At 69.0% G+C, this 56,575-nt stretch carries 50 protein-coding genes, 1 tRNA gene and 2 pseudogenes (2 of these 53 running past the window's edge); 30 read left to right on the plus strand and 23 right to left on the minus strand.

Translation table 11 applies throughout. The annotated features are described in order from the left end of the window. The 4 genes from ACZ60M_RS04915 to ACZ60M_RS04930 form a co-directional block, all read right to left on the minus strand. Positions 1–301: the beginning of an LCP family protein gene (locus ACZ60M_RS04915; RefSeq protein WP_465414780.1), read on the minus strand. The gene continues 815 nt to the left of window position 1, outside the view; the window shows 301 of its 1,116 coding nt (coding positions 1–301); it begins with the start codon at positions 299–301; the stop codon falls past the left edge of the window. A gap of 89 nt (positions 302–390) precedes the next feature. Further along, positions 391–1,506, minus strand: a complete 1,116-nt coding sequence (locus ACZ60M_RS04920) for an LCP family protein (RefSeq protein WP_465414782.1) — start codon at positions 1,504–1,506, stop codon at positions 391–393. 92 nt (positions 1,507–1,598) lie between these two features. Further along, positions 1,599–2,750 (minus strand): LCP family protein, encoded by a 1,152-nt coding sequence (locus ACZ60M_RS04925; RefSeq protein ID WP_465414784.1) that lies wholly within the window; start codon positions 2,748–2,750, stop codon positions 1,599–1,601. After that, complete coding sequence (locus ACZ60M_RS04930; protein ID WP_465414786.1) at positions 2,735–3,898, minus strand: hypothetical protein; 1,164 nt, start codon at positions 3,896–3,898, stop codon at positions 2,735–2,737. The genes ACZ60M_RS04925 and ACZ60M_RS04930 overlap by 16 nt, the downstream gene beginning before the upstream one ends. Before the next feature lie 206 nt (positions 3,899–4,104). Between ACZ60M_RS04930 and ACZ60M_RS04935 the strand changes: the two genes are divergently transcribed. Continuing rightward, positions 4,105–5,595, plus strand: coding sequence for a GGDEF domain-containing protein (locus tag ACZ60M_RS04935; protein WP_465414788.1), 1,491 nt, complete (start codon positions 4,105–4,107; stop codon positions 5,593–5,595). Here ACZ60M_RS04935 and ACZ60M_RS04940 read toward each other — a convergent pair. Then, positions 5,577–6,461: an endo alpha-1,4 polygalactosaminidase gene (locus ACZ60M_RS04940; protein ID WP_465414790.1), complete on the minus strand. Its 885-nt coding sequence runs from the start codon at positions 6,459–6,461 to the stop codon at positions 5,577–5,579. The two genes, ACZ60M_RS04935 and ACZ60M_RS04940, sit on opposite strands and share 19 nt — an antisense overlap. Positions 6,462–6,475: 14 nt before the next feature. Continuing rightward, positions 6,476–7,297 (minus strand): P1 family peptidase, encoded by an 822-nt coding sequence (locus ACZ60M_RS04945; RefSeq protein ID WP_465414792.1) that lies wholly within the window; start codon positions 7,295–7,297, stop codon positions 6,476–6,478. 314 nt (positions 7,298–7,611) lie between these two features. Between ACZ60M_RS04945 and ACZ60M_RS04950 the strand changes: the two genes are divergently transcribed. After that, the gene (locus ACZ60M_RS04950) at positions 7,612–7,830 is read left to right on the plus strand and encodes a hypothetical protein (RefSeq protein ID WP_208498944.1); all 219 of its coding nucleotides are present in this window, start codon (positions 7,612–7,614) and stop codon (positions 7,828–7,830) included. A gap of 224 nt (positions 7,831–8,054) precedes the next feature. Here ACZ60M_RS04950 and ACZ60M_RS04955 read toward each other — a convergent pair whose 3' ends face one another. From ACZ60M_RS04955 to ACZ60M_RS04965, 3 genes are all read right to left on the minus strand, one after another. Further along, positions 8,055–9,626 carry an LPXTG cell wall anchor domain-containing protein gene (locus tag ACZ60M_RS04955; RefSeq protein WP_465414793.1) on the minus strand — a complete coding sequence of 524 codons (1,572 nt, stop codon included), beginning with the start codon at positions 9,624–9,626 and terminating at the stop codon, positions 8,055–8,057. A gap of 207 nt (positions 9,627–9,833) precedes the next feature. Beyond that, complete coding sequence (locus tag ACZ60M_RS04960; protein WP_465414794.1) at positions 9,834–11,402, minus strand: LPXTG cell wall anchor domain-containing protein; 1,569 nt, start codon at positions 11,400–11,402, stop codon at positions 9,834–9,836. A gap of 199 nt (positions 11,403–11,601) precedes the next feature. Then, positions 11,602–12,876, minus strand: a complete 1,275-nt coding sequence (locus tag ACZ60M_RS04965) for a serine hydroxymethyltransferase (RefSeq protein ID WP_465414796.1) — start codon at positions 12,874–12,876, stop codon at positions 11,602–11,604. 190 nt (positions 12,877–13,066) lie between these two features. On the opposite strand from ACZ60M_RS04965, the gene ACZ60M_RS04970 reads away from it, so the two are divergent. Next, on the plus strand, positions 13,067–14,233 hold the full coding sequence (locus ACZ60M_RS04970; protein WP_465414798.1) for a hypothetical protein: 1,167 nt from the start codon (positions 13,067–13,069) through the stop codon (positions 14,231–14,233). 48 nt (positions 14,234–14,281) lie between these two features. Here ACZ60M_RS04970 and ACZ60M_RS04975 read toward each other — a convergent pair whose 3' ends face one another. Beyond that, entirely contained in the window at positions 14,282–15,778 is a 1,497-nt protein-coding gene (locus ACZ60M_RS04975; RefSeq protein WP_465414800.1) for a glutamate-cysteine ligase family protein, read from the minus strand. A gap of 261 nt (positions 15,779–16,039) precedes the next feature. On the opposite strand from ACZ60M_RS04975, the gene ACZ60M_RS04980 reads away from it, so the two are divergent. Continuing rightward, positions 16,040–16,741, plus strand: coding sequence for a CDP-alcohol phosphatidyltransferase family protein (locus tag ACZ60M_RS04980; RefSeq protein WP_465414802.1), 702 nt, complete (start codon positions 16,040–16,042; stop codon positions 16,739–16,741). On the opposite strand, the gene ACZ60M_RS04985 is transcribed toward ACZ60M_RS04980, so the two are convergent. Next, positions 16,738–17,898, minus strand: coding sequence for a glycosyltransferase family 4 protein (locus ACZ60M_RS04985; RefSeq protein WP_465414804.1), 1,161 nt, complete (start codon positions 17,896–17,898; stop codon positions 16,738–16,740). The two genes, ACZ60M_RS04980 and ACZ60M_RS04985, sit on opposite strands and share 4 nt — an antisense overlap. Positions 17,899–18,175: 277 nt before the next feature. On the opposite strand from ACZ60M_RS04985, the gene ACZ60M_RS04990 reads away from it, so the two are divergent. The 5 genes from ACZ60M_RS04990 to ACZ60M_RS05010 all read left to right on the plus strand — a co-directional run bounded on the left by ACZ60M_RS04990 (position 18,176) and on the right by ACZ60M_RS05010 (position 23,869). Next, on the plus strand, positions 18,176–19,669 hold the full coding sequence (locus tag ACZ60M_RS04990) for a sugar transferase (protein ID WP_465414806.1): 1,494 nt from the start codon (positions 18,176–18,178) through the stop codon (positions 19,667–19,669). A gap of 83 nt (positions 19,670–19,752) precedes the next feature. After that, positions 19,753–20,697, plus strand: coding sequence for a UDP-glucuronic acid decarboxylase family protein (locus ACZ60M_RS04995; protein ID WP_465414808.1), 945 nt, complete (start codon positions 19,753–19,755; stop codon positions 20,695–20,697). Positions 20,698–20,791: 94 nt separating this feature from the next. Beyond that, complete coding sequence (locus ACZ60M_RS05000; RefSeq protein ID WP_465414810.1) at positions 20,792–21,925, plus strand: LCP family protein; 1,134 nt, start codon at positions 20,792–20,794, stop codon at positions 21,923–21,925. Positions 21,926–22,150: 225 nt separating this feature from the next. Continuing rightward, positions 22,151–22,972 (plus strand): SAM-dependent methyltransferase, encoded by an 822-nt coding sequence (locus ACZ60M_RS05005; RefSeq protein WP_465414812.1) that lies wholly within the window; start codon positions 22,151–22,153, stop codon positions 22,970–22,972. A 78-nt stretch (positions 22,973–23,050) separates the two neighbouring features. Further along, positions 23,051–23,869 (plus strand): SAM-dependent methyltransferase, encoded by an 819-nt coding sequence (locus ACZ60M_RS05010; protein ID WP_465414814.1) that lies wholly within the window; start codon positions 23,051–23,053, stop codon positions 23,867–23,869. Between the two features lie 125 nt (positions 23,870–23,994). On the opposite strand, the gene ACZ60M_RS05015 is transcribed toward ACZ60M_RS05010, so the two are convergent. Beyond that, the gene (locus ACZ60M_RS05015) at positions 23,995–24,879 is read right to left on the minus strand and encodes a helix-turn-helix domain-containing protein (RefSeq protein ID WP_465414816.1); all 885 of its coding nucleotides are present in this window, start codon (positions 24,877–24,879) and stop codon (positions 23,995–23,997) included. A 119-nt stretch (positions 24,880–24,998) separates the two neighbouring features. Further along, entirely contained in the window at positions 24,999–25,244 is a 246-nt protein-coding gene (locus ACZ60M_RS05020) for a DUF397 domain-containing protein (protein ID WP_465414818.1), read from the minus strand. A gap of 490 nt (positions 25,245–25,734) precedes the next feature. Between ACZ60M_RS05020 and ACZ60M_RS05025 the strand changes: the two genes are divergently transcribed. Further along, complete coding sequence (locus ACZ60M_RS05025) at positions 25,735–26,046, plus strand: hypothetical protein (RefSeq protein ID WP_205325899.1); 312 nt, start codon at positions 25,735–25,737, stop codon at positions 26,044–26,046. 190 nt (positions 26,047–26,236) lie between these two features. Here the strand turns inward: ACZ60M_RS05025 and ACZ60M_RS05030 are convergent, their stop codons facing one another. From ACZ60M_RS05030 to ACZ60M_RS05045, 4 genes are all read right to left on the minus strand, one after another. Beyond that, on the minus strand, positions 26,237–26,638 hold the full coding sequence (locus ACZ60M_RS05030) for a hypothetical protein (RefSeq protein ID WP_465414820.1): 402 nt from the start codon (positions 26,636–26,638) through the stop codon (positions 26,237–26,239). Then, positions 26,635–28,323 (minus strand): hypothetical protein, encoded by a 1,689-nt coding sequence (locus ACZ60M_RS05035; RefSeq protein WP_465414822.1) that lies wholly within the window; start codon positions 28,321–28,323, stop codon positions 26,635–26,637. The genes ACZ60M_RS05030 and ACZ60M_RS05035 overlap by 4 nt, the downstream gene beginning before the upstream one ends. Positions 28,324–28,522: 199 nt before the next feature. After that, positions 28,523–29,215 (minus strand): glycoside hydrolase family 11 protein, encoded by a 693-nt coding sequence (locus ACZ60M_RS05040; protein WP_465414824.1) that lies wholly within the window; start codon positions 29,213–29,215, stop codon positions 28,523–28,525. 164 nt (positions 29,216–29,379) lie between these two features. Then, positions 29,380–29,455: transfer RNA gene (locus tag ACZ60M_RS05045), tRNA-Arg, on the minus strand. A 58-nt stretch (positions 29,456–29,513) separates the two neighbouring features. Between ACZ60M_RS05045 and ACZ60M_RS05050 the strand changes: the two genes are divergently transcribed. The 7 genes and pseudogenes from ACZ60M_RS05050 to ACZ60M_RS05080 form a co-directional block, all read left to right on the plus strand. Next, the gene (locus tag ACZ60M_RS05050) at positions 29,514–30,143 is read left to right on the plus strand and encodes a hypothetical protein (RefSeq protein ID WP_465414826.1); all 630 of its coding nucleotides are present in this window, start codon (positions 29,514–29,516) and stop codon (positions 30,141–30,143) included. Positions 30,144–30,195: 52 nt separating this feature from the next. After that, positions 30,196–30,561: a dihydroneopterin aldolase gene (folB, locus tag ACZ60M_RS05055; RefSeq protein ID WP_465414828.1), complete on the plus strand. Its 366-nt coding sequence runs from the start codon at positions 30,196–30,198 to the stop codon at positions 30,559–30,561. Continuing rightward, positions 30,558–31,079 (plus strand): 2-amino-4-hydroxy-6-hydroxymethyldihydropteridine diphosphokinase, encoded by a 522-nt coding sequence (folK, locus tag ACZ60M_RS05060; RefSeq protein WP_465414830.1) that lies wholly within the window; start codon positions 30,558–30,560, stop codon positions 31,077–31,079. The genes folB and folK overlap by 4 nt, the downstream gene beginning before the upstream one ends. Next, on the plus strand, positions 31,076–31,606 hold the full coding sequence (locus ACZ60M_RS05065; RefSeq protein WP_465414832.1) for a DUF3180 domain-containing protein: 531 nt from the start codon (positions 31,076–31,078) through the stop codon (positions 31,604–31,606). The genes folK and ACZ60M_RS05065 overlap by 4 nt, the downstream gene beginning before the upstream one ends. Before the next feature lie 64 nt (positions 31,607–31,670). Further along, positions 31,671–32,960, plus strand: coding sequence for a hypothetical protein (locus ACZ60M_RS05070; protein ID WP_465414834.1), 1,290 nt, complete (start codon positions 31,671–31,673; stop codon positions 32,958–32,960). Positions 32,961–32,977: 17 nt separating this feature from the next. After that, on the plus strand, positions 32,978–34,237 hold the full coding sequence (locus ACZ60M_RS05075; RefSeq protein WP_465414836.1) for a hypothetical protein: 1,260 nt from the start codon (positions 32,978–32,980) through the stop codon (positions 34,235–34,237). Positions 34,238–35,038: 801 nt separating this feature from the next. After that, positions 35,039–35,755 (plus strand): annotated as a pseudogene (locus tag ACZ60M_RS05080) (HNH endonuclease signature motif containing protein); the annotation flags it as partial. Positions 35,756–36,448: 693 nt separating this feature from the next. Here ACZ60M_RS05080 and ACZ60M_RS05085 read toward each other — a convergent pair. Both ACZ60M_RS05085 and ACZ60M_RS05090 read right to left on the minus strand, forming a co-directional pair. Further along, positions 36,449–37,078, minus strand: a complete 630-nt coding sequence (locus ACZ60M_RS05085; RefSeq protein ID WP_465414929.1) for a ribonuclease FAU-1 family protein — start codon at positions 37,076–37,078, stop codon at positions 36,449–36,451. 38 nt (positions 37,079–37,116) lie between these two features. Then, a complete protein-coding gene (locus ACZ60M_RS05090) occupies positions 37,117–37,767 on the minus strand; it encodes a LysE family translocator (RefSeq protein WP_465414838.1) in 651 nt (216 codons plus the stop codon). A 195-nt stretch (positions 37,768–37,962) separates the two neighbouring features. On the opposite strand from ACZ60M_RS05090, the gene ACZ60M_RS05095 reads away from it, so the two are divergent. Continuing rightward, positions 37,963–38,364, plus strand: coding sequence for a hypothetical protein (locus ACZ60M_RS05095; protein ID WP_465414840.1), 402 nt, complete (start codon positions 37,963–37,965; stop codon positions 38,362–38,364). A gap of 69 nt (positions 38,365–38,433) precedes the next feature. Next, on the plus strand, positions 38,434–38,763 hold the full coding sequence (locus tag ACZ60M_RS05100; RefSeq protein WP_465414842.1) for a nucleoside triphosphate pyrophosphohydrolase family protein: 330 nt from the start codon (positions 38,434–38,436) through the stop codon (positions 38,761–38,763). Between the two features lie 19 nt (positions 38,764–38,782). Here the strand turns inward: ACZ60M_RS05100 and ACZ60M_RS05105 are convergent, their stop codons facing one another. Next, entirely contained in the window at positions 38,783–39,568 is a 786-nt protein-coding gene (locus ACZ60M_RS05105) for a DeoR/GlpR family DNA-binding transcription regulator (RefSeq protein WP_208498914.1), read from the minus strand. A 167-nt stretch (positions 39,569–39,735) separates the two neighbouring features. Between ACZ60M_RS05105 and nagA the strand changes: the two genes are divergently transcribed. Beyond that, positions 39,736–40,851, plus strand: a complete 1,116-nt coding sequence (gene nagA, locus ACZ60M_RS05110; protein WP_465414844.1) for an N-acetylglucosamine-6-phosphate deacetylase — start codon at positions 39,736–39,738, stop codon at positions 40,849–40,851. Between the two features lie 56 nt (positions 40,852–40,907). Here the strand turns inward: nagA and ACZ60M_RS05115 are convergent, their stop codons facing one another. Continuing rightward, entirely contained in the window at positions 40,908–41,600 is a 693-nt protein-coding gene (locus tag ACZ60M_RS05115; protein WP_465414846.1) for a DUF4190 domain-containing protein, read from the minus strand. A gap of 503 nt (positions 41,601–42,103) precedes the next feature. Between ACZ60M_RS05115 and ACZ60M_RS05120 the strand changes: the two genes are divergently transcribed. Together ACZ60M_RS05120 and hisC are read left to right on the plus strand one after the other, a co-directional pair. Continuing rightward, the gene (locus ACZ60M_RS05120; RefSeq protein ID WP_465414848.1) at positions 42,104–42,976 is read left to right on the plus strand and encodes an RDD family protein; all 873 of its coding nucleotides are present in this window, start codon (positions 42,104–42,106) and stop codon (positions 42,974–42,976) included. Beyond that, a complete protein-coding gene (hisC, locus tag ACZ60M_RS05125) occupies positions 42,973–44,028 on the plus strand; it encodes a histidinol-phosphate transaminase (protein ID WP_465414850.1) in 1,056 nt (351 codons plus the stop codon). Before ACZ60M_RS05120 ends, hisC begins: the two co-directional genes overlap by 4 nt. Positions 44,029–44,101: 73 nt before the next feature. Here hisC and ACZ60M_RS05130 read toward each other — a convergent pair whose 3' ends face one another. Beyond that, a complete protein-coding gene (locus ACZ60M_RS05130; RefSeq protein ID WP_465414852.1) occupies positions 44,102–44,440 on the minus strand; it encodes a helix-turn-helix domain-containing protein in 339 nt (112 codons plus the stop codon). 239 nt (positions 44,441–44,679) lie between these two features. Here ACZ60M_RS05130 and ACZ60M_RS05135 point away from each other — a divergent pair, with 239 nt between their 5' ends. The 8 genes and pseudogenes from ACZ60M_RS05135 to ACZ60M_RS05170 all read left to right on the plus strand — a co-directional run. Further along, the gene (locus ACZ60M_RS05135; protein ID WP_205325867.1) at positions 44,680–45,393 is read left to right on the plus strand and encodes an FhaA domain-containing protein; all 714 of its coding nucleotides are present in this window, start codon (positions 44,680–44,682) and stop codon (positions 45,391–45,393) included. A gap of 203 nt (positions 45,394–45,596) precedes the next feature. After that, positions 45,597–46,082, plus strand: a complete 486-nt coding sequence (locus ACZ60M_RS05140) for an FHA domain-containing protein FhaB/FipA (protein WP_465414855.1) — start codon at positions 45,597–45,599, stop codon at positions 46,080–46,082. Between the two features lie 117 nt (positions 46,083–46,199). Next, entirely contained in the window at positions 46,200–47,477 is a 1,278-nt protein-coding gene (locus tag ACZ60M_RS05145; protein WP_465414857.1) for a PP2C family protein-serine/threonine phosphatase, read from the plus strand. A 54-nt stretch (positions 47,478–47,531) separates the two neighbouring features. Next, positions 47,532–49,532: an FtsW/RodA/SpoVE family cell cycle protein gene (locus tag ACZ60M_RS05150; RefSeq protein ID WP_465414859.1), complete on the plus strand. Its 2,001-nt coding sequence runs from the start codon at positions 47,532–47,534 to the stop codon at positions 49,530–49,532. Beyond that, positions 49,529–50,989 (plus strand): penicillin-binding transpeptidase domain-containing protein, encoded by a 1,461-nt coding sequence (locus ACZ60M_RS05155; protein WP_465414861.1) that lies wholly within the window; start codon positions 49,529–49,531, stop codon positions 50,987–50,989. Before ACZ60M_RS05150 ends, ACZ60M_RS05155 begins: the two co-directional genes overlap by 4 nt. A gap of 218 nt (positions 50,990–51,207) precedes the next feature. Then, positions 51,208–52,506 (plus strand): serine/threonine-protein kinase, encoded by a 1,299-nt coding sequence (locus ACZ60M_RS05160; RefSeq protein WP_465414863.1) that lies wholly within the window; start codon positions 51,208–51,210, stop codon positions 52,504–52,506. Positions 52,507–52,579: 73 nt separating this feature from the next. Then, the gene (gene pknB / locus ACZ60M_RS05165) at positions 52,580–54,493 is read left to right on the plus strand and encodes a Stk1 family PASTA domain-containing Ser/Thr kinase (protein ID WP_465414864.1); all 1,914 of its coding nucleotides are present in this window, start codon (positions 52,580–52,582) and stop codon (positions 54,491–54,493) included. A gap of 124 nt (positions 54,494–54,617) precedes the next feature. Then, positions 54,618–55,292 (plus strand): annotated as a pseudogene (locus ACZ60M_RS05170) (restriction endonuclease); the annotation flags it as partial. A 225-nt stretch (positions 55,293–55,517) separates the two neighbouring features. Here ACZ60M_RS05170 and ACZ60M_RS05175 read toward each other — a convergent pair. After that, positions 55,518–56,575, minus strand: the 3' portion of a protein-coding gene (locus tag ACZ60M_RS05175) for an ABC transporter substrate-binding protein (RefSeq protein WP_465414866.1). 724 nt of this gene lie beyond the right edge of the window; only the last 1,058 of its 1,782 coding nucleotides appear in the window; its start codon lies off the right edge, out of view; the stop codon is at positions 55,518–55,520.

Consider the following 56,575-nt stretch of genomic DNA (forward strand, 5'->3'; position numbering starts at 1 on the left):
ACACCATCGTCGTCTCGGTCAGGTCCTCGTTGATGTGCACCAGGATCATCGTGTCCGAGCGGGTCGAGTCGCCCTGCTTGTCGACGCCGAGCACGAGGATGTTCAACGGGCCCTTGATCTCCTCGACCTCCGCCTGCGCGTCGCCGAGGATGTTCTCGGTGGGCACGGCGTTCTCGGCGGTCGAGGACGCGAACTGCGCCACGCCCGCCGTCCCGCCCGCGACCACCATGGTCAGGGCGCCCGCGTAGGTCATCAGGTGCGCCCACCAGGGCGCGCCGCTCTTGCCGGCCACGTGTTTCATGGGGTCAGCACTCCAGGAGTCAGGTACGCATTGCCTTAGGAGTCACGTTCGACCGGGCCCCGCAGTTGCACCGAGGCCGCGAGCTCTTCTCAGTCGCCCGTCCCGGGGGACGTCTCCTCGCCGGTCCCCTCGGCCTCCCCGCCCGCGGGCGCCGTCGCCGAGGCGCCGGTCTGCTTGACCCACTCCGGGTACTGCGCGATCCACTGGTCCATGGTGTCGTTCTGCAGCGCCGACCACAGGGCGTCGGCGGCGATCTGCTGCTCGCCCTCCATGATGACCTCCGAGGAGCCCACCTCGGTCTCCTGCGAGGTCGCGGGCACCCGGATCGACGTGATGTCCTCGGGGTTGAGGTCGCGCAGGTTCATCGCCAGGTCGACGGCGGTCAGGCCGTCGGGCAGGTCGAGCGTCAGCTTGCCCTGCAGGCCCTCGAACAGCTCGGTGAGCTTCCCGACGTCCTTGTGGTAGCCGTCGGCCTTGAGCTCCTTGATGAGCGACTTGATCGCCTGCTGCTGCATGGCCTGGCGCCCGTAGTCGCCGCCGAGGCCGCTCTCCCAATCGGTCCAGCCGTAGCGCTGGCGGATGAGGTCGAGCGACTCCTCCTTGTTGTAGTAGTTGCAGCCCTCCGGGAAGACCCGGTGGTCGCCGTGGATCGACTCGATCTCCTGCCACGGGCACAGCTCGATCTCGCCGACGAGGTCCACGAGGTCCATGAACCCGTTGAAGTCGACGGTGGCGCCCATGTGGAACTCGACGCCGGTGAGGTTGTCGATCGTGCCCACCACGTTCGGGAGGGTCTCGTTCTCCCAGTCGTCGCTGATCGACGCCGCGTGGTTGAGCTTGTTCATGCACGTGTTGCCGCTGTAGCCCGGCCCGCAGTCGGGGATCTCGACGTACAGGTCGCGAGGCAGCGACACCATCGACACGTCGGTCAGGTCCTTGTTGACGTGCACCATGATCATCGTGTCCGAGCGGGTCGAACCGCCCTGCTTGTCGACCCCGAGCACCAGGATGTTCAACGGGCCCGAGATGTTCTCGACGTCCATCTCGGCCCGGTCGCCGAGGATGTCCTCGCTCTCCACCGCGCCGTTCGCGGTGTTGTAGCCGATCTGCGCCACCGCCGCCGCACCCCCGGCGACGACCATGGTCAGACCGCCCGCGTACAGCATCATGTGCGCCCACCAGGGCGCGCCGCTCTTGCCAGCCATGCAACTCCAATGGTCAGGACAGCATTATTCCCTATGCATAACGCTTTGATAAACGCGAGGGGTTGCCTGTTCCTTGGACCTGCTGCGGAACCTCAGTTCGCGGTCGGCTCGTCACTCGCCGTGGCGTCCTCGGCGGCGGTCCCGCCGTCCACCGGCACTGCGGCGCAATCGGGTTGCGAATCGCCCGAGAGCCACCTGTCGTTCGCGCACGCCCACTCGTTGATCGTGTCGTTCGCGATCGCCTCCCACAGGGCGTCCGCGGCGACCTCTTCTTCAGTGCCCTCGTGGATCATGACGAACGAGGTCCCGTACATCTCCCCTTCGGAAGAGGGCGTGCCGATCGAGACGATCCCGTTCGGGTCCACGTCGCGCATCTGCGTGATCATGTCGACGAGGCTGTAGTTGCCCACGTCCAGAGTCAGCGCGTCGCCGAAGCTGTTGAGCAGCTCCACGGCCTTCGTCGGGTCCGTGGCGTACCCCTTCTCCTTGGCCCGCTCCAGGATCTTCTTGATCGCCTGCTGCTGCATCTTCTGGCGTCCGAAATCGCCCCACGTGCCGTTCGCGTAGTCCTCGTCGGAGTCCCACCCGTAGCGCTGGCGCACCAGGTCGAGGGCGTCCTCCTTGTTGTACTCGGCGCAGCCTTCCGGGTAGGTCTTCTTGTCGCCGTGGATGGAGGTGATCTCGTGCCACGGGCACAGCTCGATCGTGCCGAGCACGTCGACCATCTCCAGGAAGCCCTCGAAGTTCGCGATCGCGCCGCCGTCGAACTCGATCCCGGTCAGGTTCGTGATCGTCTCGGCCGTGTTCTGGAACGACTCGCCCCAGTCCTCGGAGTACGCGAACGCCTCGGTCAGCTTCGTCTCCGACTCGGGGATGCCCGAGGGGATCTCCACGTACAGGTCGCGCGGCAGCGAGATCATGCTGACCTGCGTCAGGTCCTCGTTGACGTGCACGATGATGTCGGCGTCCGTGCGGGCCTCGCCCCCGGCGCCGACCCGCTCGTCGGTGCCGAGCACCAGGAAGTTCAGGGGCCCGGTGATCTGGGCGCCCTCCTCGGTCTCGACCCGCTGGTCGCCGAGGAGGTCCGCCTGGTTGACCGAGTCCTCCAGGACGGTCACGCCCACTTGGGCCGCGATCGCGCCGCCGCCGGAGATCACCATGACCATGGAGCCGGAGACGACCATGGCCTTCGCCCACCAGGGCGAGGAGGCCTTGGCGACGGCGTGCTTCATCGGGCTGCCCATTGCGTCTCCCGGAACAGTCGGTGGGGTGTCGAGGCGCCCGATGGGGACGGCCGGCGCGCTCGGGGAAAGCGCGCGCAGCTCAGCGGGCGCGCAGCGTCCCAGGAACCATAGAGCATGTACATCACGTGGTCGTGTCCTCTACCGTCCAGCGGGCCCGAACGGCTGGACGAAAGGGATAAAAGGCCGAAATACAGTATGGCTCCCGCCACACCCAACGCGAGGACCGTTGCAATTACCAGTTTCAGACCGCTCTGGGGCCGCTCGCCCACCACCCGGCCGCTCTCACCGTGCACCGCCACCATCCGCCGCCGCCCCCGGTGCGCGTACGACACCAGCCACACCGGCAGCAGCACCAGCCGGTACCCCAGCCCCGCGTACACCGTCTCGATGCTCGGCACGTGCTGCTCGTCCCCGCCCACCCGGGCCCGCACCTCCCGCTCCACCTCGGCCGCCATCCGGGCCTTCGCCAGCTCCAGCCCCACCTCCGGCTCCAGGTCGTACGCTTGAATCCAGTACCCGCCGAGCATCTCCGGCGCGAACGCCACCGCGTCCCCCAGCGTCCAGTCCCGCAGCAGGTCCGCCAGCGCCGTCCCCTCCAGCCGCACTGTCGCCGCCACCGGCACCGCCGCGAACTCCCGGTCCACCCGGCCCGCCGCCGGGAACCACTTGACGCCCCGCACCCGGCCCGAGCCGCCCTTCGCCCACTCGTACTCCCCGCGCGCCGCCTTGTACTGCGAGCAAGTGCGCGCCTCCCACACCCAGAACGGCAGGTAGGCGCCCCGGAACGACTCCGACTCGTCGAGCTTGCGGAACGCGCGCGGCGCGAACCGGCCCCGCCGCGCCCACTCCCGCAGCAGCCTGCGCGCCGTGGCCCGCTCGATGCGGAACGGCACGAGCGCGTCCGGGGCCGTCAAGAGCTCCGCCGTGTCGTCGGCGTACCGCAGCTTCGCCTTGGGGGGCAACGCGGTCCAGTCGGGGTCGACGAGCCGCTTCAGGGCCGGGCGGCCGTGCAGTTCCGTGCCGCACGCGTCGCAGGAGAGGACGTGCGCGCCCGGGTCGGCGGGCAGCGGCTCGCCGCACGCGGTGCACGGCCGCACACTGTGAGGACTTCGAGGGAGCAAAGCCCACCATCCTTCCATTTCGGGCACTGCTCCCACTTTATGCGCCGCGCCCGCCGCTCGGAGGAAAACGGTTCGGGCACTTACCCATTCGAGAACGCAAGGCTTATAGGGCCCACGACGTGCGCCACTGGATATATCGGCTCGGCGGTGGCAGGATAGAGCGCGTGACGCCACGGAGGGGGATCACGTCTGCGCGTGATTATGCCGATCAGTACCGGCGTCTGCGTGCCCTCATGCGGTCCGGGCAGGTCGCCGAGGCCGTCGCGGAGGCCACGTGGATCGTCTACAACTCCGAGACCGTGCACCAGCGGGCCCAGGCGTGGCTGTTCATCCTCCAGGGCCAGATCTCCCAGCGCGCCACCGACAAGATCCCCGGCACCATCGACCAGGCCGGCGCCGCCGTCTCCCGCTGCCAGGACCCCCGCCTCACCGGCAAGTACCACGCGCTCGCGGCCTGGTACTACCACCACTACATCAAGGCCCTCGGCCTCACCGCCGAGCAGCTGGTGCTGTCCCGCCGCGCGCTCCAGGCCATGACCGAGGAGAGCCAGGCCGCCGTCGACGCCTGGTACGACCTGGCCGTGATCCTCTCCAACTGCGGCTACCAGCAGCAGGCCTCGCAGGCGCTCGACGAGTGCCACACCCTCGCCGAGGGCACCGGCGTCGGCCGCTCCTCTGTGGAGGGCGTCGAGGTGCGGGTGCGGGACGCGCTCCTGCGCTACTACACCGGCGACGCGCGGGCCTGCAACTACCTGCTGCTCAAGGAACTCCGCCGCGTCAAGCCGAGCCTGCACGAGCTCGATACCCGCGAGGTCGAGTGGATCCACTACGCGCTGGCCCGCGTCGGTTTGCTGGGCGCGGTGAGTGAGAACTGGACCGTGGAGCACCTCTTGCCGGAGGAGACCTCGTCGGTGGAGGCGATGGACCTGCGCACGCTGGCGCGCGCGTCGCGCCTCATCGCGCAGGCCCGGGGCCTTGAAGCGCTGGAGGTCCTGGAGGCGCGGGAGATCGGCGACGAGACCCTCGGCGTCATGGAGCCGCAGCACCTGCGTTCGCTGGCGCTGGTGGCGAAGGGCGACCACGCGGCGTCGATCCTGGCGGCGCACGCGACGACGTATGCGCTGTACAAGCAGATCAACGAGTTCCACACGATCTACCTGGATTCGGCTGGGGCGCTGGTGGACCGGGACCAGCTGCGGCGCGCGGTCGCGGGCTGGGCGGACCGGGCGAACACCGACGACCTGACGGGCCTGCCGAACCGCCGCCGCCTCGACGAGTTCCTGTCCGATGTGGACGGTGACGGGATGATCGCGGTCCTCGACCTCGACGGCTTCAAGGCCGTCAACGACACCCACGGCCACCAGGCGGGCGACGCGATCCTGCAGCGGGTCGCGGCGCTCCTGTCCAGTGTGGTCCGCACCGGGGACCTGTTGGCGCGCACCGGAGGCGATGAGTTCATCCTCGTCCTGCCGGGCGCCACGGAGTACGACGCGGACGCGGTCTCGCAGCGCATCCGCGTCGCGGTGTCGAGCGAGAACTGGGAGTACTCGGTCCCTGGCACCCCGGTCGACGTGTCGATCGGCTGGGCCCGCCTGGCCGCGGGCGGCAACCCGTCGCAGACGCTGTGGGCCGCCGACCAGGCGATGTACCAGATGAAGCGGTCCCGCAAGAATTTCTGGGAGGGGAACGCCTTACTGGCGCCCCGTCACTCGCAGGGTTCGTAGATCCTGTCGAGGTCGATCCCGGCGACGGCTCCGGCGAAGCCCTCTTCGTCGTAGTGCGCGCACGCGGCGGCGACGTTCTCCGGTTCGGACGCGTAGTCGACGGCCAGGATCAGCTTCCCGGCGTCGCGGATCGCGCGCGTGTTCTCCAGGTTCTCGGCGCACCAGTCCTCGGTGCACGGCTCGTCGGGGTTGAGGAAGAACAGCTCTTCGACGCCGATGCCGTCGATCGCGTCGAGGTAGCCGGGGTACTCCCGCAGCTCCGGGGAGTTCTGGACGAGGATCCGCAGGTCGTCCCCGGCGTACTCGTCGGCGTCGATGACGAGGTCGACCATCTTCTGCGCCAAGGACTCCCGGGTCTCGCCGGGCACGAGTGCGAGGTCGATCTCCTCGTACGCGTTCGGCACGTCGAGGTACACGCCGTCGAACCCGGCCTCCATCGCCTGGTCCAGGCGCGGCTGCATCACGAGGTCCCACCACTGCTGGTCCCAGTACTTGACGAAGTGCTCGTCGGGCCAGTCGCCCCACAGGTTCAAGACCATGTCCGTGGCGGATACGGCCGGGTACTCGGGTCGGTAGGTCTCGATGGAGCCCATGGTGAAGTACGCGTAGACGCTCTTGCCGGAGTCCTGGAGCGCGCCGATCTCCTCGGCGGTGAAGTAGCCCTCGCCGCCGTCGCGCGCGAGGTCGATGACGGCCGTGTCGAACGGCGCGTCCGCGAGTGCGTCGAGCGTGTCGTCCTCGTACCCGGAGAGCTGGTAGACCCAGTCCGAGGACCCCTCGTTCTCGGTCGCCTCCGCACCGGTGTCCTCGGTGCATCCGGCGAGGACCAGGGGGAGCACCAGCAGCGCGGCACGAAGTCGTCTCATGCTGCGCAGGATAGTCACTCGGCGCTGATGGCCTCGGCGACCGCTTCTACCGCTAGGGCCCGCACCACGTCCACCGACGCCCGGAGCCTGCCTGTCGAGGCCGCGACGAACGCGTCGCCGTCCATCCGGGTGTGCACCGGGCTGATGGCCTTCGCGAGGCCGTCGTGCGCGCCTTGCGCGACCAGCGCGCATTCGACCTTGTCGAGCCGCGCGTTCGTGACGACCGCGCCGATCGTCGTGTTCCGCCCGAACCCTTCGACCGCGAACCCCTCGGGCCGCAGCAGCCCCCGGTCCAGCGGCCCCGGTTCGCCGAACGCGTTCACCGCCGCGAGCGCGCTCACCGCGACGGGCCCGGCCCACACGGTGGCCGTCCGCAGCCCCGACGGGAGCGTCACGCCCCGCCACTGGCCCACCGTCGCGCCCCGGCCCGCCCCGACCGGCCCGTCCAGCGCGGGCTCGAACGGCGCCATCGCCGCGTCGCACGCCTCGTAGCCTTGGGCCGCACCGGGAACCGTCCCGGACCCGTCGAGGTCGTAGAGCCCGAGCGTCGGCACGATCGGGACCTTCCCGCCCGGCGTGACGACGCCCCGGCCGTGCTCGGCCAGCCAGCGCATCACCCCGTCGGCCGCCGCGAGCCCGAACGCGGACCCGCCGGTCAGCAGCACCGCGTCGATCCCGGTGTTCGACCGCAGCGGGTCGAGCAGCTCGATCTCGCGGCTGGCCGGGGCCCCGCCCCGCACCTCGCCTGAAGCGGTCGTGGCCTTCTCGAACAGCAGCACCGTGCAACCGGTGTGCTCGCCGGTCCAGTGGCCGACGCGAACTCCCATGTCCCGCATCCGGACAGAGTACCGTCACGGCCCCTCCGGCCGCCCCTGGAATTCGATAACCGAACGGTAACTAAGCTCATTGTGGACAGTGTCGCGGGACACCTGTGACCCACGCAAAATCCCTGGATTAAGCGGACGAGGACGCCTTAGCATTGAATACGAAGCCGAAGGAGCAGGAACGGAGCGGCGAACCCGCAACGTTCTCAGGCCCCGGCCCGGAAGCGGTCTTGACCGCGTCCGATTCCCGCCGTCGACAATGGCGTCATCGACGAGCGGCCCCCAAGAAATACAAACCGGCTCACCCTGCCGGGAAGGAATACATCATGTACGAGTTCGTAGGAGCATTCCTCGCAGTCGACGCCGCCAACACCGTTGCCAACTCGGCCCTGCCGAACGCTCCGGTCGTTGACGACGGGCGTGCCGACAAGCCTTACGCTTTCGGCGTCACCCGCCCGGAGAAGGTCCGCCTCTCGACCGCCGGCGTCCTGCGCCGGGCGGCCGACCGCGTCGAGGGCCGCGCCCTCGCCGGCCTGGCCCGCTAAGGACCGAGGCGAGCGCGCCCACAAGGCGCCGACCGCAAGACTGCACAACTCAACAATCCACTAGAACGCGACGCGCTGCGGCTGTCTCCCAAGGGCCCGGCGCGTTTCGCTCTCCCGGAGGCGGGCCCGGCCGTGAGGCGGGGCCCGCCTCCGGCGTCCACGGGAAAGGGCCCCGGCCATCGGCCGGGGCCCTTCGGGTTCCCTTGCGTGTCAGGCGCTTCCGACTACTCCTCGGCACCGGCCTTGCGGCGGCGTGCGGTGACGACCATGAGCACGACGCCTACGACGAGCACCGCGGCCGCGCCGGCGATGATCATCCCGAGCGACGTGCCGGTCTTCGGCAGCTTCGGCGTGGTGGAGCCGTTGCCGTTGCCGCTGGCGTTGACGGTGATGTCGGCCTTGTTGTTCTTCGCGTCGGCGTCGGCCACACCGGGGTAGCCGTCGTTGTTCAGCGCGGCGATCTCCAACGTGCCCTTGGCCGTCGAGGTCGCGTCGGTGATCTTCACCGTGACCTTCAGGTCGGCCTTCTCGCCGTCGCCGAGCGCGGCGATGAAGCACCCGAAGTCGATGCCGTCCGTGTTGATGTCCGGCGCGTAGGACGCGAACTCGTCAGCGGTCATGCAGGTCCAGTTCGCCTCCCCGGCCACGTCGACCAGCTCCAGGCCCTTCGGGAGCGTTCCGAGCACGTAGTACGAGCCGGGGCCGTCGAAGAACGAGTACGCGTCGGCCGGGCCGTCGTTCTTGACCGGCACGGTCAAGGTGACCTCAGCGCCCTTGGCGCCCTTCGCGTTCGCGTCCGCGATGCTCAGGTCGAAGGGGTTCGCGGTGGTCTCGATCGAGATGTAGCCCCAGTACTCGTCGGTGAACTCGGACTCGGGCTCCGAGACCTCGCGCAGGCCGAACAGGTTGTCCGAGGCCGGGTCCCATTCGAAGTCGCCGATCAGGATCGGGAGCGTCTCGGTGTCGACCGGAGTGAAGGCGTAGGTGCACACGCAGATGTCGACCGGGCCGGGCGCGGTCGCGTCCACGGCGTACTCGACCGGGACGGTCGGCGTGAACACGGCACCGACCTCATCGGGGAACTCGGTGATGATGCAGTAGGTCGCGCCTTCCTCGACGTAGCAGTTGTCGTAGTCGGCGATCGTCTCGGCGCCGCCGTAGGTCGAGTGCTGGAACTCGGCGAGGATGGCGGCCGTGTTCTCGGGGATCGGGTTCTCCTGCAGGAGCTCCGGCTGCACTTCCACGGTCGAACCGGGCTTCACGCCGGTGAAGTCGACATTGCTGTGCGCGTACGGCCACACGAGGTCGGAGCCGCTCGGCGGCAGGACCTCGATCTCGCTTTCCTCGCTGTAGACGACTTCGCCGTCCACGAGCAGGTCGAGCGCGTACGGGTAGGTGCCGACCGAGGCTATGTCGGGGACCTCGCCGTCGAACTCCCAGCGGAGGTCCGCCGGGGCGTCGTCCTGGACGCACTCGACGCTGGTGCCGGCCTCGTCCGCGGTACAGCGGTCGCCGATGTCGCCGCCCGAGAACACGAACGTGCCGTCAGGGGCGTCGATGTTCAGCTCCACGGCGACGGTGTGCTCGCCGGGGGTGAAGTCGTCCCCGAAGTAGACCTCCCAGCCCTGGAGCTGCGGGTCCTCAGCGGCGTAGAACGAGTTCATGCCGAGGAACGTCTCGACGGGCTCGGGGGTCTGCGCGGCGGCGGGGAGCGCGAACGCCCCGACGCCGAGTGCCGCCGTCCCGAGGACGGCCGAGGCGCGCAGACCCGCGCGCTTCGGTGAGGGGATTCCCATGGTGTGGTTTCCTTTGCAGTTGTCCGGGCCGCGCCCGAATGAAAAGTTCCTTTGCATCTAAACGCCCCAGACCCGGTGAACGGTTGCGTGATCGTTTACTTGCCGGTTACTCGGCGCGGCAGCGGAACCGGGCGCACGGGCACGCGAACGGGCCCCGGACGCACTTCCGGGACCCGCTGGGTTTCCTTGCGTATCAGTCGGTTTCAGCTACTCCCCGGCACCGGCCTTGCGGCGGCGGGAGGAGAGGACGAACATGACCACGCCGACCGCGAGCACCGCGACCGCGCCGCCGATGATCATGGACATCGAGGCACCGGTCTTCGGGAGGTTCCCGGAGCCGCCGCCGAGCGAGAACACGGCCTCGTTGTTCTTGAGGTCGCTGTCCAGCTGGCCCGGGTAGCCGTCGTGGTCCATGCCGACGACCTTCAGCGAGCCGTCCGACGCTTTGCTCGAGCTGGTGATCTCGACCTTCACGTCGAGACTGAGGGACTCGCCGTCGCCGAGCTCGCTGAAGAAGCAGACGAAGTCGAACTCCTCCGAGGCCGCCGGGTCGCCCGGGGGCAGGTAGCCCGCCCACTCTTCGGGGCAGCTCCAGCCGTCACCGGAGACCGAGACCAGGTCGAGCCCGGTAGGCAGCGTCCCGAACAGGACGTAGGTGCCGGGGCCGTCGAAGATCGAGATGGCTCCGGCCGGTCCGTCGTTGCCGACCTCGACCTTGACGGTGGTCTCGGTGTTCTTGGCGCCCTTGGCGTTCGCCTTGTCGACCGAGAGGTCGTACAGCTGACCGGTGCCGCGGAAGTCGATGAAGCCGAAACCGTCGTAGTGGTCGGGGTCCGCGTTCTCGCTCACGAGGGTCGTTCCGAACAGGTTGTCCGAACCCGCGTCCCATGAGAGGTCGCCGTACTCGGATTCGAGCATCTCGGCGTCGAGCGGGCGGACGCCCCAGTAGCAGCCGCAGACCTCGAAGCTGCCCGGGACCTCGGCGTCGAGCGTGAAGCTGACCGGGCTCGGTTCGAAGAGGCCGTTGGGAACCTCCTCGAAGTCGGTGACGATGCAGGTGACCCCGTTGGAGCCGCCGCCCCAGAACGAGTCGACGCAGTTGTCGTATCCGGCGACCGCTTCGAGCGCGCCGTCGAGGATGTAGTTCGGCTCCGCGAACCCGATCGCCAGGGCCTCGGTGCCTTCCGGGAGGTCGCCGTTCTGCATGTACTGCGGAGCGGCCTCGACGGTCGCGCCGGGGTCGAGCTCGTACTGGAGGCTGTCGTGGAGGAACGGGTACTCCTCTTCGCCGCCTTCGTTGCCGATGATCTCGAGGGTGCCCGGCTCGGTCGCCACGGTCTCGCCGTCCACGGTCACCGTCACGGTGTAGTCGTAGACGCCGGAGTACGCCCAGTCTTCGGCCTGGTACTCGATGGCGACGGAGTCGCTGGCGGCGACGCCGGGGATCTCGCAGTCGAGCACGGTGTTCTCGATGTTCGCCACGCACTCGTTGTCGCCGAAGCGGAACCGGAGCTCGTTGTCGGGGATCTCGATCTCGAGCGAGACGCCGAGGTCGTGCACGCCGGGCTCGAAGCCGTCGCCGAACTCGACGTCGACGCTGCCGAGGTAGGCGCCGCCGCCGACCTCGACCGGGCTGGGCAGGTCGTAGGTGATCGTCTCGGGCTCGGGCACGTCCTGCGCCTGGGCGGGGAGGGCGAACGCGCCGACGCCGAGTGCGGCGGCGCCGGTCACGGCAAGCAAGCGCTTACCGGCGTTTTTAGGGTACGAGGGATACATGATCGGCTTCCTTTGTGGAGGGACGGCACCGCTGTGTTCAGGGGCGGGGCCGGTCGGGTGACTTGACATCAGCTAGACGCAACGGGTCGGTCACTGGTTGCAACGACGAATATGAATTTCCCGAAGCAACGTTCCCGAGGAAGCGAACAGGGCGCCCGGCCGTAACGGCCGAGCGCCCTGTGGCGGAAGTAAAGAGCTGTTACGCCTTCCAGCCCGGAATCGGGAAGGACTTCGTGTGCTCGCGGATCTCACCGGCGATCACGTCGAGCTCGTTGTCCTTGCCGTCCTTGGCCGCGGCGACGGCCCGGTCGATCCAGCCCGCGATGAGGTCCATGTCGCCCTCGGTCATGCCGCGCGTGGTCACCGAAGCGGTGCCGATGCGCAGGCCCGACGGGTCGAACGGCTTGCGCTGGTCGAACGGGACCGAGTTGAAGTTCAGCTCGATGCCGGCCGCGTCCAGGGCCTTCGCCGCGGGCTTCCCCGGAATGTCCTTGCTGGTCAGGTCCACCAGGATCAGGTGGTTGTCGGTGCCGCCCGAGACCAGGTCGAACCCGCGCGAGGTCAGGCCCGTCGCGAGCGCCTTCGCGTTCTTGACGATCTGCGCCGCGTAGTCCTTGAAGGAGTCCTTCGCGGCCTCCTTCAGCGCCACCGCGATCGCCGCCGTGGTGTGGTTGTGCGGGCCGCCCTGGAGGCCCGGGAAGACCGCCTTGTCGATGGCCTTCGCGTGCTCCTCCTTGGTGAGGATCATCGCGCCGCGCGGGCCGCGCAGGGTCTTGTGCGTGGTCGTGGTGACGACGTCGGCGAGCCCCACCGGGGTCGGGTGCGCGCCACCGGCGACGAGGCCGGCGATGTGCGCGATGTCGGCCATGAGGATCGCGCCGACCTCGTCCGCGATGGCCTTGAAGCCCGCGAAGTCGACGGTGCGGGGGATCGCGGTCCCGCCGCAGATGATCATCTTCGGGCGCTCGGCGCGCGCGATCTCGGCGACCTCGTCGAGGTCGATCCGGCCGGTGTCGCGGCGGACCCCGTAGTGCACGGCGTCGAACCACTTGCCCGTGGCCGAGACCTTCGCACCGTGGGTCAGGTGCCCGCCCGCGGGCAGCCCCATGCCGAGGACCTTGTCGCCCGGGTTCAGGAACGCCATGTAGACGGCCAGGTTGGCGGGGGAGCCGGAGTACGGCTGCACGTTCGCGTGGTCGGCCCCGAAGAGCGACTTCGCCCGGTCGATCGCCAGCTGCTCGACGACGTCGATGAACTGCTGGCCCTCGTAGTAGCGCTTCCCGGCGTACCCCTCGGAGTACTTGTTGGTCAGGATTGACCCGGTCGCCTCCATGACCGCCTGGGACACGTAGTTCTCGGACGCGATGAGGCGGATCTTCTCGGACTCGCGGCGTCCCTCGTTCTCGATGGCCTGTTCGATCTCGGGGTCGATGGCCGCGAGCGACGCGGTGAGGGCCTCGTAGGCGTCGGACATGACAATGCTCCTCGCTGATCGGCATGATCTCGCACGGCGACCGGGCAGGTGGCCTTGATGCCCCGAGCATAGCCGGACCTGCTCAGCGGGGCACCCTGCGTTTCCTCCCCTGTGAGACGGGACCACCTGGATCACCTCACTCGATCGGCCATACGAGACTCCATTGCGTACACGCAGTACGGTGCGACGTATGTCACCTAGATACGCCGCGAAGACCGTCGGCGCCGGGTTCGCGGTCGCGGCGCTCGCCGCGCTCGCGCAGCTCGGGCTGGCCTACGGCTTCGGACTCCTCTCCTGGGCGGACGCCGCTCCCGGCGCCGCCGACCCCGTCCTCGACTACCGCTCGAACGCGAACCTCGCCTGGGTGGCCTGGTTCTCGGCCGCCTCGTGCGTGGTCGGCGGCCTCGCCTCCGGCGCGATCGGCTCCCGCGCCGCCGCCCGGCTCGGCCCCGCGATCCGCGTCACCGCGGTGTTCGCGAGCGCCCTCGGCGCGTTCGCGGTCGGCCCGCTCGTGTCGCTCTCTGCCGAGGAAGGCGCGGTGTTCGACGCCTTCGCGACCGAACCGCTCATCGCCGCCGGTCTCGGCGCGGCCGTCGGTTTCGCGCTGGCGCTCATCGGCCTGAGCTCCCGCTCGGTCGCGGTGAACGTGGGCGCCTCGGTCGCCCTCGTCTGGCTCCTCGCCGTCCTGTCTGAATTCTGGGAGGTCGGCGACCTGGCCTCGCCGGTCACCGAGCTCGGCGTCTGGGGCTCGTGGGCCGCTCCCGGCACGGCCCTCGGCTACCGGGGCCTGTCGATCGCGGTCCCGTTCGTGATCGGCTCGGCGCTCATCGGCGTGATCGTCGCCGTGATCGCCCGGCGCGGCCCGATCTCCAGCTCCGGCTACCGCATCGCGGCGGCCTCCGGGATCGCCGGGCCGCTCATCGTCACCGTGGCGCACCTGGTCGCCGGGCCTTCGCGGGCCGACGACGTCGAGTCGATGTCGGTGCTGCTCGTGGGCCCGTACGCCGCGATCGCCGGGCTCCTCGGATCGCTGATCGTCTGCGCGCTCCCGAAAGCGGGCGGCCAGATCGACGACACCCCGCAGCCTGCACGCGAGGAGCGCACCGGCCTGGTCGAGACCGCGCCCGGCTGGACCGTCCCCGAACCGGCCTCGGCCTACGACGAGCAAAAGGGCGACACCAAAGACCTCCCGGGGAACGACGACCCCGAACTCGACTGGGTCCAGGAACTCAAACCCGTCGAGCCCGGCGCGACGAAGACCGCCGAGCCCGAGGCCGAACCGGATACGAAGAAGCCGGCCCGCCGCAAGACCACCCGCAGCCGCCGCAAGATCAACACCGACGAAGCAGAGTCCTAGGGACGCAAGCGAAACGGCCGGGCCCTCGGGCCCGGCCGTCTCACTTCGTCAAACCTCCCACTCGTGCACCGGCCGACCGTCGGCCGACCGGGCCGCGTAGTCGAGCACCATGGCCCGCAGCGCGTCCCGCCGCTCGAGCCGCTGCCGGTGCTCGGCCACCTGGACCCGCGCGACCTGCCAGGTCGCGCCGTTCACACCCCGGCGGCACCGCGCCTCGATGATCCCGAGGAAGCGCCCGATGTCGCGGCTCACCACGCCCATCGCCGCCAGTCCCTCGGCCGCGGCGGGCAGCAGCTCGTCCAGGACCAGCGCCCGCGCCGGGACGAGGCCCCGGCCCGGCCACCACTGGTCGGCCTGGATGCCGTGCCGCGCCGCCGAGCGGAAGTTCGCCGCGGCCTGCGCGAAGTCCATCCGCTCGCTCAACGGGACCGGCGCGTTCGCGTAGTACACGACCAGGCCGTAGAAGAACGCCATGTTCGCGCAGATGTCCGCCGCCGTCGGCCCCGCCGCGACCACCCGGTTCTCCACCCGCACGTGCGGGCGGCCCGAGTGGACGTCGTAGACCGGGCGGTTCCACCGGTACACCGTCCCGTTGTGGTACCGCAGCTCCCGCAGCGACGGGACCCCTCCGGCGGCGGTCACCGCGAGCGGGTCCTCCTCGTCGCACAGCGGTAAAAGCGGCGCGAAGTGCCGGTAGTTCTCATCGAACAGCTCCAGGACGCCGTCGATCCAGCGCTCCCCGAACCACGCCCGCGGCTTCGCTCCCGACTCGCGCTGGTTCGCGCGCCGCGTGTCGGTCCCCTGCTCGAAGAGGATCACCCGCGTCTCGGCCCACAGCTGCCGCCCGAACAGGTACGGCGAGTTCGCGCCCGTCGCGACCTGCGCGCCCGCGATCGCCTGCGCCGCGTTCCAGTACCTCGCGAAGTCCTCAGGGGACACCTGCAGGTGGAACTGGACGGAGGTGTTCGCAGCCTCCGGCGCGATCGACGCGGACGTGAAGTCCACCGACTCGGCCCCGCGGATGTCGATGCGCAGGTGCTCCCCGCGCTGGGCCATGATCTCCTCGTTGAGGATGCGGTACCGCTTCGTCCTCGACAGCGCGTCGACGCTCATGTGGTCGGTGAACAGCGTCGGCATCGTCCCGATAGGACAGATGCGCACCCCGGCCTTGTCCCCGGCCTCCCGCACCTCCGACAGCACCGCCGCCAGATCGCTCTCGTACCAGGAGATCCCGGCCCCGTCCAGCAGCCTCGGCGGCAGGTTCAACTCGATGTTGAAGGCGCCCAGCTCATGCTGGGCGCCGTAGAGCGCGTCCTCCTCGCCCGACGTATGCAGGTGCTCCAGTACCGCGTCGTTGGCGAAGGCCGGATCACCGTTCGGCTCAACGAGGTCGAGCTCGAGTTCCAGGCCCGTCATGGGCCGGTCCCGGTCCAGCCGCCGATCGGCCAAGAGCTGCGCGAGGGCCGTCCGGCCCGCCTGGAGTCTCGCTGTGTACGCGGGATGATCCCAGTGCCGCAGGGCAGAACCGGTCACCTCGTCCCCCATATTTTCCTCCCCAGGAATGAAAGGTCCATCAACCTTAAGACTTTCGGTCATGTGCTGGCTACCAAGGGAGAAGCACTTTCGTCCCGAATGGTGTGGATCGCGCTCATATTAGGGACCGGCGTTCCGCCGTAGTGTCGGGATCTTGACACAACAGGGTTTCGGAAGTTCACTATCTGTATCAGGGCAGCTCATGACCGCAGTTGCCCCCGACACGTACTGCTGCCGAATAGGGACGCAGGGTGTGCGCTATAAGATGCCCGCGTGACCGACCAGAGCCCGTCCCGCCGGCCCGCCGACTTCCTCGCCGCCCACCGCGGCGGCGGACTCGCCACGCTCCTCGACCAGCGGGGCGCGGCCTATTTCGCCTACGCCGCATGGCGAATGGGCCTCAAGCCGACCCACATCTCGTTCGTGAACCTGGTCCTCGGCCTGGCCGCGAGCGCCGCCGTCATCGCCTACATCCCGGCCGCGAAGGACGGCGCCCCGTGGTGGCCCGTCGCGCTCAGTGCGCTCGTGCTCTGGCAGGTCGCGTACATGCTCGACTGCGCGGACGGCCAGCTCGCCCGCGTCACCGGCACTGGCTCCGATGCGGGTGCGCGCGTTGACATCCTGTGCGACATCGCGATCCAGGCCTCGGTCGTCGCCGTGGTCGTGGCCGTCGCCGACGCCTACACGCCCTGGCTGCCCGCCTGGTCCGGCGCGGCCTTCGCGGCCCTGTGGATGACCAACCTCGTCACCGCCGTCATGGCCAAAGAGGACGACGGCGTCTCGATGGTCAAGAGCACCAACATCGTCGTCCGCCTGATCAAGCTCGTGCGCGACTACGGCTTCATCATCGTGGTCATCGCCCTGGCCCTGATCCGGCCCGAGCTCATGTGGCTGGTCCTGGTCGGCTTCGGCGCGGTGAACGCCCTCTTCCTGCTGGCGAGCATCGCGAGCAACGCCCGAGCCAGCCTGCGTTAGGACGCGATCAGTTCCTCGTAGATCTCGATGAGGCGCCGCAGCGTCACTTCGGGCGCGAAGACCGATTCGTAACGGGCCCTGGCGTTCCCGGCGAAGCTCTGATCCTTCGCCACGGCTTCGAGGCCCCGCGCGAGCGCTTCGGGCTCCGGCTCGACCGCCACGCCCGCAGGCGCTTCCGTGTCGGCCCCGGCGATGAACGGCGCCCCGCCCATGCGGGTCGCCACGATCGCGCGGCCCGCCGCGAGCGCCTCGATGCCCGTGGTCGGCAGGATGTCCTGCCAGATCGAAGGCACCACCACGGCCGCCGAAGCGGCCAGGGCCGCGTCCCGCTCGGCAGGCTCCAGCTGCCCGAGGTACTCGATGTCGCCGCGTTCAGCCGCCGCAGCCTCTACAAGGGACCGCAGCGGTCCGTCGCCCGCGATCCGCAGCACCTGCCCCGGCAGGTCCGCCTGCCGCCACGCGTCGAGCAGCAGCGCCACGCCCTTCTCGGGCACGAGCCGCGCCCCGAACAGGAACCCGTCGCCGAGCGGCACGACCCCGGGGTCGGCCACGGCGTTCGGCTTCACCCGGATCTGCCGGTCCTCGATGCCGATGCTCCGCAGGTACGCGGCCATCGCGTCGGTCAGCGCGATGAACCGGTCCACGCCGCGCCACGTCCCCTGGTGCACCCCGAGTGCGACGGCCATCACGGCGCTCTGCGCGCGCGACCCCCGGTAGCAGGCGTGCAGCACCCCGGGCCCGTTCCAGCGCTTCCCGTGGCAGTCCCGGCAGTCGTGCCCGTCCCTGAAGTAGAGCCCGTTGACGCAGTCGTGCCGGTAGTTGTGAATGGTCTGCACCACTTTGACGCCGTGCCTGTGGGCGGTCCCCACCACCGAAGGGGACAAGAGCGGGTACGGGTTGTGCAGGTGCAGCAGGTCCGGCCGCTCGCGCTCCAGCAGCGCGGCCAGCTCCCGCTGCGTCCCGGCCGCGTGGATCGGCGACGCGGCCAGTACTGCTTTCTTATGCGCGGGAAGCGAAGCGATCTCGTCGGAGGACCGCAGGAACGGCACCACCCCGACGCCCGCCTCGCGCAGCGCCCCGATCTCGTAGTCCACGATCGTGTTCTCGCCCGACGGCTGCGCCGAGGAGTACCTGTTGTGGGCGATGACGATCTTCACGGGGTCCCTCTGGTGCTCTGGGGGTGGCGCGGACGGCTTTCGGCTCGGCCGAACATACCGCAGCGGTCGAATAGGTGTAGGTTGTCGGGTACCGTGTCGGCGGGCCGCCCGGCCGAGATCACGCAGTCGAAGACGCAAGCCTGATCTCCACCCGCGGACACTCACCTCCACCGTAAGCTGACGACCGCAGGGATGTGCAGTGGCTACGAGCCTGGAACGCCCAGCAAAGGATCTCCACGGAAGTGGAGGTGCTCCGTACGGACGGACGGGGACGCCGGTGGCTCGTACTCGCGAAACCGGTGACCCGCAGCTCGTCACCAACGGGGTCACCCGGTCCACCTGGCGCCGCCTCGTCCGGGCCTCGAACTGGCACCGGTACTACCAGGCCGCCCTCGTGGGCGCGGACCTGTTCGCCACCCTCCTCGCCACCGTCGTCACGGTGAACCTCACGGCCTCGCCCGACGCCGGGTTCGACACGAACGACCAGCTGCACTTCTTCTACCTCACGGTCTGGCTGCTGCTGCCCCTCGCGTGGCTGCTCGCCCTGTGGGGCACCGGCTCCTACGACCGCCGCTACTTCGGCATGGGCAACGAGGAGTTCAAGCGGGTCATCCGCGCCTCCATGTTCATGCTGGCCCTCGTCTCCTTCGCCGCGCTGACCTTCAAAGCCGACGTCTCGCGCGTCGCGGTCGCGGTGATCCTGCTCGCGGCGGCCGTGCTCGTCTCGGCGTTCCGCTACGGCGCCCGCTACGGCCTGCACCGGATGCGCGCCTCGGGCCGCGGCGTGCAGCGCGTCCTGCTCATCGGCTCCTACCCCGAGGCCCTCGAGGTCTACCGGACGGTGCGCCGCGCCTCCGCCGCCGGGCTCGTCCCCGTGGGCATATACGTGACCGAGGGCGCCTCCTCGGTCCGCAACCTCGACACCCCGGTCCCGGTCTTCGCCGGGACCGATGTCGTGACGTGCGCCGAGCAGCTCGAGGCGGACACGCTCGCGGTCTGCGGCTCGGCCTCGGCCGACGCGTCCGACCTGCGCCGCCTCGCCTGGCAGCTCGAAGGGACCGGCCGCGACCTCGTGGTCGCCCCGCAGCTGACGGACATCGCGGGCCCGCGCGTGCACATCCGCCCCGTCGAGGGCCTGCCGCTCCTGCACGTCGAGGAGCCGAAGATCTCCGGCATCGGCTGGCTGGTCAAGAACGTCCTCGACATCTCCTCCTCCGTGCTCGGCCTCATCCTGCTCTCGCCGCTGTTCCTCGGCGTCGCGATCGCCATCAAGATGGACAGCCCCGGGCCGGTGTTCTTCCGCCAGAACCGGGTCGGCCGCGACGGCGAGACCTTCAGCTGCTGGAAGTTCCGCACCATGTACCTCGACGCCGAGGAGCGCCAGGCCGCGCTCATGATGCACAACGAGACCGACGGCCTCCTGTTCAAGATGAAGGACGACCCCCGCATCACCAACGTCGGCAAGTGGCTGCGCGCCACCTCTATCGACGAGTTCCCGCAGCTGGTCAACGTGGTCCGCGGCGAGATGAGCCTCGTCGGCCCCCGCCCGCTCCCGGCCGAGAACGGCGACTTCCTCGGCGACGTGCGCCGCCGCCTCCTGGTCCGCCCCGGCATCACCGGCCTGTGGCAGGTCTCGGGCCGCTCCGACCTGTCCTGGGACGACGCGGTCCGCCTCGACCTCTACTACGTCGACAACTGGTCGCTCACGACCGACCTTCAGATCCTGTTCCGCACGGTCGCTGTAGTGTTGCGCCGAAAGGGCGCGTACTAGACGGGCACACCGGCGTGCGTTGAGCCAACACTCAGCTTGCGCCCAGGTGAACGCCAGGCCAACCCTGATAATCTTGGATCTTGATGACTACTTACGGAACCGGCAGCCGCATCCTCGTGACAGGCGGCGCGGGCCTGGTGGGCAGCCACCTCGTCGACGCGCTCCTCGCGAAGGGCTGCGATGTGACCGCCGTCGACAACTTCGTCACCGGGACTCGCGAGAACCTGGCGGCGCACCCCAACCTGACCGTCGTCGAGGCCGACGTCACCGAGGGGCTGCCCGTCGGCGACGAGCCCTTCGACGCGGTCCTGCACTTCGCGTGCCCGGCGAGCCCGGTCGACTTCGAGACCATCCCGCTGGAGATCCTCCGCGTCGACTCGATCGGCACGTTCCACGCGCTCGACCGCGCGCTCGCGGACGGCGCCCGCTTCCTCATGGCCTCGACCTCCGAGGTCTACGGCGACCCGCTCGTCCACCCGCAGCCGGAGTCCTACTGGGGCAACGTGAACCCGGTCGGCATCCGCTCCTGCTACGACGAGGCGAAGCGCTTCAGCGAGGCGGCCGTCGCGGCCTACCACCGCCACAAGGGCCTGGACGCGGCGATCGTGCGGATCTTCAACACGTACGGCCCGCGCATGCGCCCCGACGACGGCCGCGTCATCCCGAACTTCATCTCGCAGGCCCTCGCGGGCGAGCCGCTGACGATCTACGGCGACGGCACCCAGACGCGTTCGCTCTGCTACGTCGACGACCTGGTGCGCGGCCTGATCATGCTCCTCGAGTCGGGGGAGTACGGCCCGGTCAACCTCGGCACCGAGTACGAGCTCACCGTTGGGGAGATGGCCGACATCATCCTGCGACTGACCGGCTCGTCCTCGACGATCGAGTACAAGGACCGTCCTTCGGACGACCCGGAGCGCCGCCGCCCCGACCTCACCGCGGCCCGCGAACTGCTCGGCTACGAGCCGCAGGTCCACTATGAGTCGGGTCTCAAGACGACCATCGATTACTTCGCCACCAAGCCGTAAGGTGTTCGGACTCACCGTCACCTTTCAGGATTCTGAAGTACGACTGGGGCTTGCGCGCCCGAGGTCCCTGGCGGCCACCACGTAAGCTGGGATCATGACGCAATATGGCTCCAATTACCGCGGCAGCGCCTCGGTGCCTCCCGCCGGTGGTGGCGGTGCCCGTGTTGCCGCGGAGGCGGCCGGCGGCCCCACCCGCCGGGGCCTCATCGGCTCCGGGATCGGCCTGGTGGCCTCCATCGCGGCGGCCGGGGGCGGCTTCGCCGTCTGGTCCACCGCCAACAGCACCAACGAGGACCTGGACCGCGCGTTCGACCTCGACGCCATCCCCGAGGAGGACCGCCCCGAGCGCCTCAACGAGGCGATGAACCTCCTCGTGATCGGCTCCGACCACCGCGAGGGCAACGACGAGGCCGACGCGCGCTCGGACACGACGATCCTGATGCACGTCAACGAGGACGGCAACGCCGCCTACGGCATCTCGATCCCGCGCGACCTCTACGTCTACATCCCCGAGGACCCCGAGGCGACGGTCTCGGACACGCTCGACAAGTTCAACGCGGCCTACGCGTGGGGCGGCGTGAACCTCACCGTGCGCACCATCGAGAACCTCACCGGCGTGCGCATCGACCACATCATCGAGATCGACTTCAACGGCCTCGTCGCGGTCGTCGATGCGCTCGGCGGCGTCACCATGGACGTCGAGGCCGCGGACGCGGACGGCTACATCACCGACCCGCCCGGCATCGAGTCGATCCACGGCGACCACATGTTCTTCGAGGCCGGTCCGAACAAGCTCTACGGCGACGAGGCCCTGGACTACGTGCGCCAGCGCTACCAGTACAACGAGGGCGACTTCGCCCGCATGCGCCACCAGCAGGAGCTCATCAAGGCCATCATGGACTCCGCACTGAGCGCGGGCGTCCTGACGGACGAGGACAAGCTCACCTCCTTCATCTCGTCCACTTCGGACGCGGTGAAGGTGGACACCGAGTTCAACGCGGTCGCCACGGCCATCAACCTGATGGACATGCGCAGCGACGACCTCATCTTCATGACCACGCCGAACCTCGGCACGGGCGAGCAGGGCGGCCAGTCGGTCGTCGTCTACGCCGACGACCCGGAGGACCCCGCGGCGAGCAACCCCGAGGCCGTGAGCCTCTGGGAGGCCGTGCGGGACGACAAGGTCGCCGAGTGGATCGCGGCGAACCCCGAGGACGAGGAAGAGTAGCCAGACTCGACCGAAGGGCCCGGACGGATGCGTTCGGGCCCTTCGTCGTTCCCTCGCGTTTTCGCGACCGCTGTGGACGGTTGTCATCTGAAGTGGTTGGTGTGCCTAGTGATTCGTTTGAAGCAAATGTGAGCACTGTGGCCCGATGGGGTGATCCCGACGTTCCGCGGTGTGATCAAGGTCGTAGGATATTTTCACCGTTCCTTCGACGAAGAGGCTGCACCGATGGCAGAGAACGCAGACGAGTACGTCCCCGACTTCGACATCTCCAGGCCCTCCATCGCCCGCGTCTACGATGCGACTCTCGGCGGCAAGGACAACTTCGCGGTCGACCGCGAAGGCGCCGCGATGATCGCGAAGTACGTCCCGAAGATCAAAGAGGCCAGCCAGGACAACCGCCTCGGCCTCTCCAAGGGCGTCGAGTACGTCGCGAAGCAGGGGGTCGACCAGTTCCTCGACATCGGCGCGGGCCTGCCGACGATGGAGAACACGCACCAGGTCGCGCAGCGCGTCAACCCGGACGCGAAGGTCTGCTATGTGGACAACGACCCGATCGTGCTCGCGCACGGCCGGGCCCTCCTGGCCGACAACGAGTCCACGACGATCGTGACCGCGGACCTGCGCGACCCGCAGAGCATCCTCAACCACCCCGAGGTCAACAAGTTCATCGACTTCACCCGCCCCGTGGGGCTCATGGTCGTGGGCCTGATGATGCACTTCCACCCCGACGAGGACCCGGGCAGCTGGATCAGGACGCTGCTCGACGCGTGCCCGAGCGGGTCGTACCTGCACATCACCGACTTCGCGAACACCGGCTTCCCCGAGCAGAAGGCGATGGAGACCTCCTGCATCCAGGCGCTCGGCAACGGCTGGATCCGCACGCCCGAGCAGATCACCGCGCACTTCCAGGGCCTGCCGCTGGTGCCCCCGGGCCTGGACTACCCGACTCGCTGGTTCCCCGGCGAGCCCGACCGCGAGGTCCCGGCTGAGGCCGACCTCGAAGAGCACCAGCGCATCATCATGGCCGGCGTGGCCTACAAGGCCTAGCGCCCGAGACTTCGGCGGCGCGTGCCGGCAGGGAAGCGCGCCGCGTCCCCACGTTCGATTGAGGAAGAGGCAGAGCCCATGTCAGACAACGAAGCGTACGTCCCCGACTTCGACATCTCCCGTCCCACGATCGCCCGCGTCTACGACGCGATCCTCGGCGGCAAGGACAACTTCGCGGCCGACCGCGAAGGCGCCGCGGCGTACATGAACCACGTGCCCAACTCCCGCGAGGTCGCGATCGACAACCGCCTCGGCCTGGAGAAGGGCGTCGCCTATATGGCGAAGCACGGGATCGACCAGTTCCTCGACGTCGGCGCGGGCCTGCCGACGATGCGCAACACGCACCAGGTCGCCCAGGAGATCAACCCGGACGCGAAGGTCGTGTACGTCGACAACGACCCGATCGTGCTCGCGCACGGCCGGGCCCTCTTGGCCACCAACGAGTCCACGACGATCGTGACCGCTGACCTGCGCGACCCGCAGAGCATCCTGGACCACCCGGACGTCAGGAAGGTCATCGACTTCGACCGCCCGATCGGCCTGATGGTCGTGGGGCTCTTCATGCACTTCCACGACTCGGAGCACCCTGGCGAGTGGGTCGGGCACCTGCTCGACGCGTGCCCGAGCGGCTCCTACCTGCTGATGACGGACTTCGCCGACACCGGTGAGGAGCAGCAGAAGGCCATCGAGAAAGCCGGCCTCGAAGCGCTCGGCAACGGCTGGGTCCGCAAGCCCGAGAAGATCCTCGCGCACTTCCAGGGCCTGCCGCTCGTCGAGCCGGGCCTGGAGTGGGTGCCGCGCTGGTTCCCGGGCGACCCCGACCACGAGGTCCCGGCCGCCGAGGACCTCGAGCCGTACCACCGGATCATGATGGCCGGTCTGGGCTACAAGGCATAGCGAACGAAATAGGAGGCGCGCGCCGGCCCGGCGCGCGCCTTTGGCGTTCTCACGGCGAAGAAGCCTCACCCGATCGGGTGAAATCGCGAAATCGCTGCAGGAACGTCCAGACCCCGCGGCCGTTACTAGCTGTAACGGTCTTTCAGGATCTGGTGCAGGAAGTCCTGGGTCCGGTGCGGCTGCGTGGCCTGGATGCACAGGTGCTCCATGGCCGCCTGGTAGGCGTCGATCTCGTTGTCGCGCTCGAGGTACAGGCCGCCGGTGAGGTGCTCCAGGTAGATGACGTCGTTGAGTTCCTCGTAGGCGAACCGCAGCCAGGTGAAGGGCGCGCCCGCGCCGGAGTGGGCCCCGGCGGTGAACGGCACGATCTGGACGCGGACGTTCGGCTTGTCGCAGTACTCGATGAGGGCCTTGATCTGCCCGTGCATGACGTTCGCGCCGCCGAAGGGGCGGTGCAGCGCGGCCTCGTCGATGACGGCCCACAGCTCGGGCCGCTTCTCGGTGCGGTCCAGGATCTCCTGGCGCTTGATGCGCACCTCGATGCGCTTGTCGATCTCGGTGAGCGGGGTGTGGCCGTAGCCGAGCATCATGACGGCGCGGGCGTACGCCTCGTGCTGCAGGAGGCCGGGGATGACCTGCACCTCGTAGGTGCGGATCATGGAGGCGGCGCCCTCCATCTCGAGGTAGTTGCTGAACCAGTCGGGCAGGAAGTCGTTGTACCGCTTCCATTTGCTGGGCCGGTTGGCCTCGCGGGCCATCTCGACGACGCGCTTGATCTCGTCTTCGTCGGTGACGCCGTACATGATCATCAGGTCTTCGACGTCGCGCAGGCGGAAGGAGACGCGGCCCAGCTCGATGCGGCTGATCTTGGAGGCGTCGGCGCGGATCTCGTAGGCGGCGTCCTCGCGGGAGATGTCGGCGTCCTGGCGCAGCTGCCGGAGCTTGCCGCCGATCATGAGGCGCAGCGTGGTCGTCCCGCTAGGCAGGTCGTCCGGGTTGAGTTTCGCCATTGCTCACCTCCCTCCGAGATCAAGTCGCAGTGGACGAAAAACTCACCCTGACAGGGTAACCGCTCGGGCGGCCCCGCCAGGGTGAGTGTGCAGCCCTTGGGCTCTCGCCCGGAGGCTGTCTAACCGATCATGTCGTCGAACTCGCCGTCCTTGGCGCCTTCGACGAGCGCCCGGATCTCGGCGACCGTGTAGATCAGCGCCGGGCCCTCGGGGAAACGCGAGTTCCGCACTGCGATCTCCTCCCCACCAGGAAGCGTCGCCAGCTCGACGCAGTTGCCGCCGTTCGGGCCGCTGCGGACGCTCTTGCGCCACTGCAGCGTCGAGGGCAGTTCCGTTGCCAGGATGCCGTTGCGTGCCTTGTCCATTCGAGATCCTTCCACCAGTGGCCGGCGTGTCCGGCCGGATCTTTCGGAAATGTGACCGGCATCAGGGGTCACCGGGAGATTCCGGGCACGGCCCTACCAGAGCGGCCGTGCGGAGGAGTTTTCCGACATCCCCAGCGCAGGTCGGATCAAGTGTCCCACATTACACAGGGTGAGTGCACATGAGGATGCCTGGGCGGATGCACGTGCATCTGCCCGGTGTTGATGCATGTTAAGATTCATGTGAGAATGCACATAGACATGGACGCTCAAAGTGTGCGACCGTGGTCACGGACTCGAAAAGCCGTCAAACCGGCGCTCGTGTGCGCGACGGCGCATCGTCGGCCAATGGGATGCAAATCCCTCGGCCCGGCAATCGCCTTCGCCTCGCGGCGGCCCGCATCGCATAACCGGACACGCCAGTGGTTTTGCAGAACCTGGCCGGAACCCGTTCCGGTGAGGTCCGATCGTCGCCGGAGAGAGGTTGGGTGCCATGGAACGTCTTGAGGCCCAGACGTTGCTGGGGGCGGCCGCGGCAGGAAAGCTGCGCAGCTCGATGTGTCAGCAGGTGATGGCGATCGAGTACGACCGCAGCGGCCACGTCCTCTACCGCTGCGCCCGCTCGTGCGGGAAGCACACCGCGGATGCCGCCCAGGTCCAGGCAGGACTCCTGTGGCACTACCGCGGGAGGAGCCTCGGCGAGCACTACGGGCTCCCCGACGAGGAGATCGTCGACGACATGTTCGCGTCCCTCCAGCTCGCCTGGATTCGCGACGGGGACATCTACACGGCGCGGTTCCGCTAGGGCCGCAGCAAGACGGCGCGGACCCGGCAGGGGAAGCGCGCCCCTGAGACTTTGTTCTGTTTGGTGGGATAGAGCCTCGGGGAGGCCGGTGGGGGCCTCCCCGAGCTCTGCATTCGACTTCAATTTCGCGAACAGTGCTGACACACTGAGAACGGCGGGCGGGACCTCGGGCCCCGCCCGCTTCCGCGTTCTACGACTGGTTGCGCTGCACCAGGTCCAGCAGCTTCGACACGAGCTCGGCGAGCGCCGCGAACGGACTCACCAAGAGCTCCATGGCCTTCAGCTTGCCGCGCAGCCGCGCGGGCGGCTTCGCCTCGGCGACCGACTCCTCCAGATCGTCGACGCACTCGGCGATGGCCTCGTACCCCGGGCCCACCTCCTCGCGCTGCGCATGGAGCGCCGCCCGCAGCTCCCCGACGAGCCGCAGAAGCTCGGCCCGCAACTCCTGATCGACCCCGTCCCCGCCGGTGAACACGTACCCGCGGGCCCCGTCCCCGATGGCCCCCACCGTCGCCGAGGCCCCGGTCCCCACGGCCCCGGTCTGCACGTTCCCCCGGAACACGTACCCGCCCTGCTCTTCATCCTGGTTCATGCTGTGCCCTTTCCTGGTGCCTGTTGGACGGTGCCGGTGCTGTTCGATCCGATGGATGCTGCGGTGACCTGTGCTCCTGCGCCGACGGCGCCGGCGTTCAACTCGCCGTTGTTGATGACGCCGTAGTTGACGACGGCTGTCATGTGATCGTCGAGGGCGCTGGTGTCGATGCGGTGCTCCTGCAGGAACGCCTTGAGCGCCAACAGGGTCTGCTGGTGGAGAATGTTGAGGGCCTGGAAGGCGTCGGAGGTGTCGCGATTCAGATGTTCGCGGTCGTAGCCGAGTTCACGGATACCGACTTGCGCGCCGCAGTCCACCGGCCGCCATCCTCGCAGCGCGGGTCGGGCTTCGAATTGGAGCTTGACGCTGCGGTACACCGCCTTCAGCAGGGCGATCGGAGCCCGAAGCGTCTCGATCGGAGCGACGGCTGCGGCAGAGGCGCCCGACCAGGCCGAGGCCCGCTTGTAGTGCAGACGGCCGTCCCGGAATACGTGGTACTCCTTTCTCGTCGGCGGGAGCACGCACTGGTCGAGGCGCATGTAGAGCGTCTCGCCTTGCAGTGTGAAGTACATGAAAAGGGTGGCGACCTCCTCGTCGTCCTGCGCGGAGACCTGGCACCGCAGGTACCTGCGTACTGGCGCGTCCGGCTGGTCGGCGACGGTCTCCGCAGGACGGTGCCGCCGCGCGCTGTCGGGCAGATCAGCGAATGCGAGGACCGGGGTCGTGATGTACCGGTCGGACACGAAGTACTGGTCGGCGACCTCAAGCGCGAGCACGCCGCGGGTCGCCTCGGTGTCCTCGCTCAGGGACTCGGTGTGCTCTCGGAGACGGCGGTGCAGCTCGGCGACGGTGAACGGCAGTTTCCCCGGTGCTTCGCTGTTCTCGATGCCGGCTTGAGGGCGTAGCGCCATCGAGAACGGCATGCCGCCGAGGCGGCTGCCGTATCCGGGGAACCGGAGTTCGCTGTCGTCGCGTGCTCGGGCGATGACCTCGGCGCGCTGCGCCTTGCCGATGTAGGCGGCCCGCCGCCCGAGGTTCGGTGTCGCGTCGAGGTCCTTCGGTATCCGCGAGAGGCAGTGCACCCGTACCCATTCGAAGAGCGCGCATACGACGCCGACGACCGCCATACAGGCCGCCGTGGGTATCGGCGTCGGCGCCAGGCGAAAGTCGAGCCAGAGGAAGATCAGCAGGCCGACAGCGACCAGCGTGAGTTTCCGCCAGGTGAAGTGCCGGTCGTACCAGGTGGCCTCGTCGTCTTCAGGCTTGGTCCGCGGCGGCGCGGCGATGCGGCGGTCATCGGCGAAGTCGCGAAACTTGAGGCTGATGAGCAGCCATGCGCCGAGGCTCGCGAGCAGTGCGAACCGGTTGACCGCAGGTATCGCGAGCATGGACGCCAGGATCGCGGTGAGTGCCGCGTGCTCGGCGAGGTCGATCGCCTTGGCCCGGCGCGCATGCCGGAGCACGGGGACTGCGTCGGTGCCGGGGTTGGGGGCGACGGCGCGGTCGCGGCGCGCGTACACCTCGGTCAGGACCCTTTCTCGGAAACCGGGGTCGAGGTAGGCGGCGGCGCAAAGGTGGACAGTGGCGTTGCCGGTCTGGTCTCGGTTCGGTTCCGGTCGGCCGAACAGCGCTGGGCGAGCGGAGTTGCCCGGCGGCGCGAGTCCGGCGGTCGTGAGGGTGGTCATGAGTGTCTCCGTGGGGGTGGGGCCCGCATGCCGATGGGGTCTGGCCGGGAACCTGGATTCGATTATTGTTTCTTCTACAAGAAGAAGGATGAGCGTAGCTGGGTTTGCGAGTTTTTGTCAAGTTATCAAGAAGGGGGTTTCGGTGGGGGACATGCCGAAGGCGCGGCGGATGGACCGCCGCGCCTCCCTCTTCTTCGGGTCAGCTGACGGTGATGTTGGAGCTGCCGGTGGACTGGTAGCCCTCGGTCGCCATGATCATGTAGTAGCTGAAGGCGCCGAGGTTCATCCCGACCCGGGCCCAGGCGTCGAAGTGGGCGCCGGTGTCGATCGTGCCGGAGCTGCGGAGGTTCTGGCGGACGCTCCAGTACTGCTGGAAGGTCTTGGTGCCCTCCACGGACGGCGCGTTGTAGCGCGTGGACTGGCCGAGCCAGTAGTTGCTGCCGTTGATGTAGGCCGTGCCGCGGTTCGTGGCGCCGCTGCTGGGGTTGTACGGGCCGTGCGACTCGACGATGTAGTACTCCACCAGCGGGTTGGAGGTCCAGCCGTAGAGCGCCAGGTAGCCGTTGCTGCCGTGGAGCACCCAGCCGTTGTAGTTGACGGTGCGGCGTCCGCCGTTGGCCCAGCCCTTCCCGCCGACCCAGTTGTTGGCGCCGTTCCAGGAGCTGCTGTAGTTGCCGCCCGAGCCGAGGGTCATCGACGCCTTGCCCGGGGTGTCGGTCCAGAACGAGTAGTAGTACCCGTTGTGGGTGCCGGTCGCGTTCTGCGTCAGGGTCTGCGCGTTCGCGATGCCGGGCACGGCGAGCGCCGAGGCGGTGCCGAGCGCGAGGGCCCCGCCGCCGAGCAGCAGGCTGCGGCGGCTGAGCGGGGCGCGGCGGGAGTGGTCTTCAGACATGCGTCCTCCAGATCGCATAGAAGTCTATCGATCTGAGAAGTATGCGTACGGCATCGACGCGCGTCAATAAGTTTCGGTGAACTATCGGAACTTTCTCCGGAAGTTTCAGAACCCGGGCACGGTGCGACCCTCGCAGAGTGAAAGAAAGGTGTCGCTGATCAGGATGGTGCCCCCGGCAGGATTCGAACCTGCGACGCACGGTTTAGGAAACCGACGCTCTATCCCCTGAGCTACGGGGGCGCGAGAGCAGAGTCTAGCCGATCCGCGCGGCGCGGCGCCCGACCGGTAGTTTGGAACCGTGCCTCCCACCCCCTTCTGGCGCCCCGACAAGCTCACCGTCGTAGCCCGGTTCCTCCAGTTCAAACTGCGGCTCCCGGTCATCATCGCCGTCTGCGCCTCCGTGCCCGCCGTCTTCCTCACCCTCGGCGCCGACGGCGAGATGGCCTTGGCGGGCAAGGTGATCGGCTGGGCCGCCGGGATCGTCCTGTGGGCCGAGTCCGTCATCCTCCTCCTCGCCGCCGAACGCAAACGCGAATGGCTCTGGCGCCACAAGTGGATGCTCCTGGTCTGCCTCCTCACCCTCGTCAGCCTCGTCCTCGCCGCCGGAGGCGCCCAGGTCCTGCGCCTCGCCACCCTCGTCGGCTCCATCCGGGTCCTGCGCGCCAAACGCATCTTCAACGCCGCCCAGGTCCTCGGCCGCCGCTTCGGCATCGCGGGCGGCTGGCGCTCCTGGCTCGTCATGGGCATCGGCGGCATCGCGGCCCTCTTCACCGCCCTCGTCCTCGTCGACCCCACCTCCCAGTACCTCGAACTCCTCGACTGGCTCGAAGGCAACCTCCGCCTCATCCCCATCCTCGCCGCCGGGGTCATCCTCGCCGTCGCCACCTGGCTCGTCGTCCGCGTCAGAGAAGACGACGAGGCCGAGTAGCCCCCGCTCCGTCCTTCCTCGACGCACCCGCCCGTTCGAGTAGGCTCGGCGCGTGGATACCGACCTGATCACCTTGACCGGCCTGCGGGTGCACGGTCGCCACGGCGTGTTCGACCACGAGCGCGAAGCCGGGCAGGACTTCATCATCGACGTCTCCCTGCGGACCTCGACGAGCGAAGCCGCCGCCAGCGACGACCTCCGGCACACCGTCCACTACGGCGAGCTCGCCGACACCCTCGCCGACATCGTCGCCGGGGAACCGGTCAACCTCATCGAGACCCTCGCCGAACGCCTCGCTGACGCCTGCCTCGCCATCGACCGCGTCCACTCCGCCGCCGTCACCGTCCACAAGCCGCAGGCACCCATCGCCCAGCACTTCACCGACGTCTCCGTCACCATCGAAAGGCCGAAACGATGACCCGCGTCGTCTTCAGCATGGGCTCCAACCTCGGCGACCGCGAAGCCGCCCTCACCGCCGCCATCGCCGCCGTCCACCCCGACGCCGTCTCCGAGGTATACGAGACCCCGCCCTGGGGCGGCGACGACGAGCAGCCGACGTACTACAACATCGCCGTCATCGCCTCCGACCCCGACCGCACCGCCGACGACTGGCTCGCCCTCGGCCAGCGCCTCGAAGCCGAAGCCGGCCGCGTCCGCGACCCCGAGCGCCCCTACGGCCCGCGCACCCTCGACGTCGACCTCATCGCCGTCACCGGCGACGACGGCGCGCCCGTCCACTCCGACGAGCCGCGCCTCATGCTGCCCCACCCGCTCGCCCATCTGCGGGCGTTCGTGCTGGTCCCGTGGTTCGCGATCGACCGCGACGCCGAGCTTCCCGGCAGGGGCCGAGTGAGGGAGCTGCTACGCGACGAGTCCCTCGCGGCGGACGCGCGCGCACTCCGCAGGCTCCACCCGATATGGTCGAAGCCATCATGAGTAGTGACGACGAGCACGGTCCCCGACCGAGCCTGCGGCCGACAGCGCCGTCCACCCTTGCGGTGGTCGGACTGGCCGGGGCGGCACTGACGCTGCTGCTCGTCGCCCGCTACTACCAGGAGGCCCCCAGCCTCGCCTGGTACAACTCCGCGGTCCTGTTCGCGCTGGCAGTGCTGCTGGCGTGGATGGCGTGGAACACCCGGAAGACATTGCGCCCCAGTCGAAAGCAGGCGCAGACGGCGAACGCGTCCGGCGGTGTGGCAGGTCCGGGGCACGCGCTCCAGATCGCCCGCTCCGCGGTCCTGGCCAAGGCCGCCGCGATCGCCGGTGCCGCGTTCTTCGGCGCCTACCTGGGATTCACCGTGTGGCTCGCCGCCAACTCCGGGCGGCTGACCGCCGCCGCCGACGACCTGCCCTCGGCGGTCCTCGGCACCGTCGCGTGCGCCGCGCTCACCGCGGCAGCGCTCTGGCTCGAACACTCCTGCCGCATTCCCCCGCAGGACGACGAGCGGGAACCCCGTCCCTGACCGACCCCGATTGCTGAACCCATCCCCATATCCCCAATATTCTGCGCGTTTAGAGGTGCGCCCCATGAAGTTTGACTCTTCAAGTCGAAACGATGATTCGACGACGCTGATCAGAACTGACGCAGGGAAGCCGTCGCCTTCGGGCGACGACGAGACCCCGTCCGACCGCATGGCCGTCCACGTCGTGTGGGAGATCGGCCTCCTGCTCCTGGCGGGCGGCGTCCTGTTCGCCCTCACGCAGTCGAGCAGCGGGCCCTTCGCCGAAGGCTCCTGGACCGGCCTCTTCGCGGCCCTGGCACCCGTGACCATGCTGGCCTCCGCCATGGCGATCTCCCTGCGGGTCGGCGCGGTCAACCTGGCCGTCGGCCCCATCAGCCTGCTGGCCGCCTGGATGTTCACCGACGCCTCCGGCTCCGGCTCGGCCATGGCGCTCGGTGTCGGCCTCGGCGTCGCCGCGTTCGTCGGCATCGTCCTGGCGACCCTGACGGCCTGGCTCCGCGCCCCCGGCTGGGCCGCGAGCGGCGCGGTCGGCGGCGCCATCGGCCTGTGGGCCGGTTCCGCCGGCGACCCTTCGGCGTTCATGCTCGCCGAGCTGCCGAATACCGCGGTCCTGGCCGCGCTCGGCGGCGCGGTCGGCGTCTCCCTGTTCCTCGGCCTTGTCGGCGCGTTCTCGGGTGTGCGCACCCGCCTCGCCCCCATCCGCGAGACCCCCGCAGGTGAACGCCACGGCAGAGGCGGGCTCGTCTTCTTCGGCGTGCTCATGTCCTCCACCCTCGCCGGTGCCGCCGGTGTCGTCGCCGCCTGGACGGCCGACCCCGAGACCGGTGCGCTGCCGGACCCGATCCTGCTCACTGTGGTCGCGCTCGGCGCGGCCCTCGTCGGCGGCACGAGCCTCATGGGCCGCCGCGGCGGCGTGTGCGGCACCGTGTTCGCCTCGGCCCTCGTGCTCGGCCTGATGTGGCTCGCCGAAGGACGCGGTTGGTCCTTCGACCCGAGCTGGATCGCCTTGGGCGCCATCGTCGCCGGGTTCCTCGTGACCCGCCTCGTCGAGGTCATGAACGTCGCCGACGAGACCGAGACGGCTTCGACCCGCCGCGCCGGGACCCTCGCCGACCTGCGCGAAGACGACCCGCCAGGCGACCGCGAGCGCGACCCCGACAGCGCCGGCGAGTACGACGAGGACTTCGCGGGCCTGGGCTCCGGCGACCCGTGGACGAACACGGGCGGTTTCCGCACCACCGGCGCCATCCCCAAGCAGACCGCGAACGCCGACCCCTTCGGCGCCTCCGGCGTCTTCGACGACCTGCGCGACTCCCCTCGCGACGGCTACGGCTCGCCGCGCCAGGGCCGCTGACCACAAAGGACTGACGCATGACCTACGTCCCGCCCGAACGCGACGAGACCCGCCAGCTCGAGATCACGCCGCCCCCGGCCATCCCGAGCCAGCCCGACGGCGGCCCCGTCGACCCCTTCGCAGGCCAGACCCCCGCCCCCGTCGAACCCGCCGAGCCGACCGAGCCGCGCGACCGGGTCGCCTTCCAGTTCATCTGGGAAGCGATCCTCCTGCTGCTCACCCTCAACGCGCTCTTCCTGGTCTACCGCCGCCGCGACGACCTCTTCGACGAGGGCCTCATGAACGCCCTCGACACCCACGCCCTGTACCTGACGCCGATCCTCCTGGCGGCCTTGGCCATCGGCATGTCCCTGCGCCTCGGTGCGGTGAACCTGGCCGTGCCCGCCATGGCTCTCGCGGTGGCCGTCGCCGTCCCGGTTGAAGCGAACGTGTGGCTCTACATGGGCTACGTCGCGGGCGCGGCGGCCGTCGCCGGACTCCTCTACGTCCTGCTCGTCGCCGCCTTCCGCGTCCCGGCCTGGTTCGCAGGGCTCGTGGTCGGCGCGGCGGTCCTCGCGGCCGTCCCCGTGACCGAGCACCTCGCCGACCCCGGCAACCTCACCCTGCCCGGCCCGCCGAACGGCCTCTATCTGCTGGGCGGCGCGGCGGCGCTGGCGATCGCGGGCGGCCTCTGGGGCCTCTTCAACGGGCTGCGCGACGGCTTCAGCGCGGTCAAGCGCCTCGCCGACGGCGAGGGCGAGCGCTCCGCTTCGGCCGTGTTCCTGCTACTGGGCGGCACGGTCCTGTCGATGCTCCTGGCCGCGGCCTCGGGTTTCGTGACGTACATGTACGACATCGGCTTCACCGAAGCCGAGACGGCCGTGAGCTTCGGCCCGTACGGCACCTACCCGACCGACGTGTCGCTGCAGCTCCTGGCCTTCGCGATCGCGCTCCTGGCCGGGACGAGCCTGTGGGGCCGCCGCGGCGGCGTGTTCGGCATCGTCTTCGCCACGGTCGCCGTGTGGGCGGGCCTGGTCCTGTGGGGCCAGATCGTCGCCGACGCGGGCCCGGAGTCCTGGCAGGCCGCCTACTCGTACGCGATCGACGCGGGCGTTCTCCTTGTCGCCCTGTTCATCTCCTTCGCCCTCGACCGCCTGGGCCGCCCCAAGGAGCAGCCCGCGCCCGACAACGGCATCTACACCCAGGAGATGATCCCCTTCGAACCGACCACTGGCACCCCCGAAGGCACCGGCCTCTTCGAACCCACCCTCCCGGACGCGACAGTCCCGCAACGCTAAAGCCATCAAGCTAAAAACGGCCGACCGCCTGAGAAGGCGGTCGGCCGCTGTGCGTTCAGCGGCTTACAGGGAATGTTGGGTCGAACTCAAACCGGGCAGCGACAAAGGGGTGTTCTCCTTTGGAGGTGTGCAGTGCGGCAGGCGGGCAGCGCGCTGGCCCGGGCCGGCGCGAAGCGCCATCTCGGAAATGGTTTGTATTGCGCCCCAGGTGGTTTCGGGCGGGATATTGATGCTCCTCAATGGAGAATTCACCCTATTGGGTGATGACGCCACTACGGCTCGTATGTCATGATTGAGATACGAACAAGGATGTGAAAACAGGCAGATCATTCGAGAACATGGAAGGAGGCGAGACCAATGGCCGCAAACAACACCACCCCGGTCCCCCTCGCTTCCACCGACCGCCACTCCAAGGCTGCAGCTATCCGCTCGGCTCTGGATGACGCCGCCGCATTGATCAACGCCCAGCACGCGGCAGTGCTCGCCTCAGTGATCGAGATGAAGGAAGCAGGGCTCCACCGCTCGGAGTTCGGGTTCTCCGCCCTGCGGGATCTGCTGGTCTCCCAATTCGACTTCCACAACCGGACCGCCGCTGACATCGCGGCGATCGCCCGACTGTCGGGGAAGTTCCGTCTCCTGGCAAGAGCGGCAACGACAGGGGCAGCAAGGATCGACCAGGTCGCCCACGCCGTCCGCCAGCTCGATCTCACTCCGGCGATGCGCCTGTTCGCCCGCACCCCCTTCCGCGCTCCGGTCCCCTCCCCCTTCGACCCCCAGGTCTTGTGTGCGACTCCTGAGGCGATGGTCGCCCAGTACTGCCAGCACGCTTCGTTCAAGGAGCTGCGCCGCCACCTCGACGAGTTGTGGGCCTCGATCGCCGAAGAAGTCGAACTCCTCGACGAGTTGGGTGAGCAGTCCCTGCAGCGCCTGGAACTGACACCCCAGGCCAACGGCATGTGGGCGCTCGAAGGCACCCTCTCAGATGCGACCGGGCGCCTCCTCGACAAGTACCTCCAGACGGCCTGCCCGCCACCACGCCAAGAAGACACCGAAGACGAGGGCCTGCTGCCCGCGCAGGCGAACCGGCACGCTGAAGCCTTCCACCAGCTCCTGGCTGGCTATGGGTCGTCCCCGCAGGCGGCGACCCGGCACGGGCACACCGCGACCCTCGACCTGGTGGTCGATATCGAGACTCTGCAGGGCAAGGACACCGGGCGTCTCCCGCTCCTGGAAGGGCAGCCGATCTCGGTAGCCCGCGCCCGTCTCCTGGCCTGCGAAGCGGGGGTCATCCCCTCGGTCTTCAACTACGCCACCGGTGAAGCGGTCGAACTGGGTCGGGCGATGCGGCTCCCGAACACGTCGCTGCGCAGGAAGCTGGAGCTTGAGCAACCGGAAGGTTGCGCCTGGCAGGGTTGTGAGCGGCCGGTCGCTTGGACCGAGGCCCACCACATCCAGCACTGGGCCGACGGCGGCCCCACGGTCGCCGAGAACCTGATCCTGCTGTGCCGGTTCCACCACAGCCGCATACACACTGCTGGCTGGTCGGTCGAGAAGACCGGCCCCGGCCAGGCGATCATCACCCATCACGACGGCCACGAAGCCTTGAGCGGCAGTGATAGTCACGGCTGCGGCTGCTCCGACTGGCGCACCGACACTGACATGGACGCCGAGCACCAGGGCACCGAATGGGATGTGTTCCCGACCGGGCTGTACCGGTCGGAATGGTCCGAGACCATGAAACCCGAACTCGACGGCATGGCCGAAGCCATCGACCGCGACAAGGCGATCAGAGCGATGCGGGCCGCGAAAGCCCGATGCCGAGCAAGGTTCACAACACCGGTCACCGCCCCAGGGACAGCACCGGGGCCAGTGCCGATACCGGTGCCGGTCTTAGGCTGCCCCAGCGGGCGACTGCTGGGGGGAAGCGCCGCAACACCACACGATGCAGCGCAGCTCGAACCCCGAGAGGGTTCGAGCCCCTCGGCATGTCCAAGACCGGCAGGTCCTGCCCGAAGCTCGAAACCGACCCCGCCCGATACCCTCCTGTCGCTGCCCGCCCGAACCGCAGGCGAACAAGACCAGGAAGCCGAAGCACCCAGCCCCGGGCCTCGGCTACCTCGTTGTCGCTGCCCGGTTGAACCCGGAACCGAACGACCCAGAGTCGAAGCGAGACCCGCGCGAAGCCTCATTGCATGTCAGGAGCCGAGCGAGCTATCGCGGGAGGTCCCAGCGCGGCGGCAGGATCGTCGGGGTCCAGGAAGGGTCGGGCTTGAAATCGGTGAAGGTCCCGTCGAAGGGGAATACTCCGGCCTCGGCAAGCGCGATGACGCGTTCGCCTTCGGCTCGAATCTCGGCCGCTTCTTCGTCGGTCCAGTATTCGGGGTGGCCGATGCGCTCGGCGAACTCGTCTTCGTCCTTCCAGTTCCAGGTCCGGTCCGGCTCGACCCAGATGTCGAGATCGAGGTCGGTCGTGTCGAAGCCGCCCGACCACCGAACGGAGGGAGTCTCCAGGTTGACGTACCAGCCGAAGAACTCGCAGTCGGCGTTGAAGAACCACCAGACCGAGTAAGCCGAGTCGGGCGGTGTCAGCCAGAGGACATTGGTGCCGCTCCATCGATTCGGGGACAGCATCGTCGGCGTGGCCTCGAGTTCAGCAAGCGAGAACTTGCGGACCAGGTCACCGGCGAGGGTGGTACGCCACATGACCTCAGAACCCAGGGCGGTCCAGATCAACACGCCGCGTTCATCATCGGCGACGACTCGAGCCGAGGAAACTGCCCGAATACGGCCGTCGCTGTGGACATCTCGACGTATTACGGTCTGACCGACCTCAAAGCTCATGGTGCACAGCCTATGGCGGAGGTCCGCGACATCCGTTTCTAGGGGAGTGCGGTGGCCGGGCGGGATTTGCCGAGGGCGAGGTGGAGGGCGAGTCCGGCGAGGACCGTGCCCATGAAGTAGCGCTGGGTCTTGAGCCAGAGCGGGCGGCGTCCGAGGAACGCGGCGATGCCGCTGGCGCCGAAGACGAAGAGGCCGTTGAAGGTCACGCCGACCGCGATCTGGGTGAGGCCCAGGAGGAGGCTCTGGACCGCGACGGGTCCGCTCGCCGGGTCGATGAACTGGGGGAGCAGCGAGACGTAGAGGATCGCGATCTTCGGGTTGAGCAGGCTCGTGACCAGGCCCATCGTGAAGAGCTTCCGGGGCGAGTCCTCCGGCAGCTCCTTCGGTGCGAACGCCGAGGTGCCGCCGGGCTTGAAGGCCTGCCAGGCCAGCCACAGCAGGTACGCCGCGCCGGCGATCTTCAACGCGGTGTACAGGACCGGCACGAGCACGAAGATCGCACTCAGGCCCGCGGTGGCCGCCACGAGGTAGACCGAGAACCCGGCCGCAACGCCGAGGAGCGAGACGTAGCCCGCACGTCGCCCCTGCGCGATGGTCCTCGACACGAGGTAGATCATGTTCGGCCCCGGCGTGAGCACCATGCCGAGCGCGACCAGCCCGATCCCCGCGATCGCGGTCCATTCGACCATTGGAGCCCCCTTCTCGAACACGTGCGGACCGTCCGATTACATCCCGCACCCGACGCTCCCGGCCACCGGGTTCCCGTCCCGTGAGAGCCGTGTCAGGACCCGCGTCAGGTCGGCGTCAGGGCGGTGCAAGTCCGGCGCCCCATAGTTGCTTCATCAACGAGGAACACCTCACCGAAACGAAGATGGAGCAAGACGATGAGCATCACCCTTTCCGCCCAGCAGAAGTCCACCATCCGCACCGCCGCCTTCGGCGCCGTCACCCTCCTGGCCTGGGCCGGGCCGAAGTCGGCCCACAAGATCGCGACCGGCGGCTCGCAGGCCCTGTACGCGGCGACCGGACCGGTCGGGCACGTCCTCGCCGAGAAGCGGAACGACTTCAAGCTGGACGCGAAGTCCAGTGCGGCCCTTGCCGAGCAGGTGCTGCCCGCGCTCACCGAGTCGGTGAAGCTGCTGCAGGCGCAGGACCCGGCCGAGGCCGCGAACTTCCGCACCACGGTCGACGTCGCGATCGCGGCCGCGACCCGCGCCCACAAGGGCGAGCCCGGCCCCGCGATCGCCGCGATGACCGGCAAGATCAACGAGGCCCTCAACGCCTAAGTGACGCAAACACACTCACGCCGCCGTGCCTCTTGGCACGGCGGCGAAACCCGTTCTTAGGCTTGCGGGATGGACATGGACGAGTACCAGCGGGCCGCCTTGCGCACCGCCGCGCCCCACGACAAGCCGAACGTGCTGTTCGACCTCCTGCTCGGCCTCGTCGGCGAGACGGGCGAGATCGCCGAGAAGGCGAAGAAGATCATCCGCGACAAGGACAGCGACTTCTCCCAGTGGGACACCGAGGACCTGAAGAAGGAACTGGGCGACGTCCTCTGGTACCTCGCCGTCCTCGCCGACCACTTCCAGCTGCCGCTCGAGGACGTCGCGAAGCACAACATCGCGAAACTCGCCGATCGCCAGAAACGAGGCGTGATCGGCGGCAGCGGCGACGACCGCTGAGCCGGTCTGGACGACAACCTCAGACGACGATGACGCGGATGCCGGCTTCCTCGAAGCCGCGCAGCTGCTCGGGCGGGGCGTTGCCGTCGGTGACGAGGGTGTGGACGCGGTCGGTCGGGCAGATGCGCGCGAACGCGTGCCCGCCGATCTTGGAGCCGTCGGCGATGACCACGACTTTCCGCGCCCGGGCGGCCATGAGCGCGTTGATGGCCGCTTCGCCCTCGTGGTGGCTGGTCGCGCCGAGTTTCATGTCGATGGCGTCGACGCCGAGGAACGCGATGTCGAGGGTGATCTCGCGCAGGATCGGCGCGGCGAGCGGGCCGATGAGCTCGTACGACTGCGGGCGGACGACGCCGCCGACCACGACCACTTTCAGGTGCGGCCGGACGATGAGCTCGTTCGCGATGTTCAGAGCGTTGGTGACGATCGTCAGCCCGGTCGAGCCGGGCGTCGCGACGAGGTCGGTGCGGGTCGCGAGGGCCCGCGCGACCTCCGTAATAGTGGTGCCGCCGTTCAACGCGATGACCTGGCCGGGGCTGACGAGCCCGGCGGCGGCCGTGCCGATGCGGTGCTTCTCCTCGACGTGCCGCGCGGTCTTGTACCGCAGCGGCAGGTCGTACGAGATGCCGCCCGCGACGGCGCCGCCGCGGGTGCGCGTGATCATCTGCTGCTGCGAGAGCTGGTCGAAGTCGCGCCGGATGGTGGCCTGGGAGACGCCGAGCCGTTCGGCCGCTTCCTCCACGGTGATGCGTCCGGTCTCTGCGAGGATCTCCAGCAGGGTGTTCCACCGGGCATAGCGGTCCACGTCGCTCCTCGGGTCGGGATCGCGGCGGGCGGGCCGCGGTCTGCGCGATAGTGTTCGTTGAACGTCTTCTGGCGCTCGGGCGGTGCTCAAGTCATGCTCGCGCGCTCACGATCATTGTGCCGCACCGGGGTGGGCCCATACACGCCGGATCGATTGGAAGGAGCGCCGTGGACGGCGTCTTGCTGCCCGCCGTGGGCCGAATCGTCACCCCTGACGGGATCGTCAACGGGACCCTGATCGTCGACGGGGACCGGTTCGAGGGCATCCTCGAACGGGACGGCGAGCCCACGGGGTGGGTCCTGCCCGGTTTCGTCGACGTCCACTGCCACGGCGGCGGCGGGTTCTCGCTCGCCAACGGCGACCCGGAGTCGGCGCGGGGGGCCGCGGCCTTCCACGCCTCGCGCGGCACGACCACGCTCGTGGCCTCGCTGGTCTCCTCGACCCACGGCTTCCTGCTGGATGCGACACGGGCGCTCAAACCCCTGGTCGCGGACGGGACGCTCGCCGGGGTCCACTACGAGGGGCCTTATATCTCGGCCGCGAAGTGCGGCGCGCACCGCGTCGAGGTCCTGCGCGACCCGGACCTGTCGGAGCTGACCGAGCTCATCGAGGCGGGCAGCGGCGCCGTGAAGATGGTGACGATCGCGCCGGAGCTGAACGGCGCCCTGGAGGCCATCGAGTTCCTGGACCAGCGCGGGGTCGTGCCCGCGATCGGGCACACGAACGCGAGCTACGAGCAGACCACCGCCGGGATCGACGCGGGCGCGCAGGCCGCCACGCACCTGTTCAACGCGATGCGCGCGTTCAACCACCGCGAGCCGGGCCCGATCCCGGCGCTCCTGGACGACGAGCGGATCTTCTCCGAGATCGTCGCCGACCCGGTCCACCTGCACCCGGGCACGATGCGGTTCGCGTTCGACACCTCGCTCCCGGCCTGGACGCTCCTCGTCTCGGACGCGATGGACGCGGCGGGCCTGGACGACGGCCGCTACATGCTCGGCCGCCACGAGGTCGAGGTGACCGACGGCGTCGCCACCGTGGCGGGCACCGACATCATCGCGGGCTCGACGATCACGCTGCTCGACGCGTTCCGCAACACCGTGCGCCTCGCGGGCCAGTCCGTGGAGGCCGCCTCCCAGATGGCCTCGGCGACCCCCGCGGAGCTCCTGGGGCTGAACGACGTCGGCGCGATCGAGGCCGGCAAGTACGCCGACGCCGTGGTCCTGGACGACGACTTCAACCTCGTCTCGGTGATGCGCCGCGGCGCCTGGCTCCAGGTCTGACAGAGCAAGAGAGCGGGCCGGGCGCAATCGCGCCCGGCCCGCTTCGCTTTGCGCCGCTACAGCATCGACCCGATCACCAGCGGCGCCGCGTCGTAGTACATCGAGTCGCTGCCCGCCGCGCCGATGAGCACGTAGATCAGGCAGAACGTGAAGAACGAGACGATGCCCAGCACCAGTCCGGTGATGGCGAGCGCCTTGTTCGTGGCGAGCCCCTTGTTCGCGCGGCTCCACCCGATCGCGCCGAAGACGATCGCGAGGACGCCCAGCGGCCACGTGAACGTGTTGAGCACGGGGATGAACGACAGGACGATCGCGACGAGCCCGCAGACCAGGGCCGCCGTCCCGAGGCCGTTCTTCGGTTCCTGGCTCCGCAGCGGCCCGCCGCCGTTGTAGGCCATCGGCGGCGGAGGCGGCGGCGGGACCGCGCCTCCCGCGTAGGGGCTGTACCCGCCTCCGGCCGGTGGCGGCTGGTTCGGTCCGGCGCCGGGCGGCGGGGGAGCGGGCGGGATGCCGCCGAACGGCTGGTCGGCGGGCGCGCGCGGGGTCTCGCCGGGTGTCTCGCCGTGGGTCGGGTGCGGCACGCCCTCGGGGTTGGCCCCGGGCGGGTTCCAGCCCGGTTCGGGTCCGGTCGAGGCCGGGCCCGGCTGGTTCCCTGAGAACGGGGTCCCGCCCTCCTCGGTCTCGCTGCCCCGTTCCGGTTCGGGCGGTTCGGGTTCGGGCGGCCCCGGGGTCGGCGGATACGTCGTCATGGCGGCCTCCTCGGCTCTGTGGGCGTTCGGCCCCGATGTCCCGCAAGGTAGACCAGATCCCACCGGTCCCGTGGGGATTCACGGGAACCAGCGGGCTCCTGCAGTCACGCCCGATCGCCGGTTCGAGAAGTCTGCTCGGATTTTTCGCGGTTAGGGGTTTACTACCCGTCAGTAAGCGGGTAGAAATGAGTTACGAATCCGGAAGGACTTCCCGGGGACACGGTCTCCGCAGATCGGAAGGATTCGGGCACCGCCGCCGAGCACCCACGTGCGACCTGAGCCGTCGGGAGGCACAGCGGGACCAGCCACCTAGGGGCCAGTCACCGCTATTAAAGACTTCACGCTTGGTAACTCGGTCGGAAGTGCTGTTCGTTGCGAGCGGCCCAGTCGAGGCAGTAACCGACTGGGCCGTGTCGTTGTCTTCAGGCCGATTCGCATGGCGGCGAGCCGCTGTGGCCGAACTGACTGGGAATGCTCCGGCGAGGCTGCAAGAATGGGCCTCGATGACCACGATCGAACCCGGCTGGTACCCGGACCCCGCCGACCCGGCCACGCAGCGCTACTGGGACGGCAGCGCCTGGGTCGGCAAGCCCGTCCCCGCCGACGCCGAGCCCCCCGCCGAACCCGAACCGGTCGACCCCGAACCCGAACCGCTCCCTCCGACCACAGTGGCCGCACCGGTCGAGACCCTCCCGATGGACCGCAGCTACGGCGACGGCCCGCCCCCGCGCGTCATCCAGCGCGTCCCCGGCGCCGTGCAGCCGCCCGACACCGTCCCGATCCGCTCCCTCGGCGTCACCGTCGGCTGGATCACCCGCCACGACATCCACCGCATCCTCGGCGGCCGCGTCCTGGCCCACCCCGGCCAGCGCTTCGTCGCCCGCATCGTCGACGTCCTGTGCATGCTCGCGCTCAACGCGGTCGTCAACGGCTACTTCATCTACCAGATGTGGCAGACGTTCTGGCCGTACTTCCTCGACGTCGCCGCCGCCACCGACCCCGCGGACGTCACCGTCCCCTCGCGCCTGTCCGACCAGCTGTGGATCGTGCTGCTCATCGCGCTCGGCCTGTGGTTCGCCTACGAGGTCCCCGCGACCCTCAACACCGGGCAGACGGTCGGCAAGCGGCTCATGGGGATCAAGGTCGTCTCGCTCGCGCCGGTGAGCCTGGGCTGGGGCCGGCTCCTGCTGCGGTGGTCGTACGCCGCGCTGCCGCTCATCTGCTTCCCCTTCGGCGCGGTGCTGTGGATCCTCGACGGGATATGGTGCATCCGAGACCAACCCTTCCGCCAATGCCTGCACGACAAATCCCCTGGCACCGCCGTCGTCGAGGTGGGCAGCGAGAAGGCCGACCCTGAGAAGGAGCCCTCACGATGAGCGATCCTCTGCGTGAAGACCTCGCATCCATCCCCCGCTACGTTCCCGGCAAGGCGATCCCTGACGCCGTGAAGCTCTCCAGCAACGAGGTGCCGTACGGCCCGCTTCCCGGTGTCGTGGAAGCGATCACCGGTGCCGCCGAGAACGTCCACCGCTACCCCGACCTCGGCGTCGTCGAACTCCGCGGCAAGCTCGCGGAGCGGCTGGGCCTGCCCGCCGAGCGGATCGTCACCGGCACCGGCTCGGTCGCCCTCATCGGCCACCTCATGCAGGCGGTCGCGAAACCCGGCAGCGAGGTCGTCTACTCGTGGCGGTCCTTCGAGGCCTACCCGATCGCGGCCACGGTCGCCGGGCTCAAGAGCGTCCAGGTGCCGAACACGCCCGACCACCGCCACGACATCGACGCGATGCTCGCCGCCGTCACGCCAGACACGCGCGCGATCGTGATATGCAGCCCCAACAACCCCACGGGACCCGCCGTCACGGCCGACGAGCTCGACCGGGTCTTCGCCACGGTCCCTGAGGACGTGCTCGTCGTGATCGACGAGGCCTACCGCGAGTTCGTGACCGACCCGGCCTGCCCGGACGCGATCGAGCGCTACGCCTCACGGCCCAACGCCGTGGTCTTCAGGACCTTCTCGAAAGCGTGGGGCCTAGCGGGCCTCCGCGTGGGCTACATGGTCGCCCGGCCGGACGTGGCCGACGCCGTGAGCCGCTGCGTGATCCCGTTCGCCGTCAACGCGGCCGCACAGCGGGCGGCGCTGGCCGCGCTCGAAGCGGAAGGCGAGATGCGCCGCCGGGTCGCGCTGGTGACCTCGGAGCGCAAGCGCACAGTGATGGCCGCGCGGGAACTGGTGCCGGACGTGCCGGACTCGCAGGCGAACTTCTTCTGGCTGCCGCTCGGTGAGCGCGCGGTCGAGTTCGCCGCGCACTGCGAGCAGCGCTCGATCCTGGTGCGGCCCTTCGCGGGAGACGGGGTGCGTGTCACCATCGGCCTGCCGGAGGAGAACGACGCGATGCTGGACGCGCTGCGCGAGTTCGTCGAAGCCTGAGAACTGAAGGAGAGTCCGGGCGCCCCACCGGCGCCCGGCTCTGTCTGTTCGGCAGTGCTACTTGGAGGCAGCGCTACTTGGAGGCGGTGCGCTCGTTCTCGTCGACGAACGCCTCGTACATCTCGGCGAGGGTCTGCTTCTGCTTCGACGTGAGCTCGCGGTCGGTGGCGATGGCCAGCGGGGTCGCGGAGCCGTTGTCGGACGCGAGGTTCGCCCGCAGGTACATGATCGGGGTGGTCACCCGGAGCGCCAGCGCCAGCTGCCGCAGGACCGCGCCACTGGGGCGGCGCACGCCGCGCTCGCCCTGGAGGTAGGGGTTAGAGACCCCGGCGGAGTCGGAGAGCTCACGAGTCGCGACGTGCGCGCGTTTGCGCACGTCCCGGACGAATGAGCTGAAGTCGCGATCTGTCACCCGCGTCACCCTACGCGCCTTCACCCGGTGCCGCCACCCACCCCTGCCTGGGACTCCCGACATTTGGTACCACTGGACGACATGGGACTCACCCGATCAGAGGATACGAATCGGACTCGGGGAAGGGTTGCGTCTCAACCGCTCGCCGTCGCTGGAACCCAGCCGATACCATCGGGAGACGACGCGGCTATTCAAGGGAGCGTCACGGTCCGGATGGCGTCTGACGAGGAGGAGAACCGGTGAGCGTTCTGCAACGCTTGGAGAAACAACTGGAGGGCCTGTTCGAGGGCACCTTCAACAAGATGTTCAAGGGCGTTGTGCACCCGGTCGAGATCGCCAGCGCCATGCAGCGCGAGGCCGAGACCCACAAGGCGGTCCTCGCCGGCGGGCGCGTACTGGTGCCGAACCGCTACGTCATCGACCTCTCGCCCCCCGACCACGACCGCCTCGCCCCGTACGCGGCGGCGCTGGCGCAGGAGCTGGCCCAGTCCCAGGCCGAGTTCATCGGCGAGAACGGCTGGACGGTCTACGGCGACGTCATCGTCGAGATCGAGCGCGGCGAAGGCCTCGACACCGGCATGTTCCGTGTGACCGCCGAGGTCGCAGCGCTGAACGAGGGCATGGACCAGCCGGTCTCCGGCGGCGGCTACGGCCCCGCGCAGCAGCAGGCCCCCACGGGTCCGGTGCTGGTGACCGCTGACGGCCGCCAGTTCACGGTGGCCCACGGCGCCACGATCATCGGCCGCGGCGAGCAGGCCCAGATCCGCCTCCCCGACGTCGGCATCTCCCGCCGCCACGTGCGCGTCGACTTCGACGGCCGCCAGGTCTCGGTGACCGACCTCGGTTCGACCAACGGCACTCTGGTCAACGGCCAGCGCATCGCCACGGTCTCCATGCAGCCGGGCGACGTGATCCAGATCGGCACCACTTCCCTTACGCTCCAGGCGGGTTAGCTCCGGCTCCGCCTGCGACCACGTGAAGCCCTGGCCCGTCGGGCCGGGGCAGCGTGCTTTCCAGGGGCGGCCGTACTGAATGGTCTACGGCCCCATGCCCGTAGCGGTGGGATGACCGGGCGGGTTCGGCGGCTCGTCTCTGCGCCCGTGTCACGGTGGGCTACCGTGTCTGGGACCGATCGTTCAGTCGCTGGGAGCGCCGAATGCCTGAGATAGTCCAGACCGTCGCCCGGTTCGGGTTCCTCGTGCTGCTGTGGCTGTTCGTGTTCGCCGCCGCCCGGACGATCACCCGCGACCTGCTCGCCCAGCGCCGCCCCGCGGCCGCCGGTCCCGCTGCGGGCCCGGTGTCGGCCCCGCCCGCCCCGGGCGGGCGCGGCGCGCGTCCGCAGCAGGCGCAGGCGGCGCAGTGGCTGGTCGTGACCACCGGCGAGCTGCAGGGCCGCCGGTTCGTGCTCTCGGGTCAGCCCATCTCGATCGGCCGCGCGCCCGACTCGACGATCGTCATCCGCGACGACTTCGCCTCCAACCGGCATGCCCGCGTGCGCCCGCAGGACGGCCAGTGGGTCGTCGAGGACATGGGCTCCACGAACGGCACCTACCTGGGGCGCGCTAGAGTCACTGCACCCACGCCGGTCCCGCTCGGGGTGCCCATCCGGATCGGGCGTTCCTCCTTCGAGCTGCGTCCCTAGCAGCGCGAGGAACCTGTGAGTCTCTGACTGCATGCTGGGGAACACCGGAAAAGGGTGGAGAGAGACGGCGTTGTTGACATCGAACAGCGGGCCAGCCCGCGCTACGGCGGTTGATTCATGAGTTTGCACCTGCGATACGCGGCCATCTCCGACCGCGGGGTGGTGAGGCAAGGCAATCAGGACTCGGTGTTCGCCGGGTCCCACTTCATCGCCGTCGCCGACGGCATGGGCGGCATGGCCGCCGGTGACCTCGCCTCGGCCATCGTCATCAACACCGTCGCCCGGCTGGACGTGCCCCCGCCCGCCGACTCGGTCGTCGACGAGCTCGCCGACGCCGTCGCGGACGCGAACCGGGCCATCCGCCGCCAGGTCGCCGACGACCCGCAGAAAGAAGGCATGGGCACGACGCTCACGGCCCTGTGGTTCGACGGCGAGTGGTTCAACCTCGTGCACATCGGCGACTCGCGCGCGTACCGCCTGCGCGAGGGCGGCTTCGAGCAGATCACCGTCGACGACACGTACGTGCAGATGCTCGTCGACGAGGGCCGCATCACCGCTGAAGAAGCGGAGCGGCACCCGCAGCGCTCGCTGCTGCTGCGCGCGCTCGGCGCGGCCGAGGTCGAGCCCGCGTTCCAGACCATCAAGGGCGTCCCGGGCGACCGGATCGTGCTCTGCTCGGACGGCCTGTCCGGGCCCGTCTCGGACGCGGACATCGCCCGCACGCTGCAGAACGCCGCGAGCCCGCAGGAGGCGGCCGAGACCCTCGTGCAGCAGGCGCTCGACGCCGGGGCCCCCGACAACGTGACGGTGCTCGTCGCCGACGTCGTCGCCGAGCACCCGGGGGAGCAGCGCCAGATCATCGGCGGCGCCGCGGCCGACGCGCGCCTGGCCGAGTCGGACACGGCGGTGCTCCGCGCCGTCAAGGAACCCGATGAGCCGGGCGACGCCGGGGGAGAAGGCGGGGCCGAGTCGGGGACGGCCGAGCAGCCGAAGGCCCGCAAGAAGGGCCGCGTCTGGCGCACGATCCTCGCCACCTTCATCGTGCTCGCGCTCGTCGCCGGGGGCGGCGTGTGGTGGGCGCGCACGCAGTACTTCATCGGGGTCTCGGAGGCGGGCAACATCAGCCTCTACCGGGGCCTCCCTTTTGAGGTGGCGGGATACCGGTTGGCATGGCTCGACATCGAGTCCGACCGGCCCGCCGCTGACGCCGTGGACTCGGTCGAGTCCGACCTCGAGTCCGGGATCACCGTCGGCGGCGAGGCGGCCGCCGAGGACGAGCTGCAGGCGCTGGTCGATCCGGACGCGGGCAACGAGAGCCTCGATCCGCTGTGCGCCACCGCGGACGGCGGCAGTGAGGCGGTCCCTGCGGCTTCAAAGGACTGTCGCGACGAGTGAGCGCGGCCGATATAGGCTCACATCGCATTCCGGACTGAGACGCAAGGGGAACTGATGGCCCAGCCGATGTCGGCGACCGCCCGGGCGACGGGCCCCTCGGAACCGCCGCTCACCCCGCTGACGGGTATGCCCAAGCGCGTCTTCCGCGAGATCGTCATGCTCCTCATGGGCGGCGTCGCGGTGTTCCTCCTGCAGCTGTCGATCGACACGGCGCTCACCGGGACCACCACCTCGGTGACGTTCACGCTGCCGCTCCTGATCTTCGTCGTGTCGATGTGCGCGTGGACCTCCGTGAAGTTCCTCGCCCCGTACGCCGACCCGCTGTTCGTGCCGATCGCCGCGTTCCTCACCGGCATCGGCATCGTCTACATCAGACGCATCGACCGCACCGCGAGGACCGACGACCCGCTCCCGCCCGACGCGGGGATCTTCGCGGGCCAGGGCGGGCGCCAGCTCATGTACTACATGGCCGCGGTGGTCCTGCTGACCGTGCTCCTGGCCGTGGTCCGCAACCACCGGGTGCTGCGCGGGTACGCGTACATCCTGCTGTTCGCGGGCATCGCGCTCGCGGCCCTGCCGGGCTTCCTGCCCGCGTCGATCTCGTCCTCGGGCGGCTCGAAGAACTGGATCCGCTTCGGCAGCTTCTCGATCCAGCCCAGCGAGTTCGCGAAGCTGATGCTGCTGATCTTCTTCGCCGTGTACCTGGTGCGCAAGCGCGACATGCTCTCGGTGGCGGGCAAGAAGTTTCTCGGGCTGCAGCTGCCGCGCATGAAGGACCTCGGCCCCATCGTCATCGTCTGGGCCGCCAGCCTCCTGATGCTCATCATGGAGCGCGACCTCGGCACCTCGCTGCTGCTGTTCAGCATCTTCCTCTCGATGCTGTACATGGCGACGCGCCGCGCCTCGTGGATCATCATCGGCCTCACCATGTTCGTGGGCGGCTGCGTCGCTATCTACCCGTTCTTCAGCCACCTGCAGGTGCGTGTGGCGATCTGGCTCGACCCGTGGAAGTACGAGTACGTCTACAGCGACGGGACCACGCCTTCGTCGTGGCAGCTCGTGCAGGGCCTGGTCGCGATGAACTCGGGCGGGGTCCTCGGCAACGGCCCCGGCTCGGGCAACCCGAACATGATCCCCGCGTCCGAATCGGACTTCATCCTCGCCGCGATCGGCGAGGAGGTCGGGCTCGTCGGCCTCATCGCGATCCTGCTGCTGTACGCGATCCTCGTCCAGCGCGGCTTCAAGACCGGCATCATGTCGCGCGACCTGTTCGGCTCGCTCATGGCCGGGGGCCTGGCGTTCCTGGTCGCGTTCCAGCTGTTCGTCGTGCTCGGCGGCGTCACCGGGCTCATCCCGATGACCGGCCAGACGACCGCGTTCCTCGCCGCGGGCGGCTCCTCGCTCGTCGGCTCGTGGCTGCTGATCGGGCTGCTCATCCGCGTCTCGGACGACGCCCGCAAGCCCTGGCAGGCCTCGTTCGGCCTGCAGAAGACCGAGGCCCCGCCGGAGTTCCTGGCCGAGCAGGCCGCGAAGCGCGCCGCCGAAGAAGCGGCGAAGGGCGAGCTGGCCGGGGTCATGGACTCGGGCCCGATCCCGGGCGGCGACCAGCCGACCGAGCTCATCATCCCCGGGCACCTGCAAGGCGGCGGCCCGACCAAGGGCACCATGGAAGAGGACGTCCTCTCACCGCCTCCCGGCGGTCCGGTCTCCGGCCCGCCCATGTCACCGCCCATGCCGCCGATGTCCCCGCCGAACGGACCGAACGGCCAGACCGGCGGCCCCACAGGACAACCCGGCCAGCCCGGCAACCCGACCGCCCGCGCCCCGCAGGCGCCCCCGCCGCCCCCCGGCTCCGCGTACGGCACCCCGCCCCCGCCGCCGGGCTCGGCGTACGGCACGCCGCCGCCTCCCCCGGGCGGCAACACCACGCGCCCGGCCCCGCAGACGCCGCCACCGCCGCCGCCGCCGTCCTCTGCATTCGACAGCGCCCCTTACAACCAGCGGCCGCAGCCGCCGAACGGCAACGACGACAACAGGAACGAGGGCGGCCAATGAACCCGGCCCTTCGCCGCATGGGCATCATCGCGCTCCTCCTGCTTGGCGCGCTCATCGTCCAGGCCACCTGGGTGACGTTCTTCCACCACGACGACTACGACGGCCTCGCGAACGCCCGCACCCTCATCGCCGAGTACGAGGTCCCGCGCGGCCAGATCCTCGCCGGGGACACCGTGATCGCCGAGTCGATCCCCACCGAAGAAGGCAGCTCGTACGGCTACCAGCGCAACTACCCCGAAGGCGACTACTTCGGGAACATCACCGGCTTCAAGTCGATCAACTACGGCGCGTCCAACCTCGAGGCGTACGAGAACTCGCTGCTCAACGGCACGAGCTCGCTCCTGGCCTTCGACGACTTCTGGGCGACCCTCCTCAAGGAGAACAAGCCCGGCGGCAACGTCGTCACCACGATCGACCCGGACCTGCAGAAGGCCGCGTACGACGCGCTCGCCGACACCGGCGTCAAGGGCGGCGCGGTCGTCCTCGACCCGCAGACCGGCCGCATCCTCGCCGAGGCCTCCTTCCCCGGCTGGAACCCGACCGAGGTCTCCTCCAACAACGGCGAGACCGCCAGGGAGGCGAAGGAGGCGCTCGACGAGTCCGGCGACATGCTCGACCTCACCCGCCAGGAGTTCTTCCCGCCCGGCTCGACGTTCAAGACGATCGTGTCCGCCGCGTACATCGAGAACGGCGGCAAGGCCAGCGACATGGTCCCGGCCGGGAACGGCTACACCGCGCCGGACACCGACCACGAGATCACCAACTCCAACAACCAGTGCCCCAACGCGGAGTACACGCTCGAGCAGGCCTTCGAGATGTCGTGCAACACGACGTTCGCGCAGCTGTGCGTCGAGGAGCTGACCACCGAGCAGATCACCGCGATGACCGAGGCGTTCGGCTTCGGCGAGGAGTACGCGACCCCGCTCGCCTCCGTGGCGTCGAAGACCGGCGACATCTCCGAGGACGCCTTCCGCGCGCAGGCCTGCATCGGCCAGCAGGAGGTCCGCGAGACCGTCCTGCAGAACGCGCTCATCGCCGCCACGATCGCCAACGGCGGCGACCGGATGGCCCCGCAGGTCGTCGCGGAGCTCACCGACTCCGAGGGCAACACCGTCCAGAACTTCGCCGAGGACAACCTGGGCCGCTCGATCGACCTGGACACCGCCCAGGAGCTGCAGATCCTCATGGAAGCGGTCGTCGAGAACGGCACCGGCACGGCCGCGCAGGTCGACGGCTACACCGTCGGCGGCAAGACCGGTACCGCCGAGCACTCCGAGGACGGCGAGAACCCCGACCCCGACCACGGCTGGTTCCACGGCTGGGCCATGGACAAGGACGGCGAACCGGCCGTCGCCGTGTGCGTGTTCCTCGACTCCTACGGCTCGGGGGCCTCGTCGAAGGCCGCCGAGATCTCCGGCGACCTCATGCAGCAGGTCCTGGAGGGCAGTGATGAGTAGCCGCACCTGGGAATGATCGCGGCGAAGACACAGTTTCCTCACGATCCTCTGATGCGGCAACCGAACGGCGCACCCGGACGTGGATATTCCGAGAGGTCGGGGCCGAGGTGTCGCGCGGCAGCGCGGCCGCACGACGAGCCTGGCCCCGGGCGGCCTGCCTATAGACTGAAGCGCCGATCCCCCGGAGCTGATCCCTCCCGACGAAATGAGGAGACGCCGTGTTGAGCCCCGAAATGCTCCTCGGGCAACGCTATCGCCTGCGCGAGCGCATTGCGGTGGGAGGCATGGGCGAGGTCTGGCGGGCCGAGGACACCGTGCTCGAACGCACCGTGGCCGTCAAGGCGATGCTCCCCGCGCTCCTGAGCGAGCCCGGTTTCGCCAAGCGGTTCATCGCCGAGGCGAAGATGGTCGCCGGCCTCACACACCCGCACATCGTCAACGTGCACGACTTCGGCAACGCCGAACTGCCCAGCGGCGAGACCACCGCCTACCTCGTCATGGAGTTCATCGAGGGCAAGTCCCTCGCCGACCTCATCGCCGAACGCGGCCGCCTCGACGCCCGCGAGCTCATGCCGATCATCGCCGCCACCGCCGAAGCCCTCCAGCAGGCCCACGAGCGCGGCATCATCCACCGCGACATCAAGCCCGGCAACATCCTGGTGCGCGACCGGGACGGCCAGGCCGTCCTCACCGACTTCGGCATCGCCCGCTCCGGCGCGTCCGGGGACCTCACCGCCACCGGCTCGGTCATGGGCACCGCCTCCTACATCGCCCCCGAGCAGGCCGAAGGCACCGGCGTCCTGCCCGCCTCCGACATGTACTCGCTCGGCGTCGTGGCCTTCCACGGCCTCACCGGGCACCGCCCGTTCCAGGCCGAGAACCCCATCGAGCTCGCGCTCCACCACGTGCGCACCCCGCCCCCGCCGCTCCCGCCGGACATCCCGCCGGGCGTGCGCGCCTTCGTCGAACGCTCCCTGGTCAAGGACCCGCACCAGCGGTTCGCCACCGCCACCGAGATGGCCCAGCTCGCGCGCGTCGCGGTCGACGCCAACCCGATGTCGACCTCGGTCATGCCGCCGGTCGGCCAGCTCCCGCGCCGCGCGGGCGTCGTCAGCATGGGCGGCCCGCCCGCGGGCGTCGCCGAGCCGATGACCGCCGCCCCGCACCCGCCGCACCAGCTGACCCACGGCGGGCACGTCCCGCCCGGTTCCACGCCTCCCGGGATCAACCTGGGAGCCGCGGGGTCCGCTCCGGCGTCCAACCCGGCGAAGCAGCGGCAGCTGGTGATGGTGCTCGCCGGTGTGGTGGCGCTGGTCCTGGTGGGCGGTATCGTGTGGCTCCTGGTCGCCTTCAACGGCAACCCCGGCGGCGACGCCGGGGATGGTTCGGAGACGCCCGAGCAGAACCAGCAGAGCTCCAGCGAGAGCAGCGAGCCCGAAGAGGAACCGAGCACCGCCGACGACCCGGAGTCCAACGACGGCGGACTCGGTTCGTGCCTGAGGGTCACCTGTGACTGATAGCGGGCTTTCGGGCCTGTTGCAGCGATTAGAATCAAGCCGCGATGAACGGAACACGAGGACGTAAAACGCGATGACGACAGAGCCCCGCCTGCTAGGCGGCAGATACGAGATCGGCGAGGTCGTCGGCTACGGGGGGATGGCTGAAGTCCACCGTGGCCGGGACCTGCGACTCGGCCGCGATGTGGCGGTCAAGCTGCTGCGGGCCGACCTGTCTCGCGACGAGTCGTTCCTCATCCGCTTCCAGCGCGAGGCCCAGAACTCGGCGTCCCTGAACCACCCGAACATCGTCGCGGTCTTCGACACCGGCGAGGACGCCGGCATCCCGTACATGGTGATGGAGTTCGTCAACGGCCGGACCCTCAAAGAGGTCCTGCTCGCCGAGGGCCGGTTCGACCCGGCGACGGCGTGCGAGGTCGTGGCCGACATGTGCTCGGCCCTGGACTTCAGCCACAAGCACCACATCATCCACCGGGACGTCAAGCCCGGCAACGTGATGCTCTCGGACACCAACCAGGTCAAGGTCATGGACTTCGGCATCGCCCGGGCCCTGGCCTCGAACCAGGCGACGATGACGCAGACCAGCGCGGTCATCGGCACCGCGCAGTACCTCTCGCCGGAGCAGGCGCGCGGCGAGACCGTGGACGCCCGCTCGGACGTGTACGCGGTCGGCTGCGTCCTCTACGAACTGCTCGTGGGGCACCCGCCGTTCACCGGCGACAACCCGGTCTCCGTGGCCTACCAGCATGTGCGCGAGGAGGCCCGGCCGCCGTCGGAGCTGAACCCGAACATCCCGGAATCCGTCGACGCCGTGATCATGAAGGCGCTCGCGAAGAACCCCGAGAACCGGTACCACTCGGCCGGGGAGATGCGCGAGGACCTGATCCGCGCCGCGCGCGGGCAGGCGGTGCTCGCGCCTGCGGTGATGAGCGCGGGCGACCGGACGCAGCTGCTCGCGGGCGCCGACTCGACGGCCCCGATCACGCCGATCCAGACTTCGTCGGGCAAGCGCCGCCCGTGGCTGATCGCCCTGGGGGTGATCCTCGCGCTCGTCGCGGTCACCGCGGCGTCCTGGGGGATCATGAAGATGCTCGAGTCCTCGGCGATGGTCGAGGTGCCGAACGTGGTCGGGCAGAAGCAGGCGGATGCCGAGGCGACACTGACGGGCCAGAACCTCGAGTTCAAGGTCGAGCAACAGGTCGCGACCGACCCGAAAGACACGGACATCGGCTTCGTCATCGCGCAGACCCCGGAGCAGAACAGTGAGGTCGAAGAGGGCGACACGGTGACGATCACCGTGATGGTCAAGCCCGAGAACGTCACTGTGGAGGACGTGGTCGGCGATGATGTCGACGAGGCCACCAACACGCTCGAAGGTCAGAACCTCAAGGTCAAGGTGGTCGAGCAGGACAGCACTGCGCCTTCGGGCGAGGTCCTGTCCCAAGACCCCGAGGGCGGCGATTCGGTGGAGCCGCTGACCGAGGTCACGCTCACGGTCTCGGCTGGCGGGCAGGCCACGGTGCCGAATGTCGTCGGGATGACCGTCGAGCTCGCGACCAGCACGCTGGAGGACTACAAGTTCACGGTCGAGGTTGTGTATGGCAGTGAGGGCACCACGGAGGGTGTCGTTTACGCGCAGACGCCTGGTCAGGATTCGACCGAGTCTGAGGGCACCACGGTGAAGATCACCGCGCAGGGCGTGGTCGTCACGTGGGATGCTGCGACTACGCCGGCGACGTTGCAGGCGACGTTGCAGGCGGCGGGGCTTCAGGTCACGCTCGACGGTGATGCGACGGCCACGACGATCGAGGCTGTTACCAATGAGGACGGCCAGATCACTAGCGGTATGGCTGTCGCGCCGGGTTCGGCGGTCACCATCACTGCTGCCAGCGAGGATGGCGGCGGAGGGGGCGACGACGCGACTTCGGAGTCGCCGAGTGAGAGCTGCAACCCGATCGACCCGACCTGCAACAACGGTAATAATTAGCGCAGAACGCGAACGAAAAGGGGCCCCACCGCTTCGCGGTGGGGCCCTTGCGTTTTGGTAGGACCCGAGGCAAGGCGATCATCTTCGCTGAACTTCGCGGCACCATCCAGATTGCACATGGGTCGATATCGACGAGACGCTGCTTCCCGAGCTGCACAAGCTCAGCAAGGAGTCCTTCGACCTTGAATCGGTTATCAACGCCGCTGAAGAGCTGAAGTACATCGGCCAGATCAAGCGGACGCTTGCCGCCCAGTTCAAGGAACCCGAGATGGAATGGGTTCGGTTCCTCACGACCCGCATCTACGAGGGCTCTTTTACCCAGCGGGTTCGCGACCAGTTCACTCCTCTGGTCATGAAGGCCTCGACGCAGTTCCTCAACGACCAGGTCAACACCCGACTCCAGACCGCCCTGGGCTCTTCATTCGCGGCGCCCGTCGAAGCCGAAGTCGAAAGGCCTGCTGGCGAGCCGGAAGCGAATGAAGCTCTGGCCGGGCCGCAATCGGATGTCGAGACCATACTTGAGGAGATCGGGGCCTTCCAGATCGTCAAGGCCATCGCCTGCAGTGAGGTGAAACCGCATCGAATCACCCACCGTGATGCGAAGAGCTACTTCGCCATCCTGATCGACGACAACAACCGGAAGCCCATCGCCCGGCTCCACTTCAACGGGAAGTCCAAGAAATACCTTGGCCTGTTCGACAGTGAGAAGAACGAGACCCGCCATCTGATCGTGTCGATTGATGACATCTACCTCCATGCGGAGGCCATCCGTCAAACGGTCCAACACTACTTGGCTTGACCGTCCTGATAGGGGTACTGGACCACGAACGCGGCAGGGCCCCGACCCTGCGTCCTGTGGGGACGCGGGGCCGGGGCCTTGCTTCTCTCGTCCACCGCGCTGACCCGCCTCGGTCTTGCGCGGCTTCGGGTCGGGGCTGAAGACCCGATCCGAGCTTCTGCTCAGAGGGGGAGGGAGCTCCCCGGGCGCGAGCAGGTCGCCCGGGGAGCAGGATCACGGCGAGCCTTACTTGGGCTCGATGCCGCCCTCGAGGAGGCGGACCATGATCGGGTTGTCGAAGTAGACGTCGTTGAGCGCGTACGCACCCGGGTCGACCGCCGCCACGCGGGCGCCCTCGATGCCGTAGCTGACACGCTGGTTCAGGAACAGCGGCAGACGCGGCAGGGTCTCGTTGAACACGATCCCGAGCGTCTTGTTCGCCGCGGCCTGCTCCTCCTCAGTGCCCTGCTGGGCCTTGAGGTACACCTCGTTGACGTTCACCTTGCCTTGGCTGGGCGAGTCGACCGAGTCGGTCGGGATGCCCATGCCCGCGGCGTCGGCGGTGCCGGCGTTGTCCGTGAACCAGGCCATCTGCCACGAGCCGTAGGCGTAGGGCACGAACGGGTTCGCCCACTGGCGCACCGCGATGTCGTAGTCGCCCGCACCCCAGATGCCCCACGGGTTGTCCTCGGGGACGCTCTTGTACTCGACCGCGATGCCGAACTCGGTGAGCTGGGCCGCGGCCTGCTCGCCCGAGAGCACGAAGTCGGTCCAGCCCTCGACGCCGGTGATCGCGTACTTGGCGACGTCGCCCGCCGGGGTGTGCCAGCCGTCGGACTCCTTCTTCCAGCCCGCCTCGGTCAGCAGCGTCTCGGCCTTGGCGTGGTCCGGCGCGTAGAACTCCAGCTCGACGTCGTCGAACAGGCCCTCGGCGTGCGGGTCGGGCAGGCCCGAGTAGGTCGCCGGGATGTAGTAGCCGCCGTTGCCCTTCGCGATCTCGCCGATGGACTCGCCGTCGAGGATGTACATGAACGCCTTGCGCACCCGCGCGTCGGCGAACTCGGGGAACCGGCCCTGGTTGAGCATGAGGCCGATGCCGTCGAAGCCCGGCGTCGAGAGCTCCTTGAGCCCCTCCACTCCGGCGATGGTCTGGCGGTCGGTCGCGCCCAGCACCTGGGTGCAGTAGTCGATCTCGCGCGAGAGCAGCATCTGCACCGCGGCGGCGTTGTCGCCGTTCTGGACCTCGATCTTCGCGAACTTCACCTGGTCGGCGAAGAGGCCGTCCGGGTGGACCTTGAAGGAGA

It is taken from the genome of Glycomyces sp. NPDC050141 (assembly GCF_055586545.1).

Excerpts from the sequence above, each read along its gene's own strand:
- ACZ60M_RS05075 (WP_465414836.1), top strand. The coding sequence starts at position 32,978 with ATGACCTACGTCCCGCCCGAACGCGACGAGACCCGCCAGCTCGAGATC.
- ACZ60M_RS04955 (WP_465414793.1), bottom strand. The coding sequence starts at position 9,626 with ATGGGAATCCCCTCACCGAAGCGCGCGGGTCTGCGCGCCTCGGCCGTC.
- ACZ60M_RS05015 (WP_465414816.1), bottom strand. The coding sequence starts at position 24,879 with ATGGCGAAACTCAACCCGGACGACCTGCCTAGCGGGACGACCACGCTG.
- ACZ60M_RS05025 (WP_205325899.1), top strand. The coding sequence starts at position 25,735 with ATGGAACGTCTTGAGGCCCAGACGTTGCTGGGGGCGGCCGCGGCAGGA.
- ACZ60M_RS05155 (WP_465414861.1), top strand. The coding sequence starts at position 49,529 with ATGAACCCGGCCCTTCGCCGCATGGGCATCATCGCGCTCCTCCTGCTT.
- ACZ60M_RS04960 (WP_465414794.1), bottom strand. The coding sequence starts at position 11,402 with ATGTATCCCTCGTACCCTAAAAACGCCGGTAAGCGCTTGCTTGCCGTG.
- ACZ60M_RS05005 (WP_465414812.1), top strand. The coding sequence starts at position 22,151 with ATGGCAGAGAACGCAGACGAGTACGTCCCCGACTTCGACATCTCCAGG.
- ACZ60M_RS05035 (WP_465414822.1), bottom strand. The coding sequence starts at position 28,323 with ATGACCACCCTCACGACCGCCGGACTCGCGCCGCCGGGCAACTCCGCT.
- ACZ60M_RS04950 (WP_208498944.1), top strand. The coding sequence starts at position 7,612 with ATGTACGAGTTCGTAGGAGCATTCCTCGCAGTCGACGCCGCCAACACC.
- ACZ60M_RS05090 (WP_465414838.1), bottom strand. The coding sequence starts at position 37,767 with ATGGTCGAATGGACCGCGATCGCGGGGATCGGGCTGGTCGCGCTCGGC.
- ACZ60M_RS05040 (WP_465414824.1), bottom strand. The coding sequence starts at position 29,215 with ATGTCTGAAGACCACTCCCGCCGCGCCCCGCTCAGCCGCCGCAGCCTG.
- ACZ60M_RS05020 (WP_465414818.1), bottom strand. The coding sequence starts at position 25,244 with ATGGACAAGGCACGCAACGGCATCCTGGCAACGGAACTGCCCTCGACG.
- ACZ60M_RS05115 (WP_465414846.1), bottom strand. The coding sequence starts at position 41,600 with ATGACGACGTATCCGCCGACCCCGGGGCCGCCCGAACCCGAACCGCCC.
- ACZ60M_RS05000 (WP_465414810.1), top strand. The coding sequence starts at position 20,792 with ATGACGCAATATGGCTCCAATTACCGCGGCAGCGCCTCGGTGCCTCCC.
- ACZ60M_RS05070 (WP_465414834.1), top strand. The coding sequence starts at position 31,671 with ATGAAGTTTGACTCTTCAAGTCGAAACGATGATTCGACGACGCTGATC.
- ACZ60M_RS05065 (WP_465414832.1), top strand. The coding sequence starts at position 31,076 with ATGAGTAGTGACGACGAGCACGGTCCCCGACCGAGCCTGCGGCCGACA.
- folK (WP_465414830.1), top strand. The coding sequence starts at position 30,558 with ATGACCCGCGTCGTCTTCAGCATGGGCTCCAACCTCGGCGACCGCGAA.
- ACZ60M_RS04945 (WP_465414792.1), bottom strand. The coding sequence starts at position 7,297 with ATGCGGGACATGGGAGTTCGCGTCGGCCACTGGACCGGCGAGCACACC.
- ACZ60M_RS04965 (WP_465414796.1), bottom strand. The coding sequence starts at position 12,876 with ATGTCCGACGCCTACGAGGCCCTCACCGCGTCGCTCGCGGCCATCGAC.
- ACZ60M_RS04975 (WP_465414800.1), bottom strand. The coding sequence starts at position 15,778 with ATGGGGGACGAGGTGACCGGTTCTGCCCTGCGGCACTGGGATCATCCC.
- ACZ60M_RS04970 (WP_465414798.1), top strand. The coding sequence starts at position 13,067 with ATGTCACCTAGATACGCCGCGAAGACCGTCGGCGCCGGGTTCGCGGTC.
- ACZ60M_RS04940 (WP_465414790.1), bottom strand. The coding sequence starts at position 6,461 with ATGAGACGACTTCGTGCCGCGCTGCTGGTGCTCCCCCTGGTCCTCGCC.
- ACZ60M_RS05145 (WP_465414857.1), top strand. The coding sequence starts at position 46,200 with ATGAGTTTGCACCTGCGATACGCGGCCATCTCCGACCGCGGGGTGGTG.
- hisC (WP_465414850.1), top strand. The coding sequence starts at position 42,973 with ATGAGCGATCCTCTGCGTGAAGACCTCGCATCCATCCCCCGCTACGTT.
- ACZ60M_RS05150 (WP_465414859.1), top strand. The coding sequence starts at position 47,532 with ATGGCCCAGCCGATGTCGGCGACCGCCCGGGCGACGGGCCCCTCGGAA.
- ACZ60M_RS05085 (WP_465414929.1), bottom strand. The coding sequence starts at position 37,078 with ATGAGCTTTGAGGTCGGTCAGACCGTAATACGTCGAGATGTCCACAGC.
- ACZ60M_RS05100 (WP_465414842.1), top strand. The coding sequence starts at position 38,434 with ATGGACATGGACGAGTACCAGCGGGCCGCCTTGCGCACCGCCGCGCCC.
- ACZ60M_RS04925 (WP_465414784.1), bottom strand. The coding sequence starts at position 2,750 with ATGGGCAGCCCGATGAAGCACGCCGTCGCCAAGGCCTCCTCGCCCTGG.
- ACZ60M_RS05120 (WP_465414848.1), top strand. The coding sequence starts at position 42,104 with ATGACCACGATCGAACCCGGCTGGTACCCGGACCCCGCCGACCCGGCC.
- ACZ60M_RS05010 (WP_465414814.1), top strand. The coding sequence starts at position 23,051 with ATGTCAGACAACGAAGCGTACGTCCCCGACTTCGACATCTCCCGTCCC.
- pknB (WP_465414864.1), top strand. The coding sequence starts at position 52,580 with ATGACGACAGAGCCCCGCCTGCTAGGCGGCAGATACGAGATCGGCGAG.
- ACZ60M_RS05095 (WP_465414840.1), top strand. The coding sequence starts at position 37,963 with ATGAGCATCACCCTTTCCGCCCAGCAGAAGTCCACCATCCGCACCGCC.
- ACZ60M_RS05140 (WP_465414855.1), top strand. The coding sequence starts at position 45,597 with ATGCCTGAGATAGTCCAGACCGTCGCCCGGTTCGGGTTCCTCGTGCTG.
- ACZ60M_RS04920 (WP_465414782.1), bottom strand. The coding sequence starts at position 1,506 with ATGGCTGGCAAGAGCGGCGCGCCCTGGTGGGCGCACATGATGCTGTAC.
- ACZ60M_RS05030 (WP_465414820.1), bottom strand. The coding sequence starts at position 26,638 with ATGAACCAGGATGAAGAGCAGGGCGGGTACGTGTTCCGGGGGAACGTG.
- ACZ60M_RS04935 (WP_465414788.1), top strand. The coding sequence starts at position 4,105 with ATGCGGTCCGGGCAGGTCGCCGAGGCCGTCGCGGAGGCCACGTGGATC.
- ACZ60M_RS04995 (WP_465414808.1), top strand. The coding sequence starts at position 19,753 with ATGACTACTTACGGAACCGGCAGCCGCATCCTCGTGACAGGCGGCGCG.